The organism is Mycobacterium sp. Root265, assembly GCF_001428895.1.
Taxonomy (GTDB): domain Bacteria; phylum Actinomycetota; class Actinomycetes; order Mycobacteriales; family Mycobacteriaceae; genus Mycobacterium.
The window spans coordinates 589,374-645,413 of sequence record NZ_LMJA01000001.1 but is presented as its reverse complement, the minus strand read 5'-3'; the positions used below and the strand labels follow the sequence as shown (position 1 = coordinate 645,413).

The window sequence follows — 56,040 nt, the reverse complement described above, 5'->3', positions numbered from 1 at the left end:
TACATGACGTTCGGTCCGTCGGCGACCAGCAACCCGTCGTGGTTTTCGTAGCCGGACAGGACCTCGAGGCCGATCTTGAGCCGCTTGATGATGTCCTCGGGGCCGCGCGCCGCGGCGGCGGGGCCCACCGGCATGTCCGCGTAGATGCAATCGGGCGCGAGGTGGGTCTTCACCTGATCCCAGTCGCGCGCGGACAGCGCCCGCCACATGCCCAGGACGGTTTCAATTTCCCCTCGCTGCGCTCGACCGGGAGGAGCGATATCCCTCTGCGGCGCTCGACCGTCCTGGTCAGCTGACACGTGCCAATTCGCTCTTGTCGGTGGGCAGTGCGGGGGAGCGGTGTGCCGCCCGCAGGAATCGCCCGGTGCGCTGGTTGCCGAGCAGGTCGGTCGGGCGGCCATCGAGGAACACCGCGCGCCCGCCCACCAGCACGGCGCTGACGGTGTCGTCGTTGCGGTTGACCATCCTGGGCAGCCCGCCGTAGCAGTCGACGGGTTCCTCGGCGTAGGCCTCCAGGGAGGCGTCCAACCGGGCGGGGTCGACGATGACCACGTCGGCGCGGTCCCCGATACGCAGATGCCCGGCATCGAGCCGGTACCAGTCGGCCAACTCGCCGGTGAGCCGGTGCACGGCCTGCTCGATCGTCATGAACGGCTTGCCCGCGTTCTCGGCGTCACGCACGTGCTTGAGCAGCCGCAGACCCATGTTGTAGAACGCCATGTTCCGCAGGTGCGCGCCGACGTCGGAGAATCCGAGCTGAATGCCGGGTTCGCGGGCCAGCTTCTTGAGCACGTCGGGCCGGTGGTTGGAGATGGTGGTACGCCAGCGCAGGGCTTGTCCGTGCTCAAGCACCAGATCCAGGAATGCGTCCACCGGGTGCACGCCGCGGTCCAGGCCCACCTGACCGAAGGAGCTGCCGATGACCGTGCTGTCCGGGCAGCCCACGATCTCGGCGTCATGGAAGTCGCGCTGCCAGACCCGGACACCGAAACGGTTCTCGTAGTCTTTGCGGAACTGCCTGCGATACAACTCATCTCGCAGCAGATCGTTGCGCGCCACTTCATCGCGCAGGTGTAGTGCGGCGGCACCGGCACCGAACTCCTCGAACACCACCAGGTCGATACCGTCGGCGTAGACCTCGAACGGGACCGGCAGGTGTTGCCAGCGGAAGTTGCCGCCCAGGGCATTGATGACCCGGGCCAGCGGGCCCAGCAGCTTGATGGCGTGCGGATTGGCCTTGATGTCTGCCGCGGACAGCAGGCTGGTCTTGAGCGGATTGCGGAAGACGCCCAGCGACTGGGCCAGCTGTGAGGCCAGGTTGACCGGGTTCTGGATATCCGGCCCGGACTGCAGCACCCGGCCGGCGCGACGCAGCAAGGACTTGAGTCGGCGTAGCTCGCGTGGGCCGGCGTAGGTGGACGGCAGCGTTCGCGAGCGGCAGACGTCTCCGTCGATCTTGTCGAAAAGCAGTTGTTGCGAGGACATTCCGACGAATCCGGCGTCCAGCGCCTCGGTGAGCATGGCTTCCATTCGGGCCTGCTCGCGCCGGGTCGGTCGGTGCCGTCTGCGGGTGGCGCGGTCCAGGCCCATCACCGCGGTACGCATATCGGAGTGGCCGATGAACGCCGCGAGGTTGGGCCCCAGCGGCAGCGACTCCAGGGCCTCGACATACTGCTCGGCCCCGGTCCAGGTCTTGTTCCGGTCGACGGTGTCGATCACGAATTCGCGGGGGATGGCCTCGACCCGGCCGAAGAGATCCCCGGCGTCGGCGCCACCGACGTGCACGGTCGACAGTGAGCACGAGCCGAGCATCACCGTGGTGACGCCATGGCGCAGTGACTCGGGCAGCGACGGTAGGCCGAGCACCTCGATGTCGTAGTGGGTGTGGATGTCGAGCATGCCGGGCAGCACCCATTTCCCGGCGGCATCGAGGATCTGGGGGCAGCCGGTTTCGTCCAGGGCTTCGGCGGAGATCGCGGCGACCTGGCCGTCGCGGATGCCGATGTTGCGGAGCGCCGACGGCGCACCCGTCCCGTCGAACCAGCGGCCCCCGCGGATGATTGTGTCGTAGGTCACCCAGACATCAGAGCAGTGCGGTGCAGGGGTGTCAACGAAAATCGTGAACAGATTCCAAAAGGTGTCTACTGTGCCGGCGGCGCATAATCGACACCGTGACTCCTTTGCAGCGCTATATCGCCGAAGAGATCGCCACCGACCATGTCGATGGGCTGCTGTCCCGACGGGAAGCGATGCGCCGGCTCGCGCTGCTGGGCGTGGGCACGGCCGCGGCAACCGCCCTGATCGCGGCCTGCGGATCGAACTCCGCCCAGCCGAGTCCGACGTCGACCGAGACGCCCACCGCGCCGGTGTCCACCCCGCCGGGGATGGACACCGCCCTGCAAACCGCCGCGATCACCTGGGCCGGCCCCAAGGGTGAACTGCAGGGAGCGTGGGCACAGGCGGCCGAACCCAAGGGCGCGGTCCTGGTGATCCACGAGAACAAGGGCCTCAACGACTGGGTACGCACCGTTGCCGGCCGCCTCGCCGGCGTCGGCTACTCAAGCCTCGCGATCGACCTCCTCTCCGGGAACGGCGGCACCGCCACCTTCGCCGACCCCGCCGAGGCGACCGCCGCACTGGGCAACCGCGCGCCTGAGGACATGGTCGCCGACCTGAAGTCGGGGATCGCCGAGGTCTCGGCGCGCACCCCGGGGGCCAAGGTCGCGGCCATCGGCTTCTGCATGGGCGGCGGACTGGTGTGGCGGCTGTTGGCCGCAGGCACGCCCGAACTGTCCGCGGCCCTCCCGTTCTACGGGCCCACCCCCGACAACCCGGACTTCGCCGGCTCGAAAGACGTCGCCGTGCTCGGCTTCTACGGTGAGCTCGACCAGCGGGTCAATGCGAGCGAACCGATCGCCCGGGCCGCGCTGGAGCGGGCCGGGCTGGTCCACGAACTGGTGACCGAGCCCGGGGCCAACCACGCCTTCTTCAACGACACCGGTGACCGGTACGACGCCGGCGCCGCGGCCGACGCGTGGCGACGGACCTTGGACTGGCTGTCCACGCACGTCGGGTGACCTCGCTCAGGTCGTGCCCCACCCGTCCGGGCAGTAGCCGTCGATATCGGTGAAGCCGTACTCCCTGGCCAGCTCCACCGAGGTCACCGATCGCTGATTCCAGCGCGCCCGCATCTCGTCGGCCGCGATCGCGGCCACCCCACGCCCGGCGAACCGCGGTGTCTCCGACTCGGCGAATCCCGGCGGCGCACTCGGGTAACCGTCATCGCGACCGGCATGCAGTGCCGTGCGCCAGTTGTCCTCGGTCACCCCGTAGTTGTCCAGCATCATCTCCGAACGCAGCCAGCCGGGGCTGACGGCGACGGCGGTCGCGCCGACCTGCCGCAGTTCGTGTCCGTGGCTGAAGGCGAGCCGGTTGACGGCCAACTTGGCGAGATCGTAGAAAACCGACAGCCGGAACGTGTCGGCGTTGTATTCGGTTGTGCCATCGGTGATTTCCACCAGCAGACCGCCGGGGCGGGTGACCATCAGTGGTAACAGGCAATGCGAGGTGATCAGGTGCGTGCGGACCCCGAGATCGATGATGCGCAGCCCGTCATCGAGGTCGTGCTCCCACATCGGCCGTCCCCAGGTCGCCGGCGGGCCCTTCAGCACCTCCGCGCCCCAGATGTCGTTCACCAGGATGTCGATGGTCCCGTACTCGTCGCGAAGACGGTCCGCGAGCGCGCGAACCTGGTCGGGAATCAGATGGTCGACCTGGATCGCCACGCCGGTTCCGCCCAGCGAATCCACCAGTGCCGCAGTCTCTTCGATGGTTTCCGGGCGGTCATAGTCCGAACCTCCGCGTCCGGTGACGCTGGTGCGGCCGGTGCAGATGACGGTCGCCCCGGCTTCGCCCAAGGCCGCAGCGATACCCCGGCCGGCGCCTCGAGTGGCGCCGGCCACGACGGCAACCCGGCCGCGAAGCGCCCCGGGGCCCGGTAATCCGGCCATGGACGCAAAGTATGCGCGTGGACACCGAACCTCGTGGGCGAACCCGCATAGCGCACATTCACCCTGAGTTAACACACTGGTAGGGCGGGCGTGTTCGACCGCACATGGGTGGCGGCTGTGATGGGCACATGCGAGTCGTCCAGGTCGCGAACTTCTACGGTCCGCGGTCCGGGGGCCTGCGGACCGCCATCGACCGACTCGGTGCCGAGTACACCGCGGCCGGCCATGAGGTCACCCTCGTGGTGCCCGGCGACCGTCCGTCCCGACACATCCTGGACTCGGGTGTCACCCGGCTGTCGCTGCCGGCACGGCTGATTCCCTTGACCGGTGGTTACCGCGCCGTGCTGCCCGGCCCGGTCACCGCGCTACTGGCCGAACTGGCACCCGACGCACTTGAGGTGTCCGACCGGCTGACGTTGCGCTCGCTCGGCCCGTGGGGCAGACGGCACGGCGTCGCGACCGTGATGATCTCCCATGAACGGCTGGACCGCCTCGTCGGGCAGATCCTTCCACCGCGTGCTGCCCGCGCGGTCGCCGACATCGCCAATCGCCGCACCGCGCGCAACTACGACGCCGTGGTCTGCACCACGGCGTTTGCCCGTGCGGAGTTCGACCGAATCGGTGCGGACAATGTCGTCACCGTCCCGCTCGGCGTGGACCTCGATCAGTTCCATCCCCGGCACCGCAGCGCGCAGCTGCGCAGCCGGTGGGCGCAACCGGAACAGACCCTGTTGGTGCACTGCGGCAGGCTGTCGGTGGAGAAACATGCCCACCGGAGCATCGATACCGTTGGTGCACTGCGTGATTCAGGTGTCGACGCGCGTCTGGTGGTGGTCGGGGAGGGGCCGTTGCGGACCCGACTGGAACGTCAGGCCGCCGGGCTGCCCGTGGACTTCACCGGGTACATCGGATGCCGCGACACCGTCGCCGGGATCCTGGCCTCCGCGGACGTCGCCCTGGCGCCGGGCCCGCACGAGACCTTCGGCCTGGCGGCACTGGAGGCACTGGCCTGCGGCACCCCCGCGGTGGTGTCGCGCACCTCGGCGCTCGCCGAGATCCTGACCGCCGACAGTGGCGCGACCGCCGACAACGATCCGGCGGCCATCGCGCGGGCGGTCACCTCCGTCATCTCCCGGCCCGAAGGACCGCGCCGTAGCAACGCCCGCCGCCGCGCCGAGCAATTCACCTGGCCCCGCGCGGCCGCCGGCATGCTCGACGTCCTCGCCCGGCGCTGACACCGAAATCTCGCAGCCGGACATGGACGGCGCATCGGTGCCATACGATTCCTGACATGTTGGTCTCCGCTGTGATGTGGCCCGGGCTCGCGATACCCGTCGTGGTGGTGGCCGCACTCAGCGGCGCGGGCCATGCCGCCGCGGCACCCGGAGACCCGGGCTGTGCGACAACACTGTCGGCACCGCAGGTGATCGACGTGTCCGGGACCGCCATGGTGTCGGCCTCGGCTTCGCCGGGGGCCTGCAACCGGGCCGAGCCGCAGCTGCAGGTCGCCTGCCTGCAGCGGGTGGGCAGCACCGTCGCGCCGGTCTGTGTGCAGGCCGAAGGGCCGGGCACCGCACGGGTGAACTTTGCGCCCTACACCCCGGGGGCCAGTTATGTGGCCACCGGCCGCAGCTGCGCCAACGCCGGTAGCCCGCCGGTCACCTTCTGTCGCTCGGCCGGACCGCTGACAGCCGCCCTGTAGGCGTCACGCCCGGTAACGGTCCACGGCGGCCGGGACATAACGCACGTCGGCACCCGCATCGAACCGGTACCCACGTCCCCGGATGGTGGTGATGACACCGCAATAGCCGCCGAGCTTGACCCGCAGCCTGCGCACATGGGTGTCCACGGTGCGGCCCGACATCTCGGGATCCAGGGGAACCCGGGCGTCGTCCCACACCTCACGCATCAGCCGCGCGCGCGACATCGGCTGCCGCGGATGCTCGGCCAGGAAGCACAGCAATTCGAACTCGCGGTAGCTCAACCGCACCGGCACCCCGCGGACGCGAACATCGCGGCCGGCCCGGTCGATCAGCAGACCGTCGAAAGGCTCGGACACCGCGGCACGCCTCGCGGCAGGCACCTCATCGGCCGTCGCGATGATCGCCGCACGGGCCCGCACACCCGGCACCGAGTTCGCGATGACGCGGCCGAACTCATCGGCGAGTTGCGCGGTGCGGGAGGGCAATTCGGGGAATCCGGCGGGCACGTCGAGCACCAGGACCACCTGCACCGACGCGGTCGCGTCGGGAGCCGGAGGCGGGCTAGCTTGGTACACGCCACCTACGGTGCCGCAGCAGGCGCCGCCCGGTCAGGGTTTGCCGCGGCGTGAGCGCAACTCAGAATGCCGGGGTCACCTGTCCGGCGTAGGTCAGCTCGATGAACTGCCTGGTGGCTGCCCCGGTCAGCAGACCGGCCAGCACACCGACATCGGGATTGGCCTGGTCGTGCGCCGTCGTCACCAGGTATTCGGCGTAGGTCGGGTCACCCCGGTCGCAGTGCAAGGCGGTGTCGGTGTGCACATTGCGTTCCATTGCCTGGTTGCCGAACAGGAACACCGCGTCGAAATCGTCGAGGGCAGAGGGCAGTGTCCAGCTGGTGAGCTCCTTGAACACCAGCCGGCCCGGATTGGCGCGGACATCGGTCGCGGTGGCGAGCTGCCCGGAATCGGGTCGGCAGTGGATCAGCCCGAGCCGGTCCAGCATCATCAGCGAGCGATCCGCATTCACCGGGTCCGCGGGCAGCGCGATTTCGGCGTACTCCGGTAGCGCGGCGAGCTGGGTGACCCGGCTGGAGTACAGGCCGAAAGGCTCGATGTGCACGGCCACCACCGGCACCAGTGCGCTGCGGCTGCGGCGGTTGAATTCGTGCAGAAATGGCAGGTACTGGAAGTAATTTGCGTGCAGTCTGCCGGCCGCGAGCCAGTCGTTGGGCTCGTCGAAGCTGTCGAACACGGTCACCTGCAGGTCGATGCCGGCGGCGGCCAGGTGCTGGCGGATGTTCTCCAGGATCTCCGCATGCGGCACGGGTGTAGCGCCGACCCTAAGGGGGCGTTGGCCTTTCGTGCTGACCGACCGCACGCTGCTCGTCAACATGTCCCGAAGGGTACTGATGTCTGCGTCGATTGCAACGTCGCCCAATGTGTCCGATTGTTACGCCCTTTAACGCACGGTGAATGCAGCGGTGGTTGTCGCGGCGTGACCGCCCCACGGTCGCGACAGCATCATCCGGCCAGCAGGAAGAGCGGTTCCCCATGTCTGAAATCACGGCTGTACCTGAGCAACTGAGCGGCCCACCGGGGGAGCGCAAGCTGCGCGGTAACCTGGGTGTGGCATCCATCGTGTTCATGGTGGTGGCCGCGGCGGCCCCGCTCGGCGTCGTCGGCGGCGTCTTTCCGCTGGGAATCGCCGGTGGTAATGGTGCCGGGTTCCCGGCGACCTTCGTCGTGTCGACGCTCATCCTGCTGCTGTTCGCGGTCGGTTTCACCGCGTTGACCCCGTTCGTCGAGGAGGCGGGCGCCTTCTTCTCGTATGTCCGTCATTCCCTTGGCTTCTCGACCGGAATCGGTTTCGGCTTCGTCGCGCTCGTGAGCTACGTCGCCCTGGAGGCCGGGGTGTACGGGCTGCTCGGGCCGGCCGGGGTCGGCGTCGTGACGCTGTTCGGTGGGACCGAGATCCCGTGGTGGGTGCTCGCCGCCATCGCGTTCGCGGTAACGACGTTCCTGGGCTACCGCAACATCCAGCTGTCCAGCCGCGTGCTGGGCGTGCTGCTCACCGCGGAGATCGCGATCATCCTCGTCCTCGACCTGATCATCGTGGCGCGCGGCGGCGGTGACGACGGGCTGTCCACCGGCATCGTCAACCCGTCGACGGTGTTCTCCGGCTCGCTCGGCATCGGACTGCTGTTCGCGATGCTGAGCTACATCGGTTTCGAGGCGACGGCGATCTTCCGCGACGAGGCGAAGGATCCGGAACGCACCATTCCCCGCGCCACTTATGCGGCGCTGATCCTGATCGGCGCCTTCTACGCCGTCACCAGCTGGGCGCTGATCTCGGCGTGGGGCGACACGCAGGCCGTCACCCAGGCGACGGATTCCGGCGGCACGTTCCTGTCGGACGTCGCGCAGACCTACATCAAGACCGCAGGCAACGACATCATCACGGTGCTCTACTTCACCAGCCTGTTCGCCTGCATCCTGGCGTTCCACAACGTCGCGTCGCGCTACGTGTTCGCGCTCTCGCAGCACCGCGTGCTGCCCCAGTCGCTCGGCATTGCGCACGCTGCACACGGGTCCCCGCACAAGGCGTCGCTGTGGATCTCGGGCGTCGTCGCGATCAGCATCGCGCTGGCCGTGCTGTTCGGGCTCGATCCCGTCACGCAGTTCTACACCTGGTTCGCGGCGGCCACCACGGTCGGTTTCGTGGTGCTGCTGATCGCCACCAGCGTGGCGGTGCTGGTGTTCTTCGCCCGCGACCGCCGCGGCTACTCGCAGTGGCGGGTGCGCATCGCACCGGCGCTCGGGCTGCTCGGACTGGGCGTCACACTGGTGCTCATCCTGACGAACCTGGAGGGGCTCGCCGGCTCGAATGCGCTGGGCTGGGGCATCGTCGGACTGCTGGTGGTGGCGTTCATCGTGGGCGCCGTCATCGGCCGCCGGGTCGGCGATCCGGCCGGGGTCGTGCGGTCGTGACGGCATCGGTGCGACCCACCGACTCGGCTGCGGCCGCGGATCTGTGGCGCCGGCTCTCGGAGGGCTCGCTCACCGAGATCGAGGTGGCCTGGAGCGATCCGCTGGGCCACGCGCAGGGCAAGCGAATCCCGGCGGCACAGTTCCTGGACCGCGCCCAGGGCAGCGGGTTCGCCTTCTGTGAGGCCTCGCTGGGCTGGAACGCCGACGGCACCGTCATCGACGGTCTGCGGCTGACGAACTGGGACGGCGGATACCCGGACGTGTTCGCGGTGCCGGATTTCAGCACCTTCCGCGGGGTTCCGTGGCGGCCCGGTGTCGGGCACGTGATCTCCGATATCTTCGCGCACGACCGTTCACCGTCGCTGCTGGACCCGCGCGCGGTGCTGCGCCGGGTGCTGGACCGGCTGGCTGGGCTCGGCTACACCGCCAAGGTCGGGGTGGAGCTCGAGTTCTATCTGCTCAATCCGGACGGCACCACGTATCTGGATGACATTCACGCCTACTCGCTGGAGAATGCGAACGCGCTCGACCCGATCCTGTCCGATCTGTACGAGACGCTCGGTGCCTTCACCCGGCTGGAGGGCATCCAGACCGAGTACGGCCCCGGCCAGGTGGAGACCAATCTCGTCTACACCGATGCGCTGGAGGCCGCCGACGACAGCGCCCGGCTGAAGTACGCCGCCAAGGAGGTGGCGCGCCGGCACGGCAAGCTCGCCAGTTTCATGGCCAAGCCGTTCGCCGATCAATCGGGAAGCTCTGCGCACCTGCACATCTCGCTGTGGCGCGACGGCGAACCCGCGTTCGCGGGCACCGGTGGCACCGAGAACGACCTGGCGTTGTTCGCCATCGCCGGACTCCTGGAGCATCTGCCCTCCATCACCGTCTTCGGAGCGCACTCGGTGAACGCGTACCGCCGCTTCGTGCCCGATTCGTTCGCCCCGGCGACCGTCACCTGGAGCCGCGACAACCGCAGTGCGGCGGTGCGTTCCCTGGTGGAAGCCACGCCGGAGGCCAACCGCATCGAGTTGCGCACCGGCGCCGCCGACGCCAATCCGTACTGGCTGGTCGCCTCGGCGCTGGCCGCGGTGGTGGCCGGGATCGAGGCCGGCCGCAGGCCCGATGCGGCCGAGGGCGGCAACCTCTACGGCTCGGGCACACCGCTGCCCGAGTCGCTCGCGGTGGCCGTGGCCCTGGCAGTGCGCGACGACACCATCACCGAGATCCTCGGTGCCGATTCCGTGGCGGATTTCGCGGCCATCGCGCACAGCGAGTGGCAGGAGTACTCCAAGCAGGTCACCGACTGGGAGCGGCGGCGCTACCTGACGACCTCGTGACGGTGTCAGGCCGCGCGTAGCAGCTGGCTGCCGGCCAGCTGGATCAACCAGATTCGGAACCGCCGGTGTGACCAGCCGCGGGTGCCGACCAGCCTGGTGAACAGGGCAGGATCGCCTGCCAGCCAGGCGATGTCGATCGCATCAGCGCGTCGGAGCCGGTCGGTGAGCGCGCCCAGTTCGTCCAGCCGCGCGACAACCGTGCGCGCGCCGTCAAGACGCTGACGCTGATACTGCTCGAACAGGGCCCGCGCCGACTCGTCGGAGTCGGCGGCGACCTCCAGGGCACGGAACAGCGGGGCGACCCGGATGGCGACATCGACCAGAACGTTGACCCAACCCTCGAGCAGGCGGGCAGGATCGTTCTCGGCGAGGGCCGCGGAAAGGTCTTCGCGCTCGGCGAGCGTGGCTTCCTCGTCGTCCCCGGTGATCGCCCAGTCCAAGGCGGTCTTGAGCAGTTCAACCTTTCCACCCACCGCGGTGAAGACGGTCTTGCGGCTGACCTCGGCGGCCTCGGCGACCGCGTCGATGGTGGCCGAGGCGAAACCGTGCTCGACGAACACCGCTGTCGCGGCAGCAACGATGGTGCGCCGGGTTTGCCGGGCCTGCCCGGCCCGCAGGCTGGAGCGGTACTCGCGCTTGACGGAATCCAATTTTTACCTCACTCTGAGTGAAATCACTACACTATCAGTATCCTGAATTGGAGGCGCGATGCGGATCCTCGTTGTCGGTGCGGGCCCGTCGGGACTCTATTGCGCACTTGCCTTGGCCCGCCGCGGGCACGATATCGACCTGGTCGACCGCGAGCCGGGCCCGCCACCCCGCGGCCTGTGGCGACGCCGCGGTGTCATGCAGTTACACCATGCGCACACCTTCCGAGGACCGGTGGTTGATGTGCTGCACGCTGAGATGCCTTGTGTGCTGGACGATCTTGCGGCGCGACGGGCCGAGGTTGCCTACGACGGCGACGGCCGGGCGATCGCGCTGCTGTGCCGTCGGGCCACCTTCGATTCCGTGCTCCGAGAGCACGCCCAGCGCACCCCCCGCGTCACGGTCCGGACGGGCCACGTGACGTGCGGCCGCACCGGACTGCTCATCGACGGCGTCCCGAACCCGTCCGATCTGGTCATCGACGCGACCGGACGCAGCGGCAGGCTGACCGGAAGGCCGCCACGATCCGGGACCGTCGTGGACTGCGGTGCCGTCTACGTGACCCGCCAGTACCGGCTGCGCGGGGCGGGCCTTCCGCCGATGAACAGCCCGATCGGCCTGTCGCTAAGCATGGACGGCTACATCGCGATCGCCTTCGTTCACGATGCCCGGACATTCTCGGTCACGATCATCCATGACGGTTCCGACCCACGGTTGCGCGAACTCCGTGACGTGGCGGTCTTCGAATCGGTGATCGGCGCCATCCCGCAGCTCTGCGAATGGACGGCCGCCGGGCGATCGGATGCCATCACCCCGGTACTCGCCGGTGGACGCCTCTACAACGGTTATCGCGGCCAGCTGGACGACGCCGGGCGTCCATACGTTTCCGGTGTGATCTCCGTCGGCGACGCGGTCTGCACCACCACGCCGCTGGCCGGGCGCGGCGTCGCGCTGGCCCTGTGGCAGGCTCGCGAGCTCGTCGACAGGATCGGCGGAAACAATCTGTCGCCCAACGAGATCGAGCAACTCACCGCGGACTTCGATTCGTGGTGCGAGGTGGTCGTCAAACCGTGGTTCGACGACCAGGTGTACGCCGACGGTCACCGATTGCGCCGATGGGCGGGGGAGGACGTCGACCTCTCCACGCCGCTGCCCAGTGATGTCATCTCGGCCGCCGCCGAGCGTGATCCCCGGCTGGCCGCGTTGATCGCGCCGTATCACCGGATGGACGTACCCCCGGGCGGCCTGGCGGCCGCCGAGCCCCTGGCCCGAGCCGTGTACGCCACCGGCTGGCGCCCCGGGTTCCCGCATGGCCCCTCGCGCGACGAACTCGCCGCGTTGTGCCGTTCGCTCACCGCACAGATCGCTTAACCTGGCGGCGTCCAGCGCACCGGCAGGCGCTTGATGCCGTGGATGAACGGCGACAGCAGTCGATCCGGCTCGGCGTCGGCCGCCAGATCCGGTATCTGCCGGTGCAACTCCTCGAACGCGACCGTGATCTCGCGACGGGCCAGATTGGCACCGAGGCAGAAATGTGCGCCGCCGCCCCCGAAACCGACATGCGGATTGGGGCTGCGCCGGATGTCGAAACGCCACGGGTCGGTGAAACGGGTTTCGTCTCGGTTCGCCGATCCGTACCACAGGGTGACCTTGTCGCCGGCGGCCATCGCGACACCGCTGAGCTCGGTATCGCGGGTGAGGGTACGCCGCATGTAGGCCACCGGGGAGGCCCAGCGGACGATCTCCTCCACGGCGGTCGGCGCCAGCGCCTCATAGTCCGACCACCAGAGGTCGCGTTGCTCGGGAAAGCGGCTCAACGCGGCGACACCGTGGCTGATCGCATTGCGGGTGGTCTCGTTGCCCGCGACCACCAGCAGGATGAAGAACGACGCCACCTCCGCCGATGTCAGCTGTTCGCCGTCCACTTCGGCGGCCACCAGTGCGGTGGTCAGATCTTCGCCCGGTCGGGCCCGCCGGTCCTCGGCCAGGTCCTTGGCGTACGCACCGATATCCATGGCGACGTGCGCGAACTCGTCGAAATCGGTGGTGAGGTCGGGGTCTCCGAAACCGAGGATCACATTCGTCCAATGGAAGATCTTGTCGTGATCGTGCTCGTCGATGCCCATCATGTCGCAGATCACCTGCAGCGGAAGTGGGCCGGCCAGCGTCGTCACCAGATCGGCCCGGCCGTCAGGATGGTCGGCGACCATCCGCGAGACCAGGTGGCGGGCGCGTTCACGTACCGATTCCTCGATCCGGGCGAGCACCTTGGGCGTGAAGGCGCTGCGCACGATATTGCGCAGCCTGCTGTGCCGCGGGTCGTCCATGGCGATCATGGACCCGAAGTACTCGGCGAGTTCGGGGGTCTGATCGCCGATGGTGATGTTCGGGCTGGAGCTGAACACGTCGGGGTGCCGGCTCGCGAAGTGCACGTCGTCGTAGCGCGCGAGCGCCCAGTGCCCGGCACCGGCGTCGACACCTTCACCGGTGATCGGGGCGTGGAACGACACCGGGGCCTCCCGGCGCAGGGTCGCGAAGGCGCCGTCCCGGAAATCGTCGTCCTGTGACCAGAACCGCCAGGATCCGAGATCGATCTCGGACAGCTCGACCTGGCGGGGCTGCGATCCGTTGACATGTGTCGTGATCGGCATGGCCGTAGCTTAGGTTCGCCGCGCGCGGGTCACCGGCTTTTGACGGGGCCGCTCAGTCGGGCAGATCGTGGCGCACCACGCGGACCCGTCCGTGTGGCAGGCAGGCCGCGTACCCGTGGTGCTTGCCGTACAGCTCCCACGAGGTGTGCGCGTCGTCGCTGGGAACGTCGATGTGCTGCCCACCGGAAAATTGCAGGTGTAGGCTGCCGTCGTCATCCCAGTCGGCATGCGTGCAGGTGGTACCGGCAAAGTCGAAGAGCGGCTTCTGCTCGTTGCGTACCGCAGTCGGATCGATGGCCACGACCTCGGCCGCGCCCGAGGCGCCGCCGCCGAGTTCCGGCAAGGTCAACTCCATGGGTGCGGAGATGACGAGTTCGTTGTATTCGTCGAGGTTGAGCACCAGACCGTCGCGGAACATGATCCGCTGTAGGGTGCGCCCCTGGATCCATTGTTCGGTCATTTTTCCACTTTGGGCCGTTGCTGGGCCCAGCACAAGAGATGATGGGCGGTTCGCTCCGGAGCGGATCCGTTTCTGTTGTCCAGACTCGGGACCGCTGGTGAAAGCAGCTGGTAGAACGCCTGCCGGAGACCACACCATGCGCGACACTGTTCGCTGATGTAAACGCATCAGGCTCCCGGGCGTAAACTCCACGCAACGGGGGAGGGTTCACGCAACGAGCCGGTCCATGTACGCGCCACTAGTGAAAGGGCTGACTTGCCCGCATCAGACAACCGAGTTCCCGAAACCGGCCTCACACCGCATTTCGAGGACGTTCAGGCGCATTACGACCTGTCGGACGATTTCTTCCGGCTGTTTCTGGATCCCACCCAGACCTACAGCTGTGCCTATTTCGAACGCGACGACATGACCTTGGAAGAGGCTCAGTACGCGAAGATCGACCTGTCGCTGGGCAAGCTGGGGCTGCAGCCGGGGATGAAGCTGCTGGACGTCGGCTGCGGGTGGGGTGCCACGCTCAAGCGCGCCATCGAGCGTTACGACGTCGACGTGGTCGGGTTGACGCTGAGCCGCAACCAGCAGGCCCACGTGCAGGAGCTGTTCGACGGCCTTGACACCGAACGGTCCCGCGAGGTGCTGCTGGAAGGCTGGGAGCAGTTCAGCGGTTCCGTCGACCGCATTGTGTCGATCGGCGCATTCGAGCATTTCGGCGCCAACCGGTACGACGACTTCTTCAAGATGGCCTACTCCGCGCTGCCGGCCGGGGGCTCCATGCTGCTGCACACCATCGTCAAGCCCAGTGATGCCGACTTCAAGGAACGCGGGCTGCCGCTGACCATGACGAAGCTGAAGTTCTTCAAATTCATCATGGACGAGATCTTCCCGGGCGGGATGCTGCCGTTCGTGTCGGTGGTCGAGGAGCATGCCGCCAAGGCCGGCTTCGAGGTGCAACGGGTGCAATCGCTGCGGTTGCACTACGCGCGCACGCTGACGATCTGGGCCGACGCTCTGGAGGCCCGCCGCGACGAGGCGATCGCCATCCAGTCCGAAGAGGTCTACGACCGCTACATGCGGTACCTGACCGGCTGCTCCGAGCTGTTCCGGGACGGGTACACCGACGTCTGCCAGTTCACCTTGCACAAGGCCTGATCCCTAACGCGCGGCTTCCAACGCCCGGCGCAACTCGTCGGATACGTCGCGCTTGGCCCAGCTGTCGGTGGACACCACCACGTACACGTTGCGTCCGCGCACCGCGACCTGTTCGGTGCGCTGCGGGTCATCGGCGGCGGTGCGCAGCACCGTGAAGGCGACCGCGAAGCTGGTGGTGCCGATGTGGTCGCAGACCGCCTCGACCCGGACAGCGTCGCGCCAGCGCACCGATGTCCGGTAGTCGATGTCGCTGTGCACGACTTTGAAGTCGACTCCGGACGACATCAGTTGGGCGTAGTCGACGCCGTGCTCGCCGAGCAGAGCGGTGCACGCCTCGTCGAACCAGGTCAGGTAGTGGCCGTTGAACACCACGCCCTGCTGATCGATCTCGGCGTACCGGGGCACGATTTTCAGTGAGCTCACGCCAGTCACCATGCACCACGACTGCGCGCCACCGCTAGCATCGAACGGTGATCTCTGCAGCGGCGGAACGTCGATGAGCGCGCCCACCCTCGTGACGGTCGACGAGATCAGGGCGGCGGCGGATCGGTTGCGCGGCAGCATCATGCGTACCCCGCTCATCCCGGCGCCGTGGGCCGATCACGACCGGCCGCTGTGGATCAAGCCGGAGAGCCTGCAGGTGATCGGCGCCTTCAAGGTGCGCGGTGCGCTCAATGCCATCGGCAGGATCGACGCCGGTCTGCGGCAGCGAGGTGTCGTCGCGTACTCGAGCGGAAACCACGCGCAGGCAGTCGCTTACGCCGCGGCACAATTCGGCATCGACGCGCACATCGTGATGCCCGAGGAGACCCCCGCGGTGAAGGTGGCGCGAACGAGAGGCCATGGTGCCCGGGTGGTGCTGTGCGGCGCGGGTGAGCGCGAAGCGGTTGCCGCGCAACTCGTCGAAGAGACCGGCGCGACGCTGGTGCCGCCGTTCGACCATCCTGACGTCATCGCGGGCCAGGGCACGATCGGCCTGGAGATCGCCGAGGATCTGCCCGATGTGAGGACGGTCCTGGTCCCGGTCAGCGGGGGCGGGCTGGCCTCCGGCATCGGCACCGCCATCCGCGCGCTGTGCCCACAGGCCCAGATATTCGGCGTGGAACCGGAGCTGGCGGCCGACACCGCAGCAGGCCTGCGTCAGGGCAGTCGGGTCAGCATGTCGATCGGGGACCGCAACCGGACCATCGCCGACGGCCTGCGCTCGGAACCGTCGGAGCTGACGTTCGCTCATCTGCAGCAGGTGCTCACCGATGTGCTGACGGTCAGCGAAGACGAAATACGTTCTGCGGTGGCCGAATTGGCCATACAGGCGAGGCTGGTCAGCGAGCCCAGCGGCGCGGTGGCTCTGGCCGCCTACCGACGCCACCGGACACCGCCGGGCAAGACGGTGATGATCCTGTCCGGTGGCAACATCGAACCGGCCCTGCTGGCCCAGATCGTGGCGGACTCACCAACGCGCGGGGTTCACCAGGGGGACTGACACGGCGCAACCGACGCGCGCGCAATGTGACCAGGCATCCTGTTCGGCGGCGGCCTTCAGGCGGCGCCGCCGGCCAGCCCAACCGCACGAACAGTTGGCCGTCGAGTGGCCGAAGCCACGGTTGTACACGTAGACCGTTCCGTGTCGTCGGGTGGTGTCCGCGAACAGATCTTCGAGCAGCATGGACATCATGGGTACATCTCCTTCGTCGACCTGACCTCGGTGTCATGTAGACGTGCTGGCGTGCTTCGATTCTGCGCCCGATCACCTCGGGATGGCGGGAGCCGCGGGTCACGACTCGGCGCAGATCCCATCAAGCCGAAGTAACTGGTGACCGGTCTCTACCCGGGGCTCTTCGTTGCTAAACCTGGTGCCTGCCCACGTAATTGACGCCTCGGCAGGTTGCTGGTCTAATGCACGCCCTCCATCAGACGGCTGATGCGACCGGTGAACGCCAGCACGATCAGACCCGCGGCGATCGCCACCAGACCGAGGATGCCGAAGTAGGCGAACTCGTGTGCCGGGTCGTAATAGCCCGAGAGCACCCCGGACATGGACGTCCCGAGTCCGACGGAGAAGAAGTACAGCGCCATCATCTGCGCCCGGAAAGCCTCCGGCGCAAGTTGAGTGGTCACGGCCAGGCCGATCGGGGAGATCATCAGCTCGGAGACCGCGAAGCCGGCCATGACCGCCACGATGAACAGCGCGGGAACGGCGCGGCCCGTGGTGCCTGCGAACGGGAGGAACAGCAGGAACGCCGCACCCATGCCGATGACGCCGTAGGCGAACTTCCGCGGTGTGGTGGGCGCCCGCTGACCCAACCGGGTCCACATGACGGCAAACAGTGGCGACAGCACGATGATCCAGACCGGCTCGATCGAACCGATCCAGCTCGACGGTGCCGTCCACCCGAAGATCGACCAGTTCATCCGTTCGTCCGAGTAGACCGCGAGGACGGTGAAGATCTGCTGGAACAGCGACCAGAACACGGCGTTGGCGATGAACAGCGGAATGAAGGCGCGCACCCGGGTGCGTTCGAGCGCAGTCACTTTGGCGCTGGTCAGCAACAGGGCGAAGTAGCCGATCGCGGCGACGATGATGACGCCGGTGGTGACCTGGGACAGGTTGTCCAGTGTCACCAGCCCGGTCGCGAAGGCGATGACCGCAACGGCGATCACTCCGACCGCGACCCCGACGGCCGGGAACACACCGCTGCGGGGCAGCGGGTTGGGCACCTCCCGTCCGTGCGTCCCCAGGTTGCGGCGGAACACCACGTACTGCACCAGGCCGAGCGCCATACCGATGGCGGCGGCCCCGAATCCGTAGTGGAACCCGACGTGGGTCTGCAGCAAGCCCGTGATCAGGGGCCCGACGAAGGCACCCAGATTGATGCCGAGATAGAACAGCGTGAAACCGCCGTCGGCGCGCGCATCGCCCTTGTCGTAGAGCGTGCCCAGCAGCGATGAAGCATTGGCCTTGAGTGCGCCGGAACCCAGGGCGACGAAAACCAGACCTACTGCTACACCGGTGATTCCGGGCAGTACCGCCAGCGCGATGTGTCCGAGCATGACGACGACGCCGCCGTAGAACACGGTGCGTTCCATGCCGAGGACGCGGTCGGCCAGCCAGCCGCCCAGCACTGTCGACAGGTACACCAACCCGCCGTAGGCGCCCACAATGCCGGTCGCCGTGGCCTTGGACAGTTCCAGGCCGCCATCGGTGGCCGAGTAGTACAGGTAGTACCCGAGGATGGTGAGCATCCCGTAGAAGGAGAACCGTTCCCACAGTTCGACACCGAACAGGTTCGTCAATCCGATCGGGTGGCCGAACAATGTGCGCGCCGCCTGCTGATCTGTCTGGCCGCCCCCGGCCCGTTCCGACCCAGTCATAGCGCCACCTTCCCACGATGTCCGGTCGGGCCGATGCATTGTCGGAAAGTCGTGGCGGGTCGCTCCCGCCCGGCCAACATCGGCAAACGCTCTGACTGAGCTCACATGTACAGATCGACGAATCAGCAAACGCCAATCCCGGAATTCCCCTGCACGGGTGGGTTCCTGGCCGCTGCGCAGGTAGTCTCAGCCGGATAACGCGACGGTGGATGCATCGTCACGACGCGGCTGCCTGCGTGCGGCCGAAGAGGGTCCGAAGGGGTACATGTGGACGCGGTGCTCGGCTTGTCGATGACACCAAGGTCGCTGTCAGTGGTGGTCGTCGGCGGCGGTGACCAGCCGGATGGCGGCCGCAACGACGCATACGAGGTCGCCGTCGACGGTTCCGACGGTCGGTCGGCCACCGAACGGGCCACCGCCGCGGTGGAGGCGATCGCGGCCGCACGCGGTGAACGGCTCAAATCCATCGGTGTCACCTGGAGTGACGACGCGGACGTCGAGGCGTCGCTGCTGATGGAATCGCTGACCGAATCCGGGTTCGAGAATGTTGTGCCCATCCGCCTGCCCGAGGCCACCGAGGCGCTGGCCCGCGGAATGGCCGATGTCATCGGCTACCGGACCTCCGCGGTGTGCGTCATCGAACCGGACACCGCGATCGCCCTGATCGTGCACACCGGCGACGGTGCCGTGCAGACCGCGATCAACCACACCATCGACTCCGACGAGAGCCTCATCGGCTGGTTGAGCACCGTCTTCGCCCGGGCCGACTGGCAGCCTGAGGCCCTGGTGGTGGTCGGGTCGGCCGGCGGGTTCGACGCCGTGCTGCCCCAACTCGAGGAAGCGCTGTCGGTTCCGGTTTTCGCTCCGGCCGAGGCGCCGCTGGCGTTGGCGCGCGGGGCGGCACTCGCCTCGACCCACAATGCGGGGCTGCCGCTGGACTCGAGCCCGTTGTTCTCCTCGGGTGCCGCCGGCCGCCACGCCGCCGCCGGCGCATCCCGGGTGACGCCCGCCCGCGTGCTCACCGGCCTGCTGGTGGCCGGGGCGGTGACCTTCGTGGCCTCGGCCTCGGTCGCGGTCGCCGTCCAACTCTCACCGTCCCCGCAGGCCGCACCGCAGCCGGCGGTCAGCGCCGAACGGGTCGTAGACGAGGCGCCGGTGGTCCGGCCCGCGCCCAGTGTCGCCGTCCCGCCGCCCGCCGAAGCTCCCGTCATCCCGGAACCGGTCGAAGCGGTCGTCGCGCCGGTCGTCGAACCCGTCGTCGAGTCGGCACCTCCGCCCGAGGTGAACACCGTCGTGGACAACGTCCCCGCCGAGGGGCCGTATGTCCTCGAGGTGCCGGCCGCACCGCCACCGCCGCCCGTCGTGGCGCCGCCGGCCGTGGTCGCACCGCCGCCGGTGGTGGGACCGGTCTATGACCAGCCGAAGAGGCCGCTGCTGCAGCGAATCCGGGACAAGCTGAGGATCGGTGGGGACGATCAGCCGCCGCCGATCATCATGAATCCGCCGATGGGCTGAGCGCCGATGCGCTGCGCTGGCTAACATTTCCCGCACCCGGCACGATCTACCATGTAGTCCATCAGGCCAGGTCCGGATGTCCGGAATCAGGGGAGGTTCGGAACTTGCGCAGAAACTTTCGGAATGTGCTGGTCATGGCGGGTATCGCCGCGGCCGCACTGATCACGTCCACAGCAACCGGTGTGGCTGCGGTGCCCACACCGCCGGCGGCGGTCTCGGTATCGCCGGCCCCCGGCGAAGTCGTCGGGGTGGCCTATCCGGTGACCGTGTCCTTCGCCGATCCGGTCCGCGACCGTGCCAGGGCGCAACGCGACATCACCATCTCGGCGGACACCGTCCCGGCCGGCACCTTCGAATGGCTGGACGACGCGACGGTGCGCTTCACACCGACCGATTTCTGGCCGGCCCACTCGACCATCTCGGTGCAGGCGACCGGCTTCAAGTCCTCGTTCGAGACCGGGGCTCAGGTCGTCGGTGTCGCGGACATCAGCGCCTACACCTTCACCGTGAGCATCGACGGTGTCGTCGCGCGGGAGATGCCGGCATCGATGGGTAAGGCCAAATTCCCCACCCCGATCGGCAGGTTCACCGCGCTGGGCAAGGAGAGCGTGGTCGTGATGGATTCGCGCACCATCGGCATTCCGCTGGACGACCCGGAGGGCTACAAGCTGACCGTCTACGACGCGGTGCGGGTTACCTGGGGCGGCGTGTATGTGCACGGTGCTCCGTGGTCGGTGGGTTCTCAGGGGTACGCGAATGTCAGCCACGGTTGCATCAACCTCAGCCCCGACAATGCCGACTGGTACTACAACAACGTCAGCATCGGTGATCCGATCATCGTGCAGGGCTGAGGTTTTCACGTCTGAGCGTGCAGATTGCGCGCTGTCGGCGAGGCTTCCACGGTGCCCGGATCCGGGTAGGTGCCCAGCACCCGGTCGGCGGTGCCACTGCTGGTGACGGTGAACCAGTAGTGCTCGTTCTTGAAGTGGTGCCGGCGATGATTGCGCCAGATCGACCGGTAGACAGCCGTTTTCGGCTTGTAGTCGGTGTGGATCAGGTAGTGGCACCATTCGTAGCCGATGCCGAGCAGCGCCAGGAACGTCAGGAACGTCAGACCCCGCCCGAGGCTGGGGAAGGCGAGCAGTGCGATCGCCACGGCCAACGGCAGTACCCACAGCAGCGACTGCCAGGGGATGAACACCAGCGGCAGATCGCGCGGCTCGACATGGTGGTCGCGATGCTTGCGCGACAGCAGCGGATCCACGGTGACACCGGCGATCCGGCGCGGCCGCCAGTGCAGGATGACCACGTGGATCACCCATTCGGCGAACGGGAACACCGCGAGCATGGCCAGCGGTACCACGGCATCGGTGATCTGCCAGTCGCCCACGGCCAGCCGGGCGGCCGCCGCGGCGAGTAGCGTCCCGGTGAGCATCCACGGCGTCGGGTGGCGCCGGAACTCCCGTCCCGCATCGGCCAATGTGACACCGCGGCGGGTGCTCACGTGAGGTCCTCCAGTTCGGTGAGCGCGCCCAGCAGCGCGGTGGTGGCGGGTTCCAGCAGGGCGCGGGCGGCGGCCGCGGCCGCGTCGGTGTTGCCGGTGCGCACGGCGTCGGCGATCGCCCGATACGCCTCGGGATGGCCGACCTCGGCGGCCATCATCACGGCGAGCGCGGGCAGGGCGGGTTCGTAGGTCGCGCGCAGTGTGTTGTACATCAGCCGGAAGGCGATCGAGTCCGCTCCGTCGACCAGGTGGTCCCAGAAGGTCAGTGCATGACGTTGCCGCTGAACCGGGTCGGTGTCCGCGCTCAGATCGTCGATGGTCGCGTCGAGCAGGGCGGCCAGTTCCGGTCCGCGTCGTGCGGCGGCAAGTTCGGCCACCTTGGGACCGTTGTGCAACCGGGTTTCCAGGATGGAACGCACCACGGCGATGTCGAGTTCGCCGGCCCGGAACAGCAGCCGGGGGAGCAGGTCCAGCCCGGCGTGCTTGCGGAAATCGCGCACCGTGGTGGTGTCGCCCTGCCGGATGTCCACCAGTCCCGTCGAGGTGAGGCGTTTGAGCGCTTCGCGTACGGCGGGCCGGGACACGCCGAGGACCTCGGCGAGGCGACGCTCGCTGGGCAGCGCGTCACCGGGCTTCATCTCGCCGCTGAGTACCTCGGCGACGATCTGTTCGAAGACATCCTCGGGGACCGAGCGACGGTTGACCGGTTGCAGTGCCATGCATCGAGCATCGCAGCCACCCGGTAAAAGGTCAAGTGGTCATACCAGTGGATTGCCCGCCGACTCGGCAAGTCAGCCCGGGACGCCGGTGTACTCCGGATTGGGCGGCACCGACAGCGCGATGCCGATGCGGTTGGTGGCGCCGATGAACGCGGCGATGGAGATGCCCTCCAGAATCAGGTGGTCATCGAGGCCGAGCTCGCGCAGCCGGGCGAAGTCCGCCTCGCGGATGGACTGCGGGTTGTTGTTGACCGCGATCGCGAGATCGGCGAGTGCCCGTTCGCGGTCGGTCAGCTCGGCCACCTGGTGGTGATCGATGGCCACCCGCTGGCCGAAGGACCAGTCGCCGGCGACCTTGCCCAGTTTGTTGGCGTGATTTGTGTGGCAGTAGGCGCACCGGTTCTCCCCGGACACGACGGTCGCGATGACCTCCCGCTCACGATCGGTCAGCCCGCCCCGTCCGTCGGTGCCCAGCAGCGGAAGCAGGTAGCCGTTGAGGCGTTCCAGGTCGCCTTCGTTCAGGGACAGCGCGCGAAACCAATTCGACGTCAGCCCCTCGTCGCGTTGTTGCTTGGCGAAGAACCCCTTCACCGCCGGGCGGGACAGCTCGTCGATCTCCGGCACCCGCAGCCGGGAGATGGTGGCCGGGGTCAGCGTGGTCGGGGAATCGGCGGTCGCAGTCATGACTGCACCATGGCGCGCAGGCCGTTGCTTCGGCAACGGTTTTATGCCCCGCGACGTAAACGGTTGTCAGCGTAGCGCTTCGGCGGTCGAGTCATCGGCGGGCAGGAACGCCTCGATGCTGAGCTCGGCCGCGGTCAGGTCGAGAGCGGTACCGAAGGTCGTGACGGTGCTGAGGAAGGTGAGGACCTGCCCGCCCGGACCCATCAGTTCCAAGGGGACCACGACACCGCCCAGATCGGTGCTCTCATCCAGGCCACCCGGATACGACTCGATCTCGGCGAGCAGCTCGGCGGACTGCGCCGAACCGCTGACCGCGGCCTCGCGCCGCAACCGCCCGATGACGTGATGACGCCACTGCGCCAGGTTGCGGATCCGCGGGGCCAGCCCGTCGGGGTGCAGCGAGATCCGCAGCGCGTTGGGCTGGGCCAGCAGATGGGCGGCCACCCCGTCGAGCAGGATCGCCGCACCCGCGTTGACCTGCAACACATTCCAGCCGCGGTCGATGGCCAGGCACGGGAAGGGGTTGTAGGCGTTGAGAACTCGCTCGACACCGGCCCGCACCGCGGACATCCCGGGATCGTGCAGTGTGCGTTCGGAATACGCGGGGGCCAGGCCGGCGGCAATCAGCAGCTGGTTCTGCTCACGGGCGGGTACCTCGAGAGCCGCGGCCAGCCGCAGCACCATGGCGCGGCTGGGTGCCGATCGTCCGGTCTCGATGAAGCTGACGTGCCGCGCCGACACGTCGGCCTCCAGCGCGAGGTCGAGCTGGCTCAGCCGTCGACGTTGCCGCCACGATCGCATCAACGAACCGAACGGGGGAGTCTGCAGGTCAACACCGGTCACTCCGTCAGTCTTGACCACATCCGGTCACGGCACCATTACCTCACTGGTAATTGCGGCGCTGACCTCTGTGGACGACGGTGGTGGTCATGACAGAGACCCGGAATCCAGACGTCCCCCGGTGGCTGCGCCTCGTGCTCCGGTGCGACCGCGCCGGATCATCCTGGTACATCGGCACCGGTTTCTTCTTCGCGCCGGTCCTCGCGGTGCTCTCACCGTGGCCGGCGCTGACCACGGTGCTGTGGGTGGCGATCGCGCTGGCCGGCCTGTGGCTGGGACTGCTCGGCATCGCGATGGCGACCGGTCTGGCCATCGTGCTCCGGCGTGACGGCGAGATCGACGAGGACTACTGGAGATCCATCCTGGACTATCGAGCGGCGCCCGGAGTCAGTGCGCGACAGGCTGCCTGGTCGCACCGGCATAGTCGACCTGCCAGTGCTTGATGCCGTTGAGCCAGCCCGAACGTAAGCGTTCGGGCTTCTCCAGCGGGGTGAGATCGGGCATGGCGTCGGCGATCGCGTTGAACATCAGATCGATGGTCATCCGGGCCAGGTTTGCGCCGATGCAGTAGTGCGCGCCGGTGCCGCCGAAACCGACGTGCGGGTTGGGATCGCGAAGGATGTTGAAGCTGAACGGATCCTCGAAGACCTCTTCGTCGAAGTTGGCCGAGCGGTAGAACATCACCACCCGCTGTCCCTTCTTGATGGGCACTCCGTCCAGTTCGGTGTCCTCCAGCGCGGTGCGCTGGAATGACGTGACCGGCGTCGCCCACCGGACGATCTCGTCGGCGGCAGTGCCGGGGCGGTCGCGCTTGAACAGCTCCCACTGGTCGGGGAAGTCGGTGAACGCCATCATCCCCTGGGTGATCGAATTGCGCGTGGTCTCGTTACCCGCCACGGCCAGCAGGATGACGAAGAACCCGAACTCGTCGTCGGAGAGCTTGTGGCCCTCGACATCGGCCTGCACCAGTTTGGTGACGAGATCGTCGGTGGGATTGGCGGACTTCTCCGCCGCCATCTGCATGCCGTAGGTGATCAGTTCCACCGAGGCGCTGATCGCGTCGTTGTTCGCGAACTCCGGATCCTGGTCGCCGACCATCTGATTGGACCAGTGGAACAACTTCATCCGGTCCTCTTGCGGCACGCCCATCAGGCCCGCGATGGCCTGGAGCGGCAGTTCGCAGGACACCTGCTCGACGAAGTCGCCGCGGCCCTCGGCGAGGGCCGCCGCAGCGATCTCCCGGGCCCGGTCGGCCAGGTCGGCGCGCAGCTGTTCGACGGCACGCGGCGTGAATGCCCGGGACACGATCTTGCGCAGATGCGTGTGGTGCGGTGCATCCATGTTCAGCAGCACGAACTTGCCGGAGTCGATCTGCGCCTGGACGGTGCCGTCGGCGTAGCGCGGCAGGGCGGTCTTCTCCAGGCTGGAGAAGACGTCACTGCGCCGCGAGACCTCCTTGACGTCCTTGTGCTTGGTCACGACCCAGAAGCCGCCGTCACCGAACCCACCCTTGTCGAGCGGCTGCTCGTTCCACCAGATCGGAGCCACCTTGCGCATCTGGGCGAGTTCGTCGACCGGGAGTCGTTCGGCGTAGATGTCGGGATCGGTGAAATCGAAACCGGTGGGCAGGTCGGGTGTCGGCATTGCACAACCTCCGCAATAGGCACTGGTGGCGTTACCGCATTGTGAACCAGCGGTACACCTCGCGTCCTGAAGTCGGACAAGGTGACCGAGGCTGACAGAACACACCCGGAAACTCATATGAAAGTCACAGCAGTCTCAGCTGTAACGAAATAGGCCCCGCGACGGAAAATCCATAGAGCAGTATGTTCACCAGAAAGGAGCGTCGGCGATGATCGATGTCGGAGCCAAGGTGTTGAGCGCAGCCATCGGAGGCGGATTCGCCGCATTGATGTTCGCCGCCCCGGCCGTCGCCGAACCTGCCCCGCCCCCACCTCCCGCGCCGGTGGTGGATGTGGCTCCCGTGCCGGCAGCCCCGGCGTCCGCCGTCTCCGTACAGGCAGCCCCGGCACCGGCGCCTACCGAGGGCGTGCCGCACCTGCCCAGCCCGGAAGCTCTGCCGCCGGGCTCGACGATGGATCCCAGCGTCATGGCCGGTGGCGAATCCCCGAACGTGAGTTACCTGCGGGATCTGTGGCACGCGGTGCAGAACCAGGAGCTCAGCGGAAAGGAAGCCCTGCTGCTCGGCATCTCGCAGCGCAACCTGAACACCCCGATCCCGGCCCAGGCGCCGGGCCCGAACGTGCCGATCACGCCCGCCGGTCCGGCGTCCGGCCCGGCCGCGGGGCCGGCTCCCGCCGCCCCCGCTGCTCCGGCGCCTGCCGATCCCGCGACGCCCTAAACCCCGACGGGGTCGATACGCGCCGGCACGTGCTTGTGCCACGGCGTGCCGGCAAAGGCGTCGCGCCAATCCGACGCGGTCAGCGCATTGGGTGCGACCCCCGGTGCCGTCACGGTGCCGTCGACCGCGGCGAAGTCCAGCCCGTAGCCGTTGGGCAACGAGGCGTGCCCGGGCAACATGGCCTCGCTGATCTCGACGCAGGCCTCCGCGGCACCGGAGGCGGTGGTGATGCGGGCGCGGCCCCCGTCGGTCAATCCCAGTGAGCGGGCGTCCTCGACGCTGACCCGCAGCGCGCCGTCGGTATCGCGTTTGCGCCACACCGGGTCCCGGATGATGTCGTTGGCCGTGAACGCGCGGCGTTCCCCGGCCGACAGCACGATCGGATATTCGCTGCTGGTCAGCAGCGGGCGGTCGGTGGCCAGCGCGCCGAGTTCGGTGATCAGCTCCGGGATCTCGAGCGCGATGCGGCGGTCCGCGTGGCTGATCAGCGCCCAGTCGTCGGCGTACTCGTGTTCGGTGAAGGTCAGCCCGGAGCGGCTTTCCAGGATCGCGGTGAACAAGGCGTTGCCGTCGGTGTGCCCGGCGCGCCGCACCGCCTCCGGATAGGTCAACGCCACCTTCTGCGCCAACCCCCACAGACCGGCCGCGCCGGCCAGCCCGTCGGGCAGGCTCGGGCCCAACGTCTCGTAGAGCACGTAGGGCAGCACTTTGCCCAGCGACGGATTCGCGCCGAGCGCGGCGAAGAAGGCCTGCGTGTACGCATCCAGCCCGTCGGCGGCGGCCCGGCGCAACGGGTGCAGCTCGGCATCGTCGACGACGCCGAGTTCACGTACCAGCCGCGCCCAGATCTCCGGCTCGGGCAGGGTGCCCGGTAGCGGGTCCAGCAGCGGGTGGCGCAGATGGAAGGTGTTGTGCGGGAACTCGAGATTGAAGAAGGTCGCCTCGACCTTCTCGAACTGGCTGGCCGCGGGCAGCACGTAGTGCGCCAGACGCGCCGTCTCGGTCATCGCGACGTCGACCACCACCAGCAGCTCCAGCGCGCGCAGCGCTTCGCCCACCGCGGCAGAGTCGGCGATCGAATGCGCCGGGTTGCTGCTCTCGACGATCATGGCGCGGAACCGGTCGGGATGGTCGCCGAGGATTTCCTGGGGCACCGCATTGGAGGGCACCAGGCCGGCGATGATCGGCGCCCCGGTGACCGGGGTGCGGCCCACACCGCCGGCGCCGAACAGCGGCGCGAAGGTCGAATGCAGATGCTGGCCACCGCGTTTGGCGAAGTTGCCGGTGAAGATCCACAACAACTTGTTCAGGTACGAGCACAACGTGCTGTTGGGTGCCTGCTGGATACCGAGATCCTCGAAGACCGAAACACTTGCGGCCGCGGCGATCCGGCGCGCTGCGTTCCGCAGCAACTCCGCGTCCACCCCACTGCGCCGGGCGTAATCCTCGACGTCCACCTCGGCCAGCGCCCGCCGTACCGGTTCGACGCCGGTGACATGCTCGGCCAGGAACGCCTCATCGCACAGGTTTTCCTGCACCAGCACCGCAGCCAGCGCGGTCAGGCACCAGGCGTCCGTGCCGGGCCGCACCCGCAGATGGAAGTCGGCGAGCTTCGCGGTATCGGTGATCACCGGGTCGATGACGATCATGGACCGGGCCGGGTCCTTGGCGATCTCGTTGAGCACCGTGCGGGCCCGCGGAAAGCTCTGCGACATCCACGGGTTCTTCCCGACGAACACCGAGACCTCGGCATGCTCGAACTCGCCACGGGTGTGCCCGCCGTAGAGCTGGCTGTCCACCCAGAACTCACCGGTTTTCTCCTGCGCCAGGGCATTCGAGCGGTACCGGGCGCCGAGTGCCTTCAGGAACGCGCCGCTGTAGGCGCCGCCGAGGTGATTCCCCTGGCCGCCGCCCCCGTAGTAGAAGATCTTGTCCCCGCCGTATTCGTCGCGGATGCGGGCGAAGCCCTCGGCGATCTCGGTGATCGCGGTGTCCCAGTCGATCTCCTCGTACTCGCCGGCGGGCGTGCGGCGCATCGGGGAGGTCAGCCGGGCCCGGTTGTTCTGATAGTGGTCCAGCCGCAAGGCCTTGTTGCAGGTATAGCCCTGCGAAGCCGGATGTTCTTTGTCGCCGCGGATCTTGGCCAGCGTGCGGCCTTCGAGTTGGACCACGATGCCGCAGTTGCATTCGCAGAGGATGCAGGCCGTGGGTTGCCACGGCGGGATCTGGGTCGGTTCGGTCATGTCATGCCTTCCGTTCGCCGGTTTCGGCGGTCACGAGGGCGCGTAACTGCCGGTGGACGAGGTCGAGTGCGCCGGCGTCGCCGGTGGTGCGGGCGACCAGGACGGCGCCTTCGATCGCAGTGGTGGTGAGCATCGCGAGTTCGGCGGCGCGCTCGGCGGTGACACCGTCGCGGCGCAGGAGCTCTTCGATCAGCCCGGTCCAGCGGGTGAATGCCGCCGCCGCCCGCGCGACGACCGGTGGGTTGTCGGCCTCGACGGCGACCGCGGCCACCGGGCAGCCGGCCCGGAAAGCGGTCTCGGTGAGCTGGCTGCGGAACCCGTCGACCACCGTGTCGAGGGCCTCGACCGCGCCGGCCGCGCCGGATATCCGGTGCGCGATATGATCGCTGGCGAAATCAACTGCCTCGCAGAGTAATTGGGTTCGTCCACCGGGGAAGTGGTGGTAGGCCGAACCGCGCGGCGCGCCACTGTGTTGCAGGACGTCGGAGATCGCGGTCGAATGTGCGCCGCGTTCGCGGATGAGCAGCGCCGCGGAAACGATCATGCGGTCACGGGGGCCGGCCATGGGAGATCCCTTCAGCGGATTATGTAGAGCATCATACATAGTCAAACCTGCCGAACAGACCCAAAAGGCCCTCAATCGCGGAGGATTGAGGGCCTTTTGTGTCTGTTGGTGGGTTACACCGACGCCGCCTCGTTGAGCTCGTTGAGGGTATTGGTCGCCTCCAGGTACTCCTGCACCCAGCGCTCGATGACCGCGGAGGTCTTCTCGACCTTGGTGAACTGGCCGACGACCTGGCCGATCGGGTTGAACGCGACGTCGACGGACTCATTGGGGAACTTGTGCGTCGCAGCGACCGCCATGCCGGAGACCATGTACTGCAGGGGCATGCCCAGCGGCTTCGGGTTGTCCGGGTTCTCCCAGGCCTCCGTCCAGTCGTTTCGCAGCATGCGGGCGGGCTTCCCGGTGAAGGAGCGGCTGCGCACGGTGTCGCGGCTACTGGCCTTCACGTACGCGGCGTGCTGCACGGGGGTGTTCTCGGACTCCTCGACCATCACCCACTGCGAGCCCGTCCACGCGCCCTGGGCACCGAGCGCCAGAGCCGCGGCGATCTGCTGGCCACTGCCGATGCCGCCGGCGGCCAGCACCGGAACCGGCGCGACCTCCTTGACGACCTGGGGCCACAGCACGATGGAGCCGACCTCGCCGCTGTGCCCGCCGGCCTCGCCGCCCTGGGCGATGATGATGTCGACGCCGGCGTCGGCGTGCTTACGCGCCTGCGACGGGGATCCGCACAGCGCCGCGACCTTACGGCCCTCGTCGTGGATGTGCTTGATCATGTCGACGGGTGGGGTGCCCAGCGCGTTGGCGATCAACGTGCACTTCGGGTGCTGCAGAGCCACCTCGACCTGCGGGGTCGCCGTCGCTTCGGTCCAGCCCAGCAGCTGCAGCGCGTCATCGTCGCTGTGATCGACCGGCACGCCGTGGTCGGACAGCACCTTCTTGGCGAAATCGATGTGTTCCTGGGGGACGAGGTCGTTGAGCGTCTTCTTGAGCACCTCGGGGGACAGGTCGGTGGCGTCCATGCCCTCGTACTTGTTCGGGATCACGATGTCCACGCCATAGGGGTGGTCACCGATGTGCTCGTCGATCCAGTTGAGTTCGACCTCGAGCTGCTCGGGAGTGAAACCGACCGCGCCCAGCACGCCGAACCCGCCGGCCTTGCTGACCGCGACCACCACGTCGCGGCAGTGGGTGAAGGCGAAGATGGGGAATTCGATACCCAATTGGTCGCAGAGGGGAGTATGCACGCAGGCTCCTAAGTTGGGCGATCGCGAATCGCAGACTGAAACGTGTTCTAGTTTAGTATCCCGGCCCCCGATTTCCGCAATGTTCACCCGCTCAATCAGCGGTATAGAGGGCGACAGCGTGCGAGAATGCCATTACCGTTTTTCGGAAGTTCCATTAACAGTCACCGTATCCACGACCCGGGGAGTGCCACGAGATGAAGGACTGGCTGGCCAACTCCTTGGTGCTGGTGTCGGACTACCGCGTGCCCGACCCGACCACGGTCTGGCCGCTGCTGCAGCGCCGCACCGAGGCCCTGGCTGACATGGGCGTCCATCACGTACTGGTCTACACCTCGACGACCGATCCCGAACGCGTTCTGGTGATCCTCGGCATCCACGCCCACGAGCCGGTGCTGGATCTGCTGCGGTCCCGGGTCTTCTTCGACTGGTTCGACGCCGTCGGTGTCCAGGACCTGCCCGCGGTGTTCGCCGGTGAGTTGTTCGAACGGATCGATTTCGATCATGACGAACATCCGGCCCCGCCGGTGATGGTGTCCATGGTGACCTCGGTCGCCGATATCGCCGAACTGAACGCTCGGGTGCGCGGCGCTGCCAAGGCCTTTCATGCCTCCGGGGTGCAGCGCTTCTGGAGCTTCCGTGCCCTCGATGATCCGCACGAGGTGCTGATCCTGCAGCAGATCGATGACGAACTCAGCGCGCGGCGCTGGCTGCACGATTCCGACGATGCGGCCGAGTGGCTCGCCGAGGCCGGGGTGGGTGCCTATCCGCCGGTGTTCATCGGCCAGTTTCAGCAGATGATGCGCATCGAGGGCTGATGTTCGTCTGCCTCTGCAACGGCATCACCAGCCACGAGGTGGCTGATGCGGTGGACGGCGGGGCCGCCACGACCAAACAGGTGGCCCTCGCCTGCGGTGCCGGCGCCGACTGCGGACGGTGCCGGCGCACGGTCCGCGCGATCATCGAATCCCGGGGCGCTGGGCGCGGGACCACCACCGCCGGTCCTCCTCGGAACTGACCCGTAACACCGGCCAGCCGTTCTTGGCCGCGGCGGCCGCGAGTCCGGGCCGGGGATTGACCGCGTTGGGATGCCCGACGGCGTCGAGTACCGGCAGATCCTCGGTCCCGTCGGCGTAGCAGAAGCTCTCGGTCAGATCGATGCCGCGTTGCGAGCTGAATTCCATGACCGCTCTTGCCTTCTGGCGTCCCCACACGATGGGTCTGACAATGTGTCCGGTCAGCTTGTCCTCGGCGTCCACCTCGAAGTGGTTGCACAGCACATGTTCGATGCCGAGGTGGCGGGCGACCGGCCCCGCATGCATGGTCAGTGCCGACGAACTCATCGCCACGGTGTGCCCGCGTTCCTGGTGTGCGGCGACCACCCGCGTCATCACGGGGAAGAGTCGCGCGGCGACGCGGGTGGTGAACAACTCGTCCCCGAGCGCCTCGAGCTCGGCCAGCGGTTCGCCCGCCAGGTAGCCGGCCGCGCGCTGCAACAGCCTCGCGAACTGCATCCGGCCCAGCTTGTAGCGGACGCTCGCCTCGAAGATCCCCGACAGCTCACCGAATCCGGACTGTCGGTTGCGGATGCGGTGCCCGGCATGCACCGTCGCCGTGAACCCACGAACCAGCGTCCCGTCGAGATCGAAGAACGCACCGATGTGTGGGCCCGCCGGACTGGAGAGGATGGCTGGGAGCGGGTCGGTCACTCTTCCATTGTGCGTGCTGCCGGAATCAGGCCGGATACACCAGACCCCGACCGGTGCCCAGAGGCAGATCGAGCGTCGTGCGGATGCCGGGTGCGGCGGCCACCACGTCGGGAATGGCATTCACGATCCGGCCGGCGGCGGCCAGGATCGCAGCGTAGTTGTGATCGCCGCGGCTGCTGGTCGGACAGATGTCGACGACATAGGACGGTTCGCCGGTGATCTCCACCCGGTAGGAGCCACCGGGTTGCGCCGGTTGGGCCCAGTCCGGGCGCAGGTCCTCGCGCACCCGGGTGATGTGCTCGACGACGATCACCGGCTTGCCGGCGACCATGCCGTTGATCTCGAACCGCATCGCGGCGACCGTGCCCTTGGCGATGACACCGGTGGCAACCGGAATGTCCTCCGGGGCGGGCTCCAGTTCGTAGTTCTCGGTGATCTCGTCGACCTCGACGCCCAGCCCGGCGGCCAGCATCCGGATCGCCGTGCCCCAGGCCGCGCCCAGGATTCCGGGAAGGAACAGCATGCCGGGTTGGTCGATGGGGTTGCCGAAGCCCATCACGATCGACATCACCTCGGCGCCGTCATAGGTGGCGTAGTCGGCGATCTCCATGGTCTTGATCTGATCGATGCGCTGGCAGGTGCTGGCGATCGCAAACGGGACCAGATCGGTGGCAAAACCGGGATCCACGCCGGTGATGTATACGCTCGAATTCCCTTGTTGTGCGGCATCTTCCACGCGGGCGATGGCCTTGTCGGGCATCGCCCCCCACGGGAACTGCAGCCCGCCGGGCGCCGACCCGACCACGTTGACCCCTGCCGAGAGCGCCGCCATCACATCGCGCGTCGCCTCGACGGGGCGGGTGTCGCCCATCGCGCAGTACACCAGGCAGTCCGGCTTCGCCGCCAGCGCGTCTTCGATGCCCGGCGTGGCGGTCACTCCGGTGACGATGTCCAGTCCGGCCAGTTCACCCGCATCGCGGCCGACCTTGGCCTCGGTCGAGGTGCCCACCGCGACGAGCTCGAACCGGGGGTCCTGGATGAGCTGAATCAGGGACAGCCGGCCGCAGTTTCCGGTGCCGACGAGTGCCACGCGAATGGCCATACAGGTCTCCTCACGGTGTTTGGTCTGGTCGCAGTATGCGGGGGTCGGACACAAATTGGAACAGGTTCTAGTTTATTTCGGCGTTGCGGTAGCCTGACGCCTCATGGGACGCGTGGACGGAAAAGTTGTACTCATCAGCGGCGGCGCACAGGGAATGGGCGCCGCACACGCCAAGATGCTCATCGACGAGGGCGCCAAGGTGGTCGTCGGCGACATCCTCGACGAGAAGGGTGAGGCGCTGGCCGCCGAGCTCGGCGATGCCGTGCGCTACGTCCACCTCGATGTCACCGATGCCGATCAGTGGGCCGCCGCGGTCAACACCGCCGTCGAGACCTACGGCGGTCTCACCACGCTGGTGAACAACGCGGGCATCGTGGCACTCGGGAAGATCGGCCAGTTCGATATGGCCAAATGGCAGAAGGTCATCGACGTCAACCTGACCGGAACCTTCCTGGGCATGCAGGCCGTCGTCGAACAGATGAAGGCCGCCGGCGGCGGTTCCATCATCAACGTGTCCTCCATCGAGGGCCTGCGCGGCGCACCCATGGTGCACCCGTACGTGGCCTCCAAGTGGGCCGTGCGTGGGCTGGCCAAGTCCGCCGCGATCGAACTCGGCAAGTTCAACATCCGGATCAACTCGCTGCACCCCGGCTTCATCCGCACCCCGATGACCAAGCACTTCCCCGACGACATGGTCACCTCGCCGTTGGGCCGGCCGGGCCGCTCCGAGGAGGTCTCGACCTTCGTGGTGTTCCTGGCCAGCGACGAGTCGTCCTTCTCGACCGGCGCGGAATTCGTGGTCGACGGTGGTCTGATCACCGACGTCCCGCACAAAGACCTGTTCTGAGAGGACCTGTTCTGAGAGCGGCGACTTCCTCGAACCGACCCTGATCGCCTCGGCCGGGCACAATGAAGTGCCGGCCGAGGCGAGGGGAGCGACACCATAGCGACACCGAGACGCTGGACCGCCGTGGTCGGTGTCCTTCTCACGGTGGTGTTGCTGCTGGTGAGCGCCGGCGACCACGCGCTGTTCAGCCGGTCGGATCCCGCACCGGTGACCGTCGAGCTCGCCACGGGGTGGACGCTGGCGGCCTCGGGCCGGCTGTCGGCCCTCGGTCCGGAGATCTCGCGGCAGAGTTATCAGGCAGTCGAGCCGGCGTGGCACCAGGTGTCCCGGATGCCGGCGACCGTGCTGGATGCGCTGCAGCAGGACGGCACCTACCAGAACCTCTACGACGGAACGAATCTGCGCGATGCCGTCCCGCAGGACCTCTACCTGCAGGACTGGTGGTACCGCACCACATTCACCGCGCCTGCCGGGCATTCGACCTACCGCCTCGATTTCCCCGGCATCAACTACCGCGCCGAGGTGTGGCTCAACGGCGAGCTCATCGCCGACAGCGCGCAGCTGGTCGGGATGTACGTCGACCATGAGGTCGATGTCACCGATCACCTGGTCGACGGTCCGAATGTCCTGGCCGTCAAAGTCATTCCGGAACGGTCGATGCAGGACGTCGACGGGGTTGAGCTCGCCGACAGCTGGTATGACTGGATCAACTCGCAGTATCTGGGGCGGCCGGGCAATTCCTTTGTGCCCGATCGCAATGCGGGCATCTTCAAACCGGTGTATCTGACCGCGTCCGGCGCGGTCGACATCGGGGCGGCCACGGTGAACACCGATCTTCGGCTGCCCGAGGCGGATTCCGCGCGGCTGACGGTGTACGCCGATGTGCGCAACGACTCTGCACGCCGGGTGCGCGGAATGCTGCGGGCCACCATCAGCCGTGCCGGCAAACCCGACGTCAGCGTCGACCAGACGGTCACGCTGGGCCCCGGCGAACGTCGAGAGGTCACCTTCGACCCGGACCGGTTCGGGGCACTGGTGGTCGATCGCCCGGATCTGTGGTGGCCCTACACGCTGGGCGATCCCGCGTTGTATGACCTCAAGCTGGAGTTCCGCCACTACAACCGCGTGATCGATACCAGTACGCAGCGTTTCGGCATCCGGACGTTCACTCAGCACCGGGACGATGACGAGCGTTTCCCGGGCAGCGGAGGAAACTTCTATCTCGCGGTCAACGGCAGGGACTTCCTGGTGCGCGGCGCGGTGTACACCCCGGACCTGCTGTTCCGCGACGATCCCCGCCGGGAGGACGCGACCCTGGGCTATGTCCGCGACCTCGGGCTGAACATGTTGCGCCTGGAGTCGAAGATCCCGGGGGAGCGGTTCTTCGAACGGGCCGACCAACTCGGCATCCCGCTGATGGTGGGCTGGATGTGCTGCAACCAGTGGGAGAAATGGGAGCAGTGGGACGACGAGGACCGTGCCGTCGCCCAGGCCAGCCTGCGCTCGCAGGCTCGGATGCTGCGTTCCCACCCATCGGTTGCGGTGTGGGCCAACGCAAGTGACGGGATACCCCCGGAACCTCTGCGTAGCCAGTACCACGCCGTGCTGCGGGATCTGCACTGGCAGAACGCGGTCGTCGACACGGTGTCCGCCCGGGCACGAGAGGACTGGGACGGTATCCACATGGCCGGTCCCTACAGTTGGCGGGCACCGAGTTACTGGTTCGCCGGCCGCTATCCGGCCACCCGCGGGGCGACCGCGGAGCAGGGCGACAACGAACACATTCCGCCGTACGCCAGCCTGCGCACGTTCATCCCGCCGGACGCCCTGTGGCCCATCGATGACACCTGGTTCTTCCATGCCGGGTCCGATCCACGCAATGCCGCGCTGACCAGCGTGCAACGGGCGGTCAACCGGCGCTACGGGCCCTCCTCGGGAGCCGAGGAGTTCGCGCGCAAAGCCCAACTGGCACAGTACGAGTCGACGCGCGCCCAGTTCGAGGCCTTCGCCGCACAGGGATGGGCCGAACACAAGATGACCATCTACTGGATGCTCAACAGTCACTGGCCGTCGTTCTTCGCCCACATCTTCGACTGGTACCTGCGCCCCGGCGGGGCCTATTACGGCGCCAAGACCGGATTGCGTCCGCTGTCGGTGGTCTTCGACGCCTACGCCGGCGGCGACCACAGCAGGGCCGATATCACCGTGGTCAACCAGAGCCCGGCGAAGGCCACCGGTCTGACGGCCCGGGTCCGCGTCTACGACGTGGCGGGCCGGGTCCGGGATGACCGCACCGCCGCCGGTATTGACGTCGGCTCCGGGGATGCGCGCGCGGTCCTCACCCTGCCGCGGGTGGCCCGCGATTCACCGGTGTTCTTCGTGCGTTGCGAACTGATCGGCGCGGACGGGGCCGTCGTCGCCCAGAACGTGTACTGGCAGTCCCAGCAGCGCGATGATGCCGGCGATCCGGCCGCCGACGGGCCGTTCGAGACCCGCCAGGTCAGCTGGGCCGACATGACGGCACTGAACCGGATGGCGAAGGTGCCACTGCAGGTCAGCGCCGAGCACCACGGGGACGACGGGGTGAGAGTCCGGCTACGCAACACGACCGGGCGCATCGCCTTTTTCGAGCGCGCCGAGATCCTGGCCACCCGCGACGGCGACGAGATCCTGCCGATCCGCTACAGCGACAACTACGTGACGGTGTTCCCGGGAGAGACCGTCGAGGTGCATGCCACCGTCCCCGACGGCGCTCCCCGGCCGCGTTGGGTGCGGGTCAGCGGCTACAACACGGCGGCCCTCGTCGTCCCGATCGGCTGACCGGCGTGGGGCGGCCCGGACGCCGATGGTGCGGCAGGGGAGGATGGAGGCCAGCCCACCACAGGAGGATGACGATGGCCGACGTAACCGAACGGCAGGCGCTTGCCGAGATCACCGCGGAACGCGGGTGGAGCCGGCGCATCGCCGACCGGGTCGACATCTACCTGCGGGGCGCAGCGCGTATCCGGGTGATCTGGCAGGGCGACGAGGCGATCAGCGGTGGTTCCCGCTACCACGACGACGGCATGGAGCAGTACACCCGCGACCTGGCGACGGTGAAGGGCTGGCTGACGCACTGACGTGGCGGCTGCCTAGGCTCAGACCATGACTGTGCGCGCGGCGATCGTGGTGACCGGCACCGAGGTGCTGACCGGGCGGATCCAGGATCTCAACGGACCCTGGCTCGCCGACCGGCTGCTGGAACTGGGCGTGGAGCTTGCCTATGTCACCCAGTGCGGTGACCGCGCCGACGATATCGAGGCGCAGTTGCGTTTCCTCGCCGGCGAGGGTGTCGACCTCATCATCACCAGCGGCGGCCTCGGCCCGACGGCCGATGATCTGACGGTGGCCACCGTGGCTCGCTTCGCCGGCCGTGAACTGGTGCTCGACGGTCCGCTCGAAGTCCGCATCGCCGAAATCCTGCGCACCCTGATGGCCGGGCGCCACGGCGTCGATTTCGAGGCGGTGATGGCCGCGAACCGCAAGCAGGCCATGGTGCCCGCCGGTGCGGAAATCCTCGATCCGGTGGGCACCGCACCAGGAGTCGTCCTGAGCGCAGCGGGGGACGGGCCGACCGTCGTGGTGCTGCCCGGCCCGCCGCGCGAACTGCAGCCCATGTGGTCACGTGCGGTCGAGTCGCTCGCCGTCCAGCAGGCGATCGCCGGACGCACCGAGTACCGCCAGGAGACGGTGCGGATGTTCGGGCTTGCCGAGTCCGGGCTCGCGGAAACACTGCGGGACGCCGAAACCCGCATCGACGGATTCTCCGATCTCGAGGTCACCACCTGTCTTCGCCGCGGCGAGCTGGAGATCGTCACCCGCTACGAACCGCCCGCCGCAGGCGCCTACGCCGCGCTGATCGACCTGTTGCGGGATCGCTATCCACAAGAATTGTTCTCCGAGGACGGCGCACTCATCGACGATCAGGTGGCCGCGCTGCTGGCCGGGCGCCGGTTCGCCACCGCGGAGTCGTGCACGGCGGGGCTGCTGGCCGCCCGGCTGGCGGACCGGGCCGGGTCGTCGGCATACCTGGTCGGCGGCGTGGTGTCCTACTCCAACGACGCCAAGGTGGCGCTGCTCGGCGTGGACGCCGCACTGATCGACGACCACGGCGCGGTATCCGAGCCGGTGGCCCGCGCGATGGCCGAAGGCGCGCTGGCCCGCTTCGGCGCCGACACCGCGGTCGGTATCACCGGGATCGCCGGGCCCGGCGGCGGCTCGGCGGAAAAGCCGGTCGGGACGGTGTGTTTCGGGGTGGCGCTGAGCGGCAGGCCAACGCAGGTGCGGACGTTGCGGCTGCCCGGTGACCGCAGCGATGTGCGCGAGCGATCGACGACGGTCGCGATGCACCTGCTGCGCAGCGAACTGCTGGCGCTGCAGACCGACTAGCCCGCGAACTCGGAGATGACCTCGGAGGCAAGGATTTCCAGGGTCTGATCGGAGGCGCGGTCGTGGGTGAACAACACGACCTGGCCGAATCCGATGTCCTGCCATTGCCGCAACCGCTCGACGATCATCGGTGCGGTGCCGATCAGTCCGCCCTCGGCGAGTCCGAAACCCGGTCCACCGAATCGCTTCTCGGCGAACTCGCGGACCTTCGGCAGCGACTGCTCGTCTGGTGCCAGTGCCATCACCGCCTCCACCGACATCACGATGGTGGCCGGATCGCGCCCGATATCGGAGCAGATGGCGCGCAGTACGGCCAGTTTGTGTTCCAGCTCGCCGAGTGCGTAGGTGGGCACGTTCCACACGTCGGCGTACCGCGCCACCAGTGGCAGCGTGTACTTCTCGCCGACGCCCCCGACCACGATGGGCGGGCGCGGTTGCTGGACCGCACCGGGACGGATGGGCATCTCGCGAACGGCGTAGTGCGCACCGGTGAAGTCCACGGTGCCCGTGTCGAACGCCTGGGTCAGGATCTCCAGCGATTCGGCGAGACGAGCCGAACGGGTGGCGAAAGACCCCCAGTCCAGGCCGGTGCGCCGATGTTCGTCTTCGATGGAGCCGCTGCCGATCCCCAGTTGCAGGCGGCCCGCCGATATCTGATCGAGCGTGGTGGCCATCTTCGCCAGCACCACGGGATGGCGGAACTGGTTGCACAACACCATATGTCCGACGCGTAGCCGCTCGGTGCGGGCCAGCAGTGCGGTGGCCAGGGTCCACGCCTCCAGGGAGTCGATCTCGGGCATCCCCGGGCCGCAGAGATGGTCATACAGCCACAGCGACCCGATGCCGAATTCCTCGCAGCGCACCGCGCGGTGCAGCACGTCGGCATAGGTGAACCCCATCTGGGGGACGTAGACGCCGATATCGAGCTCACCCATCGGCGGGTGTCAGTTCAGCACGGGTGCGAGCCGGCGCCACTGCTCCAGCGGGAGTGCCGACAGGTCGGAGTCGAGCACCTGGACGCACACATGGTCGGCGCCGGCGGCCTTGTGCTCGTTGACGCGCTGCAGGATCGCTTCCTCGTTGCCCCACACCACGATCGCATCGACCAGCCGGTCGCTGACCGAGTGCACTTCGTCCTCGGTGAAGCCGGAACGCAGCAGGTTGTTCGCGTAGTTCGGCATGGCCAGGTAGCCACGCACCCACTCGCGTCCGATCCCGCGGGCGAAATCGGCGTCCTCGCTGAGCACGGCGGTCTGTTCGGGCAGCAGCAGCGGTCCGTCGCCGAGTTTCTCCCTGGCCCCGGCGGTGTGCTCGGGGGTGACCAGGTAGGGATGCGCACCACGCGACCGGTCGGCGGCAAGGCGCAGCATCTTCGGCCCGAGCGCGGCGAGCACGCGGTCCTCGGCGGCCACCGGCTGCTCGGCGTTGTCCAGCCCGTCCAGGAAGGCCGCGGTGGCGGCCAGCGGCTTGCGGTAGGTACCCGGCGACTTCGAATCGATCAGCGGCGCGTGGCTGACACCGATGCCCAACAGGAACCGGCGTCCGTGCGCCGACGACAGCCGGGCATGTGCGGCGGCCACCTCGGCGGGCTCGTGCATCCAGAGGTTGAGGATGCCGGTGGCGATGGTGACCGTCTTGGTGGCGGTCAGCAGGTTCTCGACCGAGTCGAGCACCGGTCCGCCGACATCGGGGATCCAGAGGGCGGTGTAGCCGAGCTCCTCCAGTTCGGCCGCGGCCTCGGCGGCCTGCCCGGCGTCGCCGTACCGCAGGTGTGAGCTCCAGATTCCGGTTCCCGAAAGTTCCACGTGCCGAACTCCTTTCAGCGGGAGCCGCGGCCGTCGCGATCCCAGATGTCAAGCATCGTACGGAGGATCTCCTCGGCGCAGCCGAGCCCCCCGAGGTGGCTCTCGCCGGGCAGCACCGTCATCTCGGCTTCCGGCAGCCGCGACACCACGTGCGCGCCGTGCGCGAACGGCACGATGTGGTCCTTGTCGCCGTGCCACCAGTGCACCGGCACCTTGACCTCATCGAGGCGGAATCCCCAGTCGCGGACGAAGTCGACGATGTCGTAGAACGGGGCCGCGAGTTGTTTGCGGCCGCCGTTGAGCAGGTCGTCGAGGAACATCGCCTTGAACTCCGGGCGTGCCAGCAGTCGGCGGTCGCCCTCCGGGGAGATCCTGGCGTAGATCTCCAGCGCCGGTGAACCGACCGGCGCGATGAGCTTGATCAGCGTGGCGGCTGCCAGCCGGATGGGGGCACCGGCCAGCTCGAGCACCGGCGCCACCGTCGAGCCGAGGTTCATCAGGCCACTGGCGATGCCGTCCGGCCCGACGTAGGGGGCCACGCCACCGAGCACACCGGCGGCCACCACCCGGTCGGGCATGGCGGCCGCGGCGGCCAGCGTGTACGGCCCACCGCCGGAGAGCCCGATGACGGCGAAGTTGTCGATGCCGAGCGTGTCGGCGATGGTGCGCAGATCCTCGGCGAAAGCCAGCACGTTGGGATACTGGTGCGCTGTCGAGGATCCGATTCCGGGACGGTCCACGCCGATGAGCCGGATCTTCTCCAGCTCGGCGTAGGCCCGTGCCTCCGCGGGTATCTGCCGGCGCGCCCCGGGGGTGCCGTGCAACCAGAAGATCGCCCGGCCCTGGGGATCACCGAACTCGGCGAACCCGAGTTGCCGGTCAGCGCTGACGGCGACGTTGCCCTCTAGCTTGGGGCGCGCAATCGGAGGAACCATCCGCAAAGTGTGTCATGGATTACAGGCGCGCAAATTCGTGCCCTTTGCCACGCGTACCCGGGTCGCCATGGAATGGTCGATCGCACGCTAGTTTCGTTGTCAGCCATGCGATCGAGGAGGACCCCATGGACGATCCGGTCGACCACGGCGCCATCGCGCTGGCGTTCTCCACGCATCGTTTCGAGGAGTCGCTGCCGCATCTGGCCAGGGACGTCCGGTGGACGATCGTGGGCTACATGGTGCTTGAGGGTTCCGACGCCGTGATCCGCACCTGCAGTGAGACCCGCGAGAGCCTGGCCGACACCGAGACCAGCATGCAGCGCTGTGTGGTCGCGGCTCAGGGCGATGTGGTGGCGGTGGACACCGTGGCCCGCTACAGCGGGCCCAATGGCGTCACGGCCGTTGCCGGATGCGACATCTTCGAGTTCACCGGATCCCGGATCAGTGCCATCACCTCGTATGCGGTGCAGGTAGATCCCGACTGTTCGGGTGCGCCGCCGCGGTAGGTCGCCGACCTGGGTCCGGGGTGATCAGCGCCGGGCCGAGCCCGCGTTGCGCTCGGCCAGCGACCGCAACTGTTTGAGCGCGAACTGCCTGCTACGTCCCGCCGGTGGCAGCATGATGCCGGCCCACAGACCCTCCGCCCCCGGAGTCACGCAGGCCTCCTTCGCGCATTGCCAGCGGCGCGGACACGCACGGCACAAGGCCTTCGCCCCTTCGTCCGCCGTCGTCGTCCACCGGTCGGGATTCTGTGTGCACGGTGCCGTCCACACTCCGTCTTCGATCGCTATCGGATACACGTCCCCCCACCATCCCTTCCGTCTCGACTGATCGTTTGCAGGACCATACGGTTGTATCGTACTTACGATACAGACGTATCGGCCAGCCGTGGTGGAGTGACATTGACTACGGTGGCAATTGTGAGATCTGAGGCCGGCGGGACGGGCGTTGAGGTGCCACGCAGCATCGAGAAGATCCGGGCCGCGGCACTGCAGAGTTTCGCGGCGCACGGAACCGCCGCCACGACGTTGCGCGGGGTTGCTGCTGCCGCCGGGGTGTCACTCGGGCTCGTGCAACATCACTTCTCCACCAAGGCGGGACTGATCAAGGCCGTCGACGAGTTCGTGGTCGAGGTGGTGATCACCCCGATGGCGCAGCCCATCCCCGAAGTCGCCGCCGATTCGGTCTCCGAGGTGGGTAGCCGGGTGAACAAGGTGTTCGCCGAGCATCCCGACGTGGCGGCCTATCTGGGCCGGGCCCTGGTCGACGGCAGCGAGTTGGGCGCCACGATCTTCGACAAGCTGTATGAGGTCGGCATGCTGCGCTGGCAGCAGCGCGCCGAACGCGGGGAGACCCGCCCCGATATCGACCTGCCATGGGCGGTCATCAACGCCCTGATCCTGCCGCTCGGCGCGGTCAGCATGCGCGGCCACATCGAGCGGAACCTGGCGGCGCCGTTCACCGCGCCGGAGCAACTGCAGCGCTGGCAGGCGGCGGTGAACGAACTGCTGCGTGACGGCTTGTTCCGCAAGCCGTAGCAGAGTCAATCCTTCTCGCCGGCAACCCTTTTGCGATATGCGGATGGCGTCTCGCCGCAGAACTGGGCGAAGCTGCGGGTGAACGAGCTGAGGCTGTCGAAACCCACCGCCGACGAGGTGGCCTGCACCGACTGGCCGGGAGCGGCCAGCAGTGCCATCGCGCGCAGCATCCGGGCGTGCAGCAGATAGGTCCGCCACGACAGCCCGAGGGTGTCGGAGAACAACCGGCGCAGTGTCCGTTCCGAAACCGCCACAGCGCGACTGACATCGTCTGCGGTCACCGATGCGAGGTTGTTCTTGGTGTAGGCCAGCGCTGCCGCGACGATCGGATGGTCCGATGTCGGCAGACTCAGCGGCGCCTCGTGATCGAGCGCCTCGGTGACCAGATGGGCCAGCGTGCCGAAGAAGCCGTCGGACACCTGGTCACTGCCGTCGCGGTCGATGGGCCAGCGCAGGGCGTAGATCATCATCTCCCGGATCAGCGGTGACACCGCGATGATCCGGGCGCGGTCACCGGTGTCGGGGATCATCTGCGCGTCGAACATCACCGCGACGGTCTTGACGTCCGGGTTCATCACCGCCTGGTGTTCCAGCCCGGCCGGGATCCAGGCCGCCTGCTGGGGTGGCAGCAGGTAGTGGCCCGCGTCGGTCTCCACCTCGACGACACCCTGCAGCGCGTACTCGATCTGATGCACCTCGTGGGAGTGCCAGCCGGTGATCAGCCCGTCACCCTCGTAGAGGTAGCTGCCCGCGGGCGCGTGGCCGCCGCGGCGCAGCTCGATGACCGGCCGACCGGGTTGTTCCAGGTTGGCCGAAAAGGTCAAACCTCTGTCCGATAGCGCAGAGACGGTCACGGAATCCGAGGGTACTAGTTAGGTATGCAGACTGACGACCTGATTCTGGTGAGCATCGACGACCATGTCGTGGAGCCGCCCGACATGTTCCTGAACCACGTGCCGGCCAAGTACAAATCCGAGGCCCCGATCGTCGTGACCGACGACAAGGGCGTCGATCAGTGGATGTACCAGGGCAGGCCGCAGGGGGTCAGCGGACTCAACGCCGTGGTGTCCTGGCCCGCCGAGGAATGGGGCCGTGACCCGGCCGGGTTCGCCGAGATGCGGCCGGGCGTGTACGACGTGCACGAGCGCGTCCGGGACATGAGCCGCAACGGCATCCTGGCCTCGATGTGCTTCCCGACGTTCACCGGGTTCTCCGCCCGCCATCTCAACATGCACCGCGAGGACGTCACCCTGGTGATGGTGTCGGCCTACAACGACTGGCACATCGACGAGTGGGCCGGCTCCTACCCGGACCGCTTCATCCCGATCGCGGTGCTGCCCACCTGGAATCCCGAGGCCATGGTCAAGGAGATCAAACGGGTCGCCGCCAAGGGCTGCCGCGCGGTCACGATGCCGGAACTCCCGCACCTGGAAGGACTTCCGAGCTACCACGACGAGGAGTACTGGGGCCCGGTGTTCCAGACGCTGTCCGATGAGCAGGTGGTGATGTGTCTGCACATCGGCACCGGTTTCGGGGCGATCAGCATGGCGCCGAACGCGCCCATCGACAACCTGATCATCCTGGCCACCCAAGTCTCGGCGATGTGCGCCCAGGATCTGTTGTGGGGACCGGCGATGCGCAACTACCCGGACCTGAAGTTCGCGTTCTCGGAGGGCGGTATCGGCTGGATCCCGTTCTACCTGGACCGCAGCGACCGGCACTACACAAACCAGAAGTGGTTGCGTCGCGACTTCGGTGACAAGATGCCCAGCGATGTGTTCCGTGAGCACTCGTTGGCCTGCTATGTCACCGACAAGACCTCGCTGAAGCTGCGCCACGAGATCGGCATCGACATCATCGCCTGGGAGTGCGACTACCCGCACTCGGACTGCTTCTGGCCCGACGCCCCCGAGCAGGTGCTGGCCGAGTTGAACGCGGCAGGCGCCGACGATTCCGACATCAACAAGATCACCTGGGAGAACTCCTGCAAGTTCTTCGGCTGGGATCCGTTCAAGCTCACCCCCAAGGAGAAGGCGACCGTCGGCGCGCTGCGGGCGACCGCCACCGATGTCGACACCTCGATCCGTCCGCGCGCGGAGTGGGCACGGCTCTACGACCAAAAGCGGTTCGCCCAGGTCTGATCGAGGGTGCCGGGGTGGATCCCGGCGGACCGGGCGGCGGTTGATCTAGGCTTGGCGGCATGACCGATCTGGATCGTGCCGCCGCCCGCCGTGAAATCGCCGAAGCTCTGCTGAAGGCGCTCGACCGCCGGCATGAGGTGCTCGACATCATCGTCGACGCCACCGACCGGGATGCGGCCGTCACGGCGATCGCCGAACTGCTCGGCACCACCCACCTGGGCAGCGAGGCGGTCTTCGGCCTGTCGTTCCAGCAGCTGACGAAGGACTCCCGCCGGGGCATCGCGGCCGAACTGGAGGACCTCAACAGCCAGCTCACCTTCACCCTCAACGAGCGCCCGGCCTCCTCGGCGGAAACGCTGGTGCTGCGGGCCTTCTCGGGGGACGTCGACCGCGACATCTTCGCCGCCCGGGTGGACGAACTGCACACCGCCGGCGACGGCACGGGCAGCCCGGCCGGCAGCCTGGATGACGAGATCACCTCCGCGCTGGGTCGTTTGGACGCCGAAGAAGCCGCCTGGTTCGTGGCGCTGGAGGGCGAGGAGAAAGTCGGCCTGGTGCTGGGCGAACTCGTCGGCCATGAGGTCGAGGTGCGTATCTGGATCCGCCCCGACCTGCGTAAGAAGGGCTACGGCACCGCTGCACTCCGCAAGTCACGTTCCGAGATGGCCATCTACTTCCCGGCGGTGCCGGTGGTGGTACGCGCTCCCGGCGTCGACGCTCGGTGATGAATCACCCTCAGCGGTAATGTCTTTCGGCGGCTGATCACCAGTCGGCGCGGCCTTCTTGCGGCGTGCCCGCCGGCCGTGCTGCCGGAGCGCCGGGCTGATCCCCAGCGTCCGTGGCCGACCAGGCGGTGCCCTCGCACACCAGGTCGGTCGGCAGCGAGATCTCGCTGGGCAGCGTCACCGGCAGACCGGGCACCGTCGGCAGGGCCAGTGGAGGGGGCGGGGTAGCCGCCAGCACGGCCGGAGCCGAGGCGAGCATCGGGAGAACATTGCCCGCCGTTTCGGCGGCCAGCGCGGCGGCGGGTGCCCCGACACCGACGGGCGGCGCGACCGCGGCCTCGATCGGCGCAGCGGCGGCAACGGGTGCCGCGGCCTCGACGAGTGCCACGTCTGCCGGTGGTGGTGGCGGAACGTCAACCGGTGCGGGCGGCACGATGTCGACTGGCGGTGCGGTTTCCAGCGGCGGTGAGGCCTCGACCGGCACCGGGGGCGGCACCATCTCGACCGGGGCAGGCGGGAGTGGCGCAGCCTCGACCGGCGGGGGCGGCGGTGCTGCCGCCAGTGGCGGTGGCGGGGGAGCAGCGGCGATCGGCGGGGCGGCCTCCACCGGATTGACCGCTGCGGCCTCGATCAGCGGAGCGGCGACCGGCGCGGCCGGTGCTGCCATCGGAATTCCCGCCGGGACGGCCACCGGGACCGGCGGAACGCCGACGGGTAGCGGCGGGGTCACCACTGGTACGGCCGGGGCCGCGAGAGGCACCGCCGCAGGAATGGCGGCAGGCACCGGGGCGGCCATCGGGGCCACGGGTGGTCCGGCGACGGCGCGTTCGAGTACCGACATCGCGGCGGGCACAGGAGGTGCGGCCTCGATCGCGGCGGGTACCGGCGGTGGTGCCGGCGGTGGCGGGGCCGCGATCTCAACCGGGGGAGCAGGGACGGCGGCAGCTTCGATCAGTGGTGCCGCAGTCTCCACGGGCGCCGTGGGGGGCGGGGGTGGTGGAGGCGCGAAGGCCTCGTTCAATGCCGCAGCGCCACCTTGCAGAGACTGCGGGATGATCTCCGGTGAGGCGGCGAGGTCGGAGACCATCTCCAGGCATGGCACCCCGGGGCTGGGCTCAGCAAACGCCGCCGGGCTCAGAGCGAGTACGCCGCAGTACAGACCTGCCGTTGCGAACGATGTCAGCGCGAGCCGATTTGTGGTGCGTGGCATAGATTTCCCGGTCTCCCTGCGACTGACGACGAGGGGAACTTATCGCGATCTTGAAATTGCGCAAACCGCCAATTTTGGCCGACACCGATCCGATATGAAGCGGTGCCCGTCCTGTGACTGCAGCGGGGCAAACTGTCGAGCCGCGGCTCAAAAGCGCAGCGCGCGAGCCTCTTTCTGACCCGCCGCGGTGAGTCAGAGTCCGGCGGCCTGCTCCAGCGCGGACAGCGAATCCTCCAGGTGAGTCAGCAACCTCTGCAGATGCGGCACGCTGCGCCGGCACCCGACCAAACCGAAGTCCAGGTTGTCGGCGTTGTTGGTGAGGGTGATGTTCAGTGCCTGCCCATCGAGGGCGATCGACAGCGGGTAGTTGCCGTCCAGTCGGGCGCCGTTCCAGTACATCGGTTCCCGCGCGCCGGGCACATTGGAGATGACGATGTTGAACGGCGGCGGTGCCGAGGAGACGAATCCGGGTACCAGGCTGAGCCCCAGCCCGGCGACCAGGAAGCCCGACAGTGCCAGCGCCTGGGTTCGCGGTAGCTCGCTGAAAACCTGCTTGTTGTCCCGCATCGAAGCGCTGATGGTCTCCAACCGTTTCATCGGATCGACGACATCGGTGGCCAGGTTGCACAGGATCGTGCCGACCATGTTGCCACCGGCGTCCTGCTCGTGCTCACCGCGCAGGCTCACCGGAACCATTGCCACCAATGGCGTTTCGGGAAGCGCGTGTTGCTCGTCGAGATAGGCGCGCAGCGCTCCCGCGCACATCGCGAGCACCACGTCGTTGACGGTCGAGCCCGGCGCGGCCTCCTTGACCGCGCGGAGCCGGGTGAGCTTCCAGGACTGTGCCGCGCACCGGCGGGCGCCGCCGATGGGCACGTTGAACATGGTCTTGGGTGCTCTGAAGGGCAAAGTCAGCTGTTGCTCGAAGAGTGCCGTACGGGCGAAGGCGATCGTCGAGGGGGCAATGCCGGCCACTGCGCCGGCGGCTCCGGTGAGCGTACCCACCAAGGAGGAACGCTCACTGGTGGACGTCACGGCCCGCTTCTTGGACTGCAGCGTCCAGGGCACCCGGACCTCGCGGTCGTCCGGATCGGACGCCAGCGTGCGAATCATCAGCCGCTGGGCGGACACCCCGTCGATGAGGGAGTGGTGGATCTTGGTGTACACCGCGAAGCGCCCGTCGCTGAGGCCCTCGACGAAATAGGCCTCCCACAGCGGCCGGTGCCTGTCGAGCAGAGTGCCGTGCATCCGTGAGGTCAACTCCAGTAACTCGCGGACCCGCCCGGGGCGTGGCAACCCGGAACGGCGCAGGTGATAGTCGACATCGACCTCGCTGTCCAAAGTCCAAGCGACATTGGAGATTCCACCGAAGAGGCTGGCCGGATGTTTGCGGAAGGTGGGCTGGAAGTCGTCACAGTCGGCGATCGTCCGGTAGAGGTCCCCGACGAAGTCGGGGCCGGCGTCGGCCGGGGGCTCGAACAGCTGGAGACCACCGACATGCATCGGATGTTCTCGTGACTCGCCGACGAGGAACAGCGCATCGGTCGGGGAGATCAGCTTCATGCCGCCACGCTACCCATCCCACCCGCAGCGGGTAGGCGATTGCTCAGGCGGGCCGGGTGGCGACAGGCACACGAGCCGCCGGCGCCGCCGGAGCCGGCGCGACCGGGACGCGGACCGCCGGTGCCGGGGCCACGGGTACCGCAGCGGCGGGAGCCGGCAGTGCGGGGGCGACGGCGGGGGCCGGCAGTGCCGCGGCGGGCGGCGCCGGTGCGGGCAGCGGCGGGGGAGCGGGCGGCGTCACACCGAGCACGCGCAGCAGATCGGGTTTCATCGCCTGCAACTGGGAGCCCCAGTAGCCCCAGCTGTGGGTGCCGTCCTTGGGGAAATTGAAGACCCCGTTGCGGCCGCCGGCCGCCAGATACCGTTGCTGGAAGGTCTTATTGGTGTTCAGCGTGATGTTCTCCAGGAACTGGGAGCTGAACATGCCGCCGAAATCGCCCGCGTTGTCGAGTTCGGAGGGTGTGCCGTCTCCGCAGTACACCCAGACCGCGGTGCGGTTGGCGGCCAGCATGCCGACATTGACCATCGGGTCGTTGCGGCGCCAGGCCGGGTCGCTGGTCTGTCCCCACATGTTGGTGGCGTTGTAACCGCCGGCATCGCGCATCGCAAGGCCGATCAAGGTCGGCCACAGACCCAGCGAGGGGTTGACGAAACCGGACAGCGATCCCGCGAAGATGAACTGGGCGGGGTGCCAGATGGCCAGCGTCAGCGCGGAACCACCCGACATCGACAGTCCGACAACGGCATTGCCCACCGGGCTGACCCCACGGTTGGCGGCCAGCCAGCCCGGCAGCTCCTGGGTCAGGAAGGTCTCCCACTTGTAGGTGAGGGTGCCTGCGGCGCCGGTGGCGGGTTGATACCAGTCGGAGTAGAAGCTGGATTGCCCGCCGACGGGCATCACCATCGACAGCCCGGAGTCGTGATACCACTCGAAGGCGGCGGTGTTGATGTCCCATCCGCTGAAATCGTCCTGTGCGCGCAGGCCGTCGAGAAGGTAGATGGCATGCGGTCCGCCGCCCTGGAACTCGACGCGGATGTTGCGGGCCATGGCCGCGGAAGGAATGTCCAGTTGTTCGATGGGCAGGCCGGGGCGGGAGAACGCGGCGGCGGGTGGTGCGCCGGCCAGCGACCCGAGGAGCATCGTCGCGAGAGCGGCGGACATGCCCCGGCGCAGCCACCGACGCATCGTTGTCGAAGGCGTCATGCACGGCAAGTTAACAAAACCACGCAGGCGACCGGTCGTCCGACGCGGGCCGTGATCGCGTTGTGATGTCACGGTTTTGACTCAGGCCGGCACGACGACAACCAGATCGTTGCCGTTGCGCTCGACTCGCATGCCGGCTTTTCGCGCGACGGCAGCGACCTTGGCCGCGTCGTCGGGTTCGGACCTGCTGGTGACCAGCGCGCGGGCCAGCTTGCCCTTGTGCGCCTTGTTGAAATGGCTGACGACCGTGCGGTGTCCGTCGGCGTGCTCGGCCAGCACGTTGACCCGGACCGCGCTGTCGAGCCGGCCGAGCGCGGCGTACGAACCCGAGCGCAGATCGACGACCAGTTCTTCCTCGGCGATCTCGGCCAGCGCCGGTTCGAGCACGGGTTTCCAGCGGGCCGCCAGTGTCGGCCGGCCCGGGAGTTTGGCGGAGGCAGACAATCGGTACGGCGGTACCGGATCATCGGCGCGGAGCAGACCGAAGAGCGCCGATCCGACGGCGAGCCGGGCCCGTGCCCGGGCCGCGCTCGCTCCGCGCAGCGATCCGACGTCGAGGGCGTCGTAGAGCACACCGGTGTAGCGATCGATCGCCGCCAGGGTCGGGGTGGTCATGAGTGTGGCGTTGCGTTCGATCTCGGCATCCTGCTTCGCGGTCAGGCCGAGAGCCCGGCGACAGGCGGGGACATCGGCGGCCAGCGCGGCGACTTCGCCGGTGAGTTCGGTGCGTACACCGATCAGCGCGGGGAAACTGAGTCGGTCGAGTCGCAGTGGTGGGCCGTCGCCCCCGGATCTCTTCGTTTCCGACGGCGGCAGCAGCACGATCACGCTGAGAGGTTAGCCGAGCGCGGATCGGCGGCCGACCGCGCCGTCCGAGCAAGCGCTTGGTGTCGCGACGCGACAAATGCAGATGAGTTAGCTGCATTCCGCGCCTTTGCCTCCAGGTGCAAAAGCCGGTTCTCCCGAGGTGGTGCCAGAGAACGAAAACCTTGGGTCGGCCCTCAGATAAAGCATTGACAATGGTGCATTCATATTCGACTATCGGCGTGTTCGATCAGGTGAGGATCGGTGCGGGGGTCGATCGAGGTTTGTTGCAACTGCGGTGCAGAAGGATCGCAGAAGGATTGCAGAACGATGCAAAGGATCCGGTAGTGGAGTCGACGCTCAGGAAGTCTGCGATCATGGACACCGGACGGCGCGCGGTTGCTCAGCGCGGTGTGTTAGCTGCCGCCGTTGTTCATTCGGCCAAGCGCGTTGACTCCGCAAATTCCGGGTCCACGATTCGATCGCACGACGGCCGCCTGCGGCCGCCGCAGATGACAGGGGAGCTCTCGTGACAGCTCAGGACATTGTCGGCGCCGAGCCCGGAGGCTCCGACGATCAGGGAATCGCGGTGGATGTGCGGGTACGGGTGCATGCCGGTACCGATGACGAGGAACTCGGTCTCGTCGTCGACGACTTCGGTGACAGCGCGGGCTACTCGGTGGACATCGGTGACAACCACATCGCCGATCCCGCTCGCCGATGGGCGGTGCTCCTCGACACGGGATCGCTGACCTTCGTCAACAGCGACGCCCTCACCCCGGAGTAACCGGGTCAGCCTCGGTCGGGAAGCCGATCGAGCAGTTCGTCGAGGAAACCGCCCGCTTCGCGGCCCGCTCGTGCGGTGTCCTGCGCGGCGATCGCCTCGATCAGCCCCCGGTGCCGGGCGAATTCGGAGATCGGTTGTACCTCTTTGGTGGTGATCACACTCGCCGACACCACCTCGGTGAGACCCCGGTAGAGCTCGGTGAGCACGGGATTGTGTGAACTCTTCACCACGGCGAAGTGCAGTTCGGCGTCCGCTCGGGCGAAGTCGTCGCCGCCGCCCTCGCGCAGCGCCTCGCTGCGATCGAGTAGCTTCCACAGCTCATCGAGGTCGTCGGCTGTCCGCGCGGTCGCGGCCAGCCGTGCCCCCTCGACCTCCAGGCAGCGACGTACCTGCAGCACGTCGCGAAACTCGGTGCCGCACAACCGCTGAAGCGCTCCGGAGACCTCGCTGGTGGCCCGGACATAGGTGCCGTCGCCTTGTCGGACCTCGAGGATGCCGCTGTGGGCGAGCGCCCGGACAGCTTCGCGAACGGTGTTGCGGCCGACACCCAGTGTCTCGGCGAGCGCGGGTTCGGTCGGGATCCTGGTGTCGACCGGCCATTCGCCGGCGCTGACCGAGGAACGCAGCTGCTCGATGACCTGGTCGACCAGTCCGGTGCGGCGCGTGGTGGCCAAAGGCACAAAAACCCCTTTCATCCAATCATGGGATGTATGGCAGGCTAATGCAGGTGAATGGAAGTCGCCACACGAGTGCGCTCAACGACCTCGAACCCGACCTCGAACCCGACCTCGAGGGCTCGGTGGAGTTGCGGCCCGCCGAGGTGGCGGCCGGCGGCGCGCTGCTGGTCGTGGCGGTCGTTCTCACCGCGTTGAACCTGCGGCCCGCGATCACCAGCGTGGGGCCGTTGCTCGGGGACATGCGAGACGACCTGGGCACCTCGGCACTGTGGGCCGGGCTGCTGACGACCCTGCCGGGACTGTGTTTCGCGGCCGCCGGCCTGACGGCGCCGTGGCTGGCCCGCCGTTTCGGCATCGGTTCGGCGATCGCCGCCGCGCTGCTGGTTCTCACCACAGGTCTGTTGCTCCGGGTGATCGACGGTCCACACGTCGTCATCGGGGGCACGCTGGTCGCCACCGCGGGCATCGCGCTGATCAACGTGCTCATCCCGGTGGTGATCAAAGGTTCATTCCCCGCCCGGATCGGTCTGATGACGGGCATCTACACCGCCGCACTGCAGGGCGGCGGAGCTGCCGGTTCGGCCCTCACACCGGCGCTCGACGAGATGCTCGGCGGCTGGAGATTCGCGTTGGGCGCCTGGGCCGTGCTGGCGGCCGCGGCGCTGATCTTGTGGCTCATCGCGATGCAGCGCCGCCGGGCCGCCGCCGGGCCCACTCCGCGGGCCGAGACCGTGGTTGCGCAGGGGCGTTCCCTGCTGCGCAGCCGGCTGGCCTGGATCATCACCGGATTCTTCGGTTGCCAGTCGCTGATGGCCTACGTGGTGATGGGCTGGCTCCCGCAGGTCTTCATCGACAACGGCATGAGCAAGGGCGATGCCGGCCTGCTCCTGGGTCTCAACGCGGTGATCGCGGTGCCGATCAGCATCGTGGTCGCCCCGATGGCCGCGCGGCGGCCGAGTCAGAGTGGCTGGATCGTCGGACTGGGACTGCTCGGCATCACCGGTGTCGCGGGTCTGGCGATCGCGCCCGCCGCCGCACCCCTGCTGTGGACAGTGCTGCTCGGGCTCGGGATGAGTGTGTTCTCGCTCGCGTTGGCGGTGATCGCGCTGCGGGCCCGGACCGCCGAGGACACCGCCCGGCTCTCCGGCATGGTCCAGGGTCTGGGATATCTGCTGGCCGGCGTCGGACCGTTCGTGTTCGGTCTACTGCATGAACTCAGCGGCGGGTGGACGGTGCCATGGGTGATGTTGTTGGTCGTCTACGTCATCCAGATCGTCCTGGGGGCCCTCGCGGGCCGGCCCAGGTTCGTCTAGCTCTGGCGGGCCGCTACAGCGGGAACGACGCCGGGGCGGGCGGCGGGGGCGCCATCGGATCCAGCGGAGCCGGCGGGGGCGGAACGTCCAGCGGCACGGGTGCCATGGCGTCGGCGGGCGGGGGCGGCAGTTCACCCGGGGCCGGCGGGACGAAGCCGGGCGGGGGCGGCGGGATCATGCCGTCGGGCGCCGGCTGCGCCGCGGGATCCATCGGCAGATACATGTGCTTGGTGAACTGGGCCTGGTAGGCACCGCCGCCGCCGACCTTGACGCCGCCACCCTCACCGGAGGACACCGGGGTGCCGTCCGGAAGCGTGACGGCTGTGTGGCTGCCGTTCCAGCCGATGACGAGCGCGCCGGGCTGGGTGCCGTACTGGAAGCCGCGGGCGAGCAGCGCGCCTTCCTGGTTTCCGGTGTTGAACCGGTCGCCGAAAACCGGTCGATTCGTGGCGGCGTTACTGACCCATGATGCGAGGCCCGAGCAATCGGTCCCCGCGGGGGAATCCCCGCCCGAGATGTATGGCGTCCCTGACACCTGGCTCACAAGCGCCAGAAGTGAAGCTACAGCAAACATGCGGACGGACGTTAACAGAGCACTTTGCAACCGGGCAAAATTCTGTGACCCCCTTCACATCTCAGCAAACGCCCAGCGCAACTCACAAAATGACGTCTGAACGGCCTTGTCCGGGGCCGTGATTCAGTGGCGTTGGTGCACTGATCTTGAGTTCTCGCAAAGACCTTGCGGGTCCGGCATTGCCGCTTGCGCGAATGCGAAACATGTTGGGCCGGTCTACCATCCAAAAACGCTGAGGCGCAACGTATCCGGATTGCTCATCCAGGTACGCAAAATGGCTGCCCCGAGAAGTGTGGGAGCAGCCATTTCGTGGGACTCGGCGTGGGATCTACCAGACCCAGACGGACATGTCGTCGGGCGGGTAGTTCATGCAGACGGCGGTTGAATGGGCGACGACGCCTTTGTTGTTGAAGAAGATCTTGGCCCAGTTGGGCCAGTTCCAGGCCARCTGTTCGTAGAAGGCGTTGGTGGCGGTGTCTTCGGAGTATTGGCGGCGGCCGGCGTAGTCCATGGAGAAGAACCAGTGGATGCGGTCCTGGACGGCGCGGTGCACCTCGGGRGACTTGTTGTTGTAGTCGATCATGTAGCGCTCGTAGTAGACCGGGTCGGTGTCGCGGGTGGCGGCCAGGATCTGCTCGGCGGTGCACGGGGTGTGCAGGATCTTGCGGGGGATGGGGTAGTCCTCGGTGGCGTCGGCGGACGCGGTGGGGGCCAGGGTGAGGGCGGCGGCCGCGGCCAGGGCCGCCAGGCTCAGCTTCTTGAGTTTCATCATCNCTGTTCGTAGAAGGCGTTGGTGGCGGTGTCTTCGGAGTATTGGCGGCGGCCGGCGTAGTCCATGGAGAAGAACCAGTGGATGCGGTCCTGGACGGCGCGGTGCACCTCGGGGGACTTGTTGTTGTAGTCGATCATGTAGCGCTCGTAGTAGACCGGGTCGGTGTCGCGGGTGGCGGCCAGGATCTGCTCGGCGGTGCACGGGGTGTGCAGGATCTTGCGCGGGATCGGGTAGTCCTCGGTGGCGTCGGCGGACGCGGTGGGGGCCAGGGTGAGGGCGGCGGCCGCGGCCAGGGCCGCCAGGCTCAGCTTCTTGAGTTTCATCATCTTCCCTACTGTTGCGTGAGCAGGACGCGTTTGTCGGGGCAGTAGTAGTTCATTGCCGCGCCGAGGAATTGGTAGGCCTGTTCGGTGCTGGAACCGCGTAGCAGTTGGTCGGAGACGAACTTCGCGGAGTCCTGTGCGGTGATGTCGACGCCGCGGTCGAGGCGTTTGCAGGCGATCTTGCCGATCCAGGCGTTGAAGTAGCAGTTGGTCGGAGACGAACTTCGCGGAGTCCTGTGCGGTGATGTCGACGCCGCGGTCGAGGCGTTTGCAGGCGATCTTGCCGATCCAGGCGTTGAARTCCTTCTGCCCGTAGATGCCGTAGGTGTGCAACTCCTTGGCGAAGTCACTGTCGGGGTCGGCCTGGGCCGGAGCCGCCAGCGCGATACACGCCGCGACCAGCGCACCCGATACTGCGGCCAGCTTGCTCGATTTCATCACTAACCCCTGTCTGGTTCGGGCGCACCGGCGGTGACCGGCTGTCTGGGCCACGGTTGTGGCAACGGGCGCTGGCGCACCCGCTGCGGCCACCAGAACCACTTGCCCAGCAGCGCCGCGATGGCCGGTGTCATGAACGCCCGGATCACCAGTGTGTCGAACAGTAGACCGAGACCGATCGTCGTACCGACCTGGCCGATCACCGTCAGCTCACTGACCGCCATGGACATCATGGTGAAGGCGAAGACCAGGCCGGCCGATGTCACCACCGAACCGGTGCCGCCCATGGCCCGGATGATGCCGGTGTTCACGCCGGCCTGTATCTCTTCCTTGAGGCGCGCGACCAACAACAGGTTGTAGTCCGCGCCGACGGCCAGCAGCACGATCACCGCCATTGCGAGCACCATCCAGTGCAGCGGGATCCCGATGATGTGCTGCCAGATCAACACCGAGAGCCCGAATGCGGAACCGAGCGAGACGGTGACCGTGCCCACGATGACGGCGGCGGCCACCACGCTGCGGGTGATGATCAGCATGATGATGAAAATCAGCCCGATGGAGGCGATTCCGGCGATGATCAGATCCCACTTGGACCCTTCGGCCATGTCCTTGAACACCGAAGCGGTGCCGGCGAGATAGACCTTGGAACCCTCCAGCGGGGTGCCCTTGATGGCTTCCTTCGCCGCCTGTTTGATCGCCTCGATGTGAGCGATGCCCTCCGGGCTCATCGGGTCGCTCTCGTGGCTGATGATGAAGCGCACCGCATGCCCGTTGGGGGACAGGAAGCTCTTCATACCGCGCTTGAAGTCTTCGTTCTCGAAAGTCTCCGGAGGGAGGTAGAACGAGTCGTCGTTCTGGGCGGCATCGAAGGCCTCACCCATGGCCGACGAATTGTCCTGCATCGCCGACATCTGATCCTGTATGCCCTTCTGGGTCTGATACATGGTCAGCATGTAGGTCTTCATGTTCTTCATCGTCGCGAGCATCGACGGCATGATCGCCACCATCTGCGGCATCAAGGTATCCAGGCGTTCCATGTCAGGGATGAGGTCCTCGATGCCGTCGGTCATCACGTCGATGCCGTCGAGGGTGTCGAAGATCGAGCGCAGCGCCCAGCAGCCGGGAATGTTGAAGCAGTGCGGTTCCCAGTAGAAGTAG

General features: G+C 67.6%; 59 protein-coding genes (1 of these 59 cut by a window edge). 24 read left to right on the top strand and 35 right to left on the bottom strand.

The window, feature by feature from the left end; all coding sequences use genetic code 11:
- Positions 1–260: the 5' portion of a limonene-1,2-epoxide hydrolase family protein gene (locus ASE48_RS03030; RefSeq protein WP_268766269.1), read on the bottom strand. 208 nt of this gene lie to the left of the window's left edge; the window shows 260 of its 468 coding nt (coding positions 1–260); it begins with the start codon at positions 258–260; its stop codon lies beyond the left edge, outside the window.
- 28 nt (positions 261–288) lie between these two features.
- A complete protein-coding gene (locus tag ASE48_RS03025) occupies positions 289–2,076 on the bottom strand; it encodes an N-acyl-D-amino-acid deacylase family protein (protein WP_057165485.1) in 1,788 nt (595 codons plus the stop codon).
- Between the two features lie 95 nt (positions 2,077–2,171).
- On the opposite strand from ASE48_RS03025, the gene ASE48_RS03020 reads away from it, so the two are divergent.
- Positions 2,172–3,077, top strand: coding sequence for a dienelactone hydrolase family protein (locus ASE48_RS03020; RefSeq protein WP_057165484.1), 906 nt, complete (start codon positions 2,172–2,174; stop codon positions 3,075–3,077).
- A gap of 6 nt (positions 3,078–3,083) precedes the next feature.
- Here the strand turns inward: ASE48_RS03020 and ASE48_RS03015 are convergent, their stop codons facing one another.
- A complete protein-coding gene (locus ASE48_RS03015; protein ID WP_057165483.1) occupies positions 3,084–4,010 on the bottom strand; it encodes an SDR family oxidoreductase in 927 nt (308 codons plus the stop codon).
- A gap of 128 nt (positions 4,011–4,138) precedes the next feature.
- Between ASE48_RS03015 and ASE48_RS03010 the strand changes: the two genes are divergently transcribed.
- A complete protein-coding gene (locus tag ASE48_RS03010) occupies positions 4,139–5,245 on the top strand; it encodes a glycosyltransferase (protein ID WP_057165482.1) in 1,107 nt (368 codons plus the stop codon).
- Positions 5,246–5,301: 56 nt separating this feature from the next.
- Complete coding sequence (locus tag ASE48_RS03005; protein ID WP_156409008.1) at positions 5,302–5,712, top strand: hypothetical protein; 411 nt, start codon at positions 5,302–5,304, stop codon at positions 5,710–5,712.
- A gap of 3 nt (positions 5,713–5,715) precedes the next feature.
- Here ASE48_RS03005 and ASE48_RS03000 read toward each other — a convergent pair whose 3' ends face one another.
- Together ASE48_RS03000 and ASE48_RS02995 are read right to left on the bottom strand one after the other, a co-directional pair.
- Positions 5,716–6,288, bottom strand: a complete 573-nt coding sequence (locus ASE48_RS03000; protein WP_057165481.1) for a winged helix-turn-helix domain-containing protein — start codon at positions 6,286–6,288, stop codon at positions 5,716–5,718.
- A 61-nt stretch (positions 6,289–6,349) separates the two neighbouring features.
- Positions 6,350–7,105, bottom strand: a complete 756-nt coding sequence (locus tag ASE48_RS02995; protein ID WP_057165480.1) for a MetQ/NlpA family ABC transporter substrate-binding protein — start codon at positions 7,103–7,105, stop codon at positions 6,350–6,352.
- Positions 7,106–7,263: 158 nt separating this feature from the next.
- On the opposite strand from ASE48_RS02995, the gene ASE48_RS02990 reads away from it, so the two are divergent.
- Together ASE48_RS02990 and ASE48_RS02985 are read left to right on the top strand one after the other, a co-directional pair.
- A complete protein-coding gene (locus ASE48_RS02990) occupies positions 7,264–8,700 on the top strand; it encodes an APC family permease (RefSeq protein ID WP_057165609.1) in 1,437 nt (478 codons plus the stop codon).
- Entirely contained in the window at positions 8,697–10,034 is a 1,338-nt protein-coding gene (locus tag ASE48_RS02985; RefSeq protein ID WP_200962040.1) for a glutamine synthetase family protein, read from the top strand. Before ASE48_RS02990 ends, ASE48_RS02985 begins: the two co-directional genes overlap by 4 nt.
- A gap of 5 nt (positions 10,035–10,039) precedes the next feature.
- On the opposite strand, the gene ASE48_RS02980 is transcribed toward ASE48_RS02985, so the two are convergent.
- Entirely contained in the window at positions 10,040–10,684 is a 645-nt protein-coding gene (locus tag ASE48_RS02980) for a TetR/AcrR family transcriptional regulator (RefSeq protein ID WP_057165479.1), read from the bottom strand.
- A 58-nt stretch (positions 10,685–10,742) separates the two neighbouring features.
- Here ASE48_RS02980 and ASE48_RS02975 point away from each other — a divergent pair, with 58 nt between their 5' ends.
- The gene (locus ASE48_RS02975) at positions 10,743–12,053 is read left to right on the top strand and encodes an FAD-dependent oxidoreductase (RefSeq protein WP_057165478.1); all 1,311 of its coding nucleotides are present in this window, start codon (positions 10,743–10,745) and stop codon (positions 12,051–12,053) included.
- Here the strand turns inward: ASE48_RS02975 and ASE48_RS02970 are convergent.
- Together ASE48_RS02970 and ASE48_RS02965 are read right to left on the bottom strand one after the other, a co-directional pair.
- Positions 12,050–13,333, bottom strand: a complete 1,284-nt coding sequence (locus ASE48_RS02970; RefSeq protein ID WP_057165477.1) for a cytochrome P450 — start codon at positions 13,331–13,333, stop codon at positions 12,050–12,052. The genes ASE48_RS02975 and ASE48_RS02970 overlap by 4 nt on opposite strands.
- A gap of 52 nt (positions 13,334–13,385) precedes the next feature.
- A complete protein-coding gene (locus tag ASE48_RS02965) occupies positions 13,386–13,793 on the bottom strand; it encodes a DUF6188 family protein (protein ID WP_057165476.1) in 408 nt (135 codons plus the stop codon).
- A gap of 255 nt (positions 13,794–14,048) precedes the next feature.
- On the opposite strand from ASE48_RS02965, the gene ASE48_RS02960 reads away from it, so the two are divergent.
- On the top strand, positions 14,049–14,939 hold the full coding sequence (locus ASE48_RS02960; protein WP_057165475.1) for a cyclopropane mycolic acid synthase family methyltransferase: 891 nt from the start codon (positions 14,049–14,051) through the stop codon (positions 14,937–14,939).
- Between the two features lie 3 nt (positions 14,940–14,942).
- On the opposite strand, the gene ASE48_RS02955 is transcribed toward ASE48_RS02960, so the two are convergent.
- Positions 14,943–15,374: an acyl-CoA thioesterase gene (locus ASE48_RS02955; RefSeq protein WP_057165474.1), complete on the bottom strand. Its 432-nt coding sequence runs from the start codon at positions 15,372–15,374 to the stop codon at positions 14,943–14,945.
- A 61-nt stretch (positions 15,375–15,435) separates the two neighbouring features.
- On the opposite strand from ASE48_RS02955, the gene ASE48_RS02950 reads away from it, so the two are divergent.
- Complete coding sequence (locus tag ASE48_RS02950; RefSeq protein WP_057165473.1) at positions 15,436–16,422, top strand: threonine ammonia-lyase; 987 nt, start codon at positions 15,436–15,438, stop codon at positions 16,420–16,422.
- A 410-nt stretch (positions 16,423–16,832) separates the two neighbouring features.
- On the opposite strand, the gene ASE48_RS02940 is transcribed toward ASE48_RS02950, so the two are convergent.
- Positions 16,833–18,311, bottom strand: coding sequence for a peptide MFS transporter (locus ASE48_RS02940; protein WP_057165471.1), 1,479 nt, complete (start codon positions 18,309–18,311; stop codon positions 16,833–16,835).
- A gap of 267 nt (positions 18,312–18,578) precedes the next feature.
- Between ASE48_RS02940 and ASE48_RS02935 the strand changes: the two genes are divergently transcribed.
- Positions 18,579–19,826, top strand: a complete 1,248-nt coding sequence (locus ASE48_RS02935) for a DUF7159 family protein (protein ID WP_057165470.1) — start codon at positions 18,579–18,581, stop codon at positions 19,824–19,826.
- A 134-nt stretch (positions 19,827–19,960) separates the two neighbouring features.
- Positions 19,961–20,677: a L,D-transpeptidase gene (locus ASE48_RS02930; RefSeq protein ID WP_082613978.1), complete on the top strand. Its 717-nt coding sequence runs from the start codon at positions 19,961–19,963 to the stop codon at positions 20,675–20,677.
- Between the two features lie 5 nt (positions 20,678–20,682).
- On the opposite strand, the gene ASE48_RS02925 is transcribed toward ASE48_RS02930, so the two are convergent.
- The 4 genes from ASE48_RS02925 to ASE48_RS02910 all read right to left on the bottom strand — a co-directional run bounded on the left by ASE48_RS02925 (position 20,683) and on the right by ASE48_RS02910 (position 23,534).
- On the bottom strand, positions 20,683–21,330 hold the full coding sequence (locus ASE48_RS02925) for a sterol desaturase family protein (protein WP_057165468.1): 648 nt from the start codon (positions 21,328–21,330) through the stop codon (positions 20,683–20,685).
- A complete protein-coding gene (locus ASE48_RS02920) occupies positions 21,327–22,049 on the bottom strand; it encodes a FadR/GntR family transcriptional regulator (RefSeq protein WP_057165467.1) in 723 nt (240 codons plus the stop codon). Before ASE48_RS02920 ends, ASE48_RS02925 begins: the two co-directional genes overlap by 4 nt.
- A 72-nt stretch (positions 22,050–22,121) precedes the next feature.
- Positions 22,122–22,733, bottom strand: a complete 612-nt coding sequence (locus tag ASE48_RS02915) for a peroxidase-related enzyme (RefSeq protein WP_057165466.1) — start codon at positions 22,731–22,733, stop codon at positions 22,122–22,124.
- A gap of 66 nt (positions 22,734–22,799) precedes the next feature.
- On the bottom strand, positions 22,800–23,534 hold the full coding sequence (locus ASE48_RS02910) for a helix-turn-helix domain-containing protein (RefSeq protein ID WP_156409024.1): 735 nt from the start codon (positions 23,532–23,534) through the stop codon (positions 22,800–22,802).
- A gap of 128 nt (positions 23,535–23,662) precedes the next feature.
- On the opposite strand from ASE48_RS02910, the gene ASE48_RS02905 reads away from it, so the two are divergent.
- Positions 23,663–24,016, top strand: coding sequence for a hypothetical protein (locus ASE48_RS02905; RefSeq protein ID WP_057165607.1), 354 nt, complete (start codon positions 23,663–23,665; stop codon positions 24,014–24,016).
- Here ASE48_RS02905 and ASE48_RS02900 read toward each other — a convergent pair.
- Positions 23,961–25,217 (bottom strand): cytochrome P450, encoded by a 1,257-nt coding sequence (locus ASE48_RS02900; RefSeq protein ID WP_057165464.1) that lies wholly within the window; start codon positions 25,215–25,217, stop codon positions 23,961–23,963. The two genes, ASE48_RS02905 and ASE48_RS02900, sit on opposite strands and share 56 nt — an antisense overlap.
- A gap of 208 nt (positions 25,218–25,425) precedes the next feature.
- Here ASE48_RS02900 and ASE48_RS02895 point away from each other — a divergent pair, with 208 nt between their 5' ends.
- Complete coding sequence (locus ASE48_RS02895) at positions 25,426–25,935, top strand: hypothetical protein (protein ID WP_057165463.1); 510 nt, start codon at positions 25,426–25,428, stop codon at positions 25,933–25,935.
- Here ASE48_RS02895 and ASE48_RS02890 read toward each other — a convergent pair.
- The 3 genes from ASE48_RS02890 to ASE48_RS02880 form a co-directional block, all read right to left on the bottom strand.
- Positions 25,932–28,178, bottom strand: coding sequence for a molybdopterin-dependent oxidoreductase (locus ASE48_RS02890; RefSeq protein WP_057165462.1), 2,247 nt, complete (start codon positions 28,176–28,178; stop codon positions 25,932–25,934). The genes ASE48_RS02895 and ASE48_RS02890 overlap by 4 nt on opposite strands.
- Before the next feature lies 1 nt (position 28,179).
- Entirely contained in the window at positions 28,180–28,743 is a 564-nt protein-coding gene (locus ASE48_RS02885; protein ID WP_057165461.1) for a TetR/AcrR family transcriptional regulator, read from the bottom strand.
- Between the two features lie 113 nt (positions 28,744–28,856).
- Positions 28,857–29,990: a nitronate monooxygenase gene (locus ASE48_RS02880; protein ID WP_057165460.1), complete on the bottom strand. Its 1,134-nt coding sequence runs from the start codon at positions 29,988–29,990 to the stop codon at positions 28,857–28,859.
- A gap of 194 nt (positions 29,991–30,184) precedes the next feature.
- Between ASE48_RS02880 and ASE48_RS02875 the strand changes: the two genes are divergently transcribed.
- Both ASE48_RS02875 and ASE48_RS32020 read left to right on the top strand, forming a co-directional pair.
- Entirely contained in the window at positions 30,185–30,805 is a 621-nt protein-coding gene (locus tag ASE48_RS02875; RefSeq protein ID WP_057165459.1) for a hypothetical protein, read from the top strand.
- A complete protein-coding gene (locus ASE48_RS32020) occupies positions 30,805–31,005 on the top strand; it encodes a (2Fe-2S)-binding protein (protein WP_082613945.1) in 201 nt (66 codons plus the stop codon). The genes ASE48_RS02875 and ASE48_RS32020 overlap by 1 nt, the downstream gene beginning before the upstream one ends.
- Here ASE48_RS32020 and ASE48_RS02870 read toward each other — a convergent pair.
- Positions 30,947–31,696 (bottom strand): HAD family hydrolase, encoded by a 750-nt coding sequence (locus tag ASE48_RS02870; protein WP_057165458.1) that lies wholly within the window; start codon positions 31,694–31,696, stop codon positions 30,947–30,949. The genes ASE48_RS32020 and ASE48_RS02870 overlap by 59 nt on opposite strands.
- 25 nt (positions 31,697–31,721) lie before the next feature.
- A complete protein-coding gene (locus ASE48_RS02865) occupies positions 31,722–32,798 on the bottom strand; it encodes an NAD(P)H-dependent amine dehydrogenase family protein (protein ID WP_057165457.1) in 1,077 nt (358 codons plus the stop codon).
- Between the two features lie 103 nt (positions 32,799–32,901).
- Between ASE48_RS02865 and ASE48_RS02860 the strand changes: the two genes are divergently transcribed.
- The 4 genes from ASE48_RS02860 (at position 32,902) to ASE48_RS02845 (ending at position 38,073) form a co-directional block, all read left to right on the top strand.
- On the top strand, positions 32,902–33,645 hold the full coding sequence (locus tag ASE48_RS02860) for a glucose 1-dehydrogenase (RefSeq protein WP_057165456.1): 744 nt from the start codon (positions 32,902–32,904) through the stop codon (positions 33,643–33,645).
- Positions 33,646–33,768: 123 nt separating this feature from the next.
- A complete protein-coding gene (locus ASE48_RS02855) occupies positions 33,769–36,465 on the top strand; it encodes a glycoside hydrolase family 2 protein (RefSeq protein ID WP_235570659.1) in 2,697 nt (898 codons plus the stop codon).
- A gap of 74 nt (positions 36,466–36,539) precedes the next feature.
- A complete protein-coding gene (locus tag ASE48_RS02850; protein WP_057165455.1) occupies positions 36,540–36,764 on the top strand; it encodes a hypothetical protein in 225 nt (74 codons plus the stop codon).
- Between the two features lie 25 nt (positions 36,765–36,789).
- Positions 36,790–38,073, top strand: a complete 1,284-nt coding sequence (locus ASE48_RS02845) for a competence/damage-inducible protein A (RefSeq protein WP_057165454.1) — start codon at positions 36,790–36,792, stop codon at positions 38,071–38,073.
- Here ASE48_RS02845 and ASE48_RS02840 read toward each other — a convergent pair.
- Genes ASE48_RS02840 through ASE48_RS02830 form a run of 3 tightly spaced genes read right to left on the bottom strand, consistent with a single transcriptional unit; the run spans position 38,070 to position 40,813 of the window.
- Positions 38,070–39,008, bottom strand: a complete 939-nt coding sequence (locus ASE48_RS02840) for an LLM class flavin-dependent oxidoreductase (protein ID WP_057165453.1) — start codon at positions 39,006–39,008, stop codon at positions 38,070–38,072. The two genes, ASE48_RS02845 and ASE48_RS02840, sit on opposite strands and share 4 nt — an antisense overlap.
- A gap of 9 nt (positions 39,009–39,017) precedes the next feature.
- Entirely contained in the window at positions 39,018–39,878 is an 861-nt protein-coding gene (locus ASE48_RS02835; RefSeq protein WP_057165452.1) for an LLM class F420-dependent oxidoreductase, read from the bottom strand.
- A 14-nt stretch (positions 39,879–39,892) separates the two neighbouring features.
- On the bottom strand, positions 39,893–40,813 hold the full coding sequence (locus ASE48_RS02830; RefSeq protein WP_057165451.1) for an alpha/beta fold hydrolase: 921 nt from the start codon (positions 40,811–40,813) through the stop codon (positions 39,893–39,895).
- A 125-nt stretch (positions 40,814–40,938) separates the two neighbouring features.
- Here ASE48_RS02830 and ASE48_RS02825 point away from each other — a divergent pair, with 125 nt between their 5' ends.
- Positions 40,939–41,319 carry a nuclear transport factor 2 family protein gene (locus tag ASE48_RS02825; protein WP_057165450.1) on the top strand — a complete coding sequence of 127 codons (381 nt, stop codon included), beginning with the start codon at positions 40,939–40,941 and terminating at the stop codon, positions 41,317–41,319.
- Between the two features lie 24 nt (positions 41,320–41,343).
- Here ASE48_RS02825 and ASE48_RS32015 read toward each other — a convergent pair whose 3' ends face one another.
- On the bottom strand, positions 41,344–41,604 hold the full coding sequence (locus ASE48_RS32015; RefSeq protein ID WP_442928662.1) for a WhiB family transcriptional regulator: 261 nt from the start codon (positions 41,602–41,604) through the stop codon (positions 41,344–41,346).
- 129 nt (positions 41,605–41,733) lie between these two features.
- Here ASE48_RS32015 and ASE48_RS02820 point away from each other — a divergent pair, with 129 nt between their 5' ends.
- Positions 41,734–42,351, top strand: a complete 618-nt coding sequence (locus tag ASE48_RS02820) for a TetR/AcrR family transcriptional regulator (RefSeq protein ID WP_057165449.1) — start codon at positions 41,734–41,736, stop codon at positions 42,349–42,351.
- A gap of 5 nt (positions 42,352–42,356) precedes the next feature.
- Here the strand turns inward: ASE48_RS02820 and ASE48_RS02815 are convergent, their stop codons facing one another.
- The gene (locus ASE48_RS02815) at positions 42,357–43,205 is read right to left on the bottom strand and encodes an AraC family transcriptional regulator (protein WP_082613942.1); all 849 of its coding nucleotides are present in this window, start codon (positions 43,203–43,205) and stop codon (positions 42,357–42,359) included.
- Between the two features lie 24 nt (positions 43,206–43,229).
- Here ASE48_RS02815 and ASE48_RS02810 point away from each other — a divergent pair, with 24 nt between their 5' ends.
- On the top strand, positions 43,230–44,492 hold the full coding sequence (locus ASE48_RS02810) for an amidohydrolase family protein (protein ID WP_057165447.1): 1,263 nt from the start codon (positions 43,230–43,232) through the stop codon (positions 44,490–44,492).
- Between the two features lie 59 nt (positions 44,493–44,551).
- Complete coding sequence (locus ASE48_RS02805; RefSeq protein WP_057165446.1) at positions 44,552–45,217, top strand: GNAT family N-acetyltransferase; 666 nt, start codon at positions 44,552–44,554, stop codon at positions 45,215–45,217.
- Between the two features lie 37 nt (positions 45,218–45,254).
- On the opposite strand, the gene ASE48_RS02800 is transcribed toward ASE48_RS02805, so the two are convergent.
- From ASE48_RS02800 to yaaA, 4 genes are all read right to left on the bottom strand, one after another.
- Positions 45,255–46,427, bottom strand: a complete 1,173-nt coding sequence (locus ASE48_RS02800) for a hypothetical protein (protein WP_200962039.1) — start codon at positions 46,425–46,427, stop codon at positions 45,255–45,257.
- Positions 46,428–46,619: 192 nt separating this feature from the next.
- Positions 46,620–47,990, bottom strand: coding sequence for a WS/DGAT/MGAT family O-acyltransferase (locus tag ASE48_RS02795; protein WP_057165444.1), 1,371 nt, complete (start codon positions 47,988–47,990; stop codon positions 46,620–46,622).
- A 43-nt stretch (positions 47,991–48,033) separates the two neighbouring features.
- A complete protein-coding gene (locus ASE48_RS02790) occupies positions 48,034–49,194 on the bottom strand; it encodes an esterase family protein (RefSeq protein ID WP_057165443.1) in 1,161 nt (386 codons plus the stop codon).
- An 81-nt stretch (positions 49,195–49,275) separates the two neighbouring features.
- The gene (yaaA, locus tag ASE48_RS02785) at positions 49,276–50,022 is read right to left on the bottom strand and encodes a peroxide stress protein YaaA (protein ID WP_057165442.1); all 747 of its coding nucleotides are present in this window, start codon (positions 50,020–50,022) and stop codon (positions 49,276–49,278) included.
- Positions 50,023–50,527: 505 nt separating this feature from the next.
- Between yaaA and ASE48_RS02775 the strand changes: the two genes are divergently transcribed.
- Positions 50,528–50,785 carry a hypothetical protein gene (locus ASE48_RS02775; protein ID WP_057165440.1) on the top strand — a complete coding sequence of 86 codons (258 nt, stop codon included), beginning with the start codon at positions 50,528–50,530 and terminating at the stop codon, positions 50,783–50,785.
- Positions 50,786–50,790: 5 nt separating this feature from the next.
- On the opposite strand, the gene ASE48_RS02770 is transcribed toward ASE48_RS02775, so the two are convergent.
- Positions 50,791–51,465 (bottom strand): FadR/GntR family transcriptional regulator, encoded by a 675-nt coding sequence (locus tag ASE48_RS02770; protein WP_057165439.1) that lies wholly within the window; start codon positions 51,463–51,465, stop codon positions 50,791–50,793.
- Between the two features lie 47 nt (positions 51,466–51,512).
- On the opposite strand from ASE48_RS02770, the gene ASE48_RS02765 reads away from it, so the two are divergent.
- Positions 51,513–52,775: a CynX/NimT family MFS transporter gene (locus ASE48_RS02765; RefSeq protein WP_442928656.1), complete on the top strand. Its 1,263-nt coding sequence runs from the start codon at positions 51,513–51,515 to the stop codon at positions 52,773–52,775.
- 13 nt (positions 52,776–52,788) lie between these two features.
- On the opposite strand, the gene ASE48_RS02760 is transcribed toward ASE48_RS02765, so the two are convergent.
- From ASE48_RS02760 to ASE48_RS33290, 5 genes are all read right to left on the bottom strand, one after another.
- A complete protein-coding gene (locus tag ASE48_RS02760; RefSeq protein WP_057165438.1) occupies positions 52,789–53,349 on the bottom strand; it encodes a hypothetical protein in 561 nt (186 codons plus the stop codon).
- Positions 53,350–53,677: 328 nt separating this feature from the next.
- A complete protein-coding gene (locus tag ASE48_RS02755; protein ID WP_082613974.1) occupies positions 53,678–54,118 on the bottom strand; it encodes a DUF5078 domain-containing protein in 441 nt (146 codons plus the stop codon).
- Positions 54,119–54,123: 5 nt separating this feature from the next.
- Positions 54,124–54,444: DUF5078 domain-containing protein (locus tag ASE48_RS02750; protein ID WP_156409023.1), on the bottom strand; the 321-nt coding region annotated here is incomplete at its 3' end.
- An 8-nt stretch (positions 54,445–54,452) separates the two neighbouring features.
- Positions 54,453–54,794, bottom strand: a complete 342-nt coding sequence (locus tag ASE48_RS33780) for a DUF732 domain-containing protein (protein ID WP_442928655.1) — start codon at positions 54,792–54,794, stop codon at positions 54,453–54,455.
- A gap of 90 nt (positions 54,795–54,884) precedes the next feature.
- On the bottom strand, positions 54,885–56,040 hold a 1,156-nt coding region (locus ASE48_RS33290; protein ID WP_235570650.1), incomplete at its 5' end, for an MMPL family transporter.

Excerpts from the sequence above, each read along its gene's own strand:
- ASE48_RS02845 (WP_057165454.1), top strand. The coding sequence starts at position 36,790 with ATGACTGTGCGCGCGGCGATCGTGGTGACCGGCACCGAGGTGCTGACC.
- ASE48_RS02790 (WP_057165443.1), bottom strand. The coding sequence starts at position 49,194 with ATGACGCCTTCGACAACGATGCGTCGGTGGCTGCGCCGGGGCATGTCC.
- ASE48_RS02970 (WP_057165477.1), bottom strand. The coding sequence starts at position 13,333 with ATGCCGATCACGACACATGTCAACGGATCGCAGCCCCGCCAGGTCGAG.
- ASE48_RS03015 (WP_057165483.1), bottom strand. The coding sequence starts at position 4,010 with ATGGCCGGATTACCGGGCCCCGGGGCGCTTCGCGGCCGGGTTGCCGTC.
- ASE48_RS02920 (WP_057165467.1), bottom strand. The coding sequence starts at position 22,049 with ATGGCACTGCAACCGGTCAACCGTCGCTCGGTCCCCGAGGATGTCTTC.
- ASE48_RS02760 (WP_057165438.1), bottom strand. The coding sequence starts at position 53,349 with ATGTTTGCTGTAGCTTCACTTCTGGCGCTTGTGAGCCAGGTGTCAGGG.
- ASE48_RS02875 (WP_057165459.1), top strand. The coding sequence starts at position 30,185 with ATGAAGGACTGGCTGGCCAACTCCTTGGTGCTGGTGTCGGACTACCGC.
- ASE48_RS02915 (WP_057165466.1), bottom strand. The coding sequence starts at position 22,733 with ATGACTGCGACCGCCGATTCCCCGACCACGCTGACCCCGGCCACCATC.
- ASE48_RS02830 (WP_057165451.1), bottom strand. The coding sequence starts at position 40,813 with ATGGTTCCTCCGATTGCGCGCCCCAAGCTAGAGGGCAACGTCGCCGTC.
- ASE48_RS02895 (WP_057165463.1), top strand. The coding sequence starts at position 25,426 with ATGATCGATGTCGGAGCCAAGGTGTTGAGCGCAGCCATCGGAGGCGGA.
- ASE48_RS02800 (WP_200962039.1), bottom strand. The coding sequence starts at position 46,427 with ATGCCACGCACCACAAATCGGCTCGCGCTGACATCGTTCGCAACGGCA.
- ASE48_RS02990 (WP_057165609.1), top strand. The coding sequence starts at position 7,264 with ATGTCTGAAATCACGGCTGTACCTGAGCAACTGAGCGGCCCACCGGGG.
- ASE48_RS02965 (WP_057165476.1), bottom strand. The coding sequence starts at position 13,793 with ATGACCGAACAATGGATCCAGGGGCGCACCCTACAGCGGATCATGTTC.
- ASE48_RS03010 (WP_057165482.1), top strand. The coding sequence starts at position 4,139 with ATGCGAGTCGTCCAGGTCGCGAACTTCTACGGTCCGCGGTCCGGGGGC.
- ASE48_RS02850 (WP_057165455.1), top strand. The coding sequence starts at position 36,540 with ATGGCCGACGTAACCGAACGGCAGGCGCTTGCCGAGATCACCGCGGAA.
- ASE48_RS02860 (WP_057165456.1), top strand. The coding sequence starts at position 32,902 with ATGGGACGCGTGGACGGAAAAGTTGTACTCATCAGCGGCGGCGCACAG.
- ASE48_RS02810 (WP_057165447.1), top strand. The coding sequence starts at position 43,230 with ATGCAGACTGACGACCTGATTCTGGTGAGCATCGACGACCATGTCGTG.
- ASE48_RS02805 (WP_057165446.1), top strand. The coding sequence starts at position 44,552 with ATGACCGATCTGGATCGTGCCGCCGCCCGCCGTGAAATCGCCGAAGCT.
- ASE48_RS32020 (WP_082613945.1), top strand. The coding sequence starts at position 30,805 with ATGTTCGTCTGCCTCTGCAACGGCATCACCAGCCACGAGGTGGCTGAT.
- ASE48_RS02950 (WP_057165473.1), top strand. The coding sequence starts at position 15,436 with ATGAGCGCGCCCACCCTCGTGACGGTCGACGAGATCAGGGCGGCGGCG.
- ASE48_RS02995 (WP_057165480.1), bottom strand. The coding sequence starts at position 7,105 with ATGTTGACGAGCAGCGTGCGGTCGGTCAGCACGAAAGGCCAACGCCCC.
- ASE48_RS02840 (WP_057165453.1), bottom strand. The coding sequence starts at position 39,008 with ATGGGTGAGCTCGATATCGGCGTCTACGTCCCCCAGATGGGGTTCACC.
- ASE48_RS02890 (WP_057165462.1), bottom strand. The coding sequence starts at position 28,178 with ATGACCGAACCGACCCAGATCCCGCCGTGGCAACCCACGGCCTGCATC.
- ASE48_RS02930 (WP_082613978.1), top strand. The coding sequence starts at position 19,961 with ATGGCGGGTATCGCCGCGGCCGCACTGATCACGTCCACAGCAACCGGT.
- ASE48_RS02910 (WP_156409024.1), bottom strand. The coding sequence starts at position 23,534 with ATGCGATCGTGGCGGCAACGTCGACGGCTGAGCCAGCTCGACCTCGCG.
- ASE48_RS02900 (WP_057165464.1), bottom strand. The coding sequence starts at position 25,217 with ATGCCGACACCCGACCTGCCCACCGGTTTCGATTTCACCGATCCCGAC.
- ASE48_RS02885 (WP_057165461.1), bottom strand. The coding sequence starts at position 28,743 with ATGGCCGGCCCCCGTGACCGCATGATCGTTTCCGCGGCGCTGCTCATC.
- ASE48_RS02825 (WP_057165450.1), top strand. The coding sequence starts at position 40,939 with ATGGACGATCCGGTCGACCACGGCGCCATCGCGCTGGCGTTCTCCACG.
- ASE48_RS02975 (WP_057165478.1), top strand. The coding sequence starts at position 10,743 with ATGCGGATCCTCGTTGTCGGTGCGGGCCCGTCGGGACTCTATTGCGCA.
- ASE48_RS02865 (WP_057165457.1), bottom strand. The coding sequence starts at position 32,798 with ATGGCCATTCGCGTGGCACTCGTCGGCACCGGAAACTGCGGCCGGCTG.
- ASE48_RS02955 (WP_057165474.1), bottom strand. The coding sequence starts at position 15,374 with ATGGTGACTGGCGTGAGCTCACTGAAAATCGTGCCCCGGTACGCCGAG.
- ASE48_RS02905 (WP_057165607.1), top strand. The coding sequence starts at position 23,663 with ATGACAGAGACCCGGAATCCAGACGTCCCCCGGTGGCTGCGCCTCGTG.
- ASE48_RS03005 (WP_156409008.1), top strand. The coding sequence starts at position 5,302 with ATGTTGGTCTCCGCTGTGATGTGGCCCGGGCTCGCGATACCCGTCGTG.
- ASE48_RS02940 (WP_057165471.1), bottom strand. The coding sequence starts at position 18,311 with ATGACTGGGTCGGAACGGGCCGGGGGCGGCCAGACAGATCAGCAGGCG.
- ASE48_RS02795 (WP_057165444.1), bottom strand. The coding sequence starts at position 47,990 with ATGAAGCTGATCTCCCCGACCGATGCGCTGTTCCTCGTCGGCGAGTCA.